Here is a 55252-nt window from a genome sequence, read left to right as displayed (position 1 = left end):
CCGTTGGCATATGCCGCGCATGGGGGCGTAGTTGCCCGCAGACCCATGACGTACATCACCCGGCCTGTCCGTTTCGCCCCGGTCGCAGCGTGGCGTGCATCACTCAGAGGCGGGCCCGCCCGCCGACGGCCCCGCCTCCGGTGGCAAATGTCACTTGTCGGGGCGTACGACCCCGAGGATGGACATGGAGCCGGCGCCCGCGACGGTCACGTTCCTGCCCGGTCGCGGCGCGTGGATTATCGCGCCGTTGCCGATGTACATGCCCACGTGGCTGGCGTCCGAGTGGTAGATGATCAGGTCGCCGGGCCGCATGTCCTTGATGTCGATCCGGGCCAGCAGTCGCCACTGCTCCTGTGAGGTGCGGGGGATTCCCCGCCCCGCCGCTGCCCAGGCCTGTGACGTGAGCCCCGAGCAGTCGTAGGAGTCCGGGCCCTCGGCGCCCCACACGTACGGCTTGCCGAGCTGCTGCGTGGCGAACTGGACGGCATGGCGGCCCTGTTCGCTCGCGGTGCCGCTGAGGCCCTTCAGTATGCCCGAACCCAGCCAGGCCGCCTGTGCCTGGTACTGCGCCTGCTGCTCCAACTGCCGCAGTCGCGCCAGCTCCTCCTTCTCGAGCCGGTCCTCGAGCTTCTTGGCCGCGGCGATCTTCTCCTTGATCTCCTTCTTGGCCTTCTCCTTCTTGGCGCGGTTGGCCTCGAGCCGCTCCCACTGGGCGCTGGCGTCCTGGGTGTAGTTCGCCAGATCTGCCTGGGTCCGGGTCAGTTCGGTGATGAGGTCCTTGGTGGCCTTGTGTCCCTGCTGTATGCGGCCGACGCCGTCGAGGAAGAGCTGGGGGTCGTCGACGAGCGCCAACTGCGCCTCCGGCGGCAGGCCGCCCCCGCGGTACTGCGCCCGGGCGGCGGCGCCCGCTCGGTTCTTCAGTTCTTCGATCCTGGCCTGGCCCTTGGCCATTTCCTGTGCCAGCTTCACGATTTCGGCCGACTGCTTCTGGGTCTGCTCCTCCGCGAGGTTGTACGCGTCGGTCGCGGAGGCCGCCTTGCGGTAGAGGGCGGCGATCTGCAGCCGGACCTCTTCGAGGGACCGGTTCGGCGCGGGCGGTGCGGGCGCGCCCGGCCTGGTGACGGACGCCGGGGTCGTCGGGGCCGGCTCGGGGGCCGCGAAGGCCTGCCCGGGTGACGTCAGCAGCGTCAGAGCGCAGACCAAGGTGATCGCGGCAGTGGCACAGCGGCGTCGGTTCACGACTCCCCCTTCGGACGAACGCCTGGAATCCGGGTGCCTGCGCAGCAACCGAATGTGATTAACCGTCAGTAACTTGTGGGTGACGTCGTGATGGTGTCATGACGCACGCGAAATCGACAGGGTCGATCGGCAGTTCAGCACGCAAATCACCCCCGTAGATCACCCCACCCCGCAACGCGCCCGCCGATCTCCTCCACTCCACTGACGAGCAAGGTGCCCTGGGCGTTCCCCTGTTCGGGCCGTTCACCCGATCGTGGTGCGGCGGGGCCGACGCGGGGACCGGCGGCACGCGAGGCGGGCGGTCACCCCCGACTCGGTGCGAGGGCCGCCCACTCCACGGTGACCTCGCCCTGCCGCCACCGCCTCCGGTCGTCCGTCAGCGGCCACGCGCCCGCCAGATCCGCCACGGCCTTGATCCAGCGCTGCCGCGCCCCCAGCGAGGCGTACGGCGCCGCCGCCGCCCACGCCCGGTCGAAGTCCCGGAGGAAGGCGTGCACCGGCTCGCCCGGCACATTGCGGTGGATGAGTGCCTTGGGCAGCCGCTCGGCGAGGTCGGAGGGGCGCTCCAGCGAGCCGAGCCGGGTTGCGAACGTCACCGTCCTCGGCCCCTCCGGACCGAGCGCCACCCACACATGCCGCCGCCCGATCTCGTCACACGTCCCCTCCACCAGCAGTCCGCCGGGAGCGAGCCGGTCGCACAGCCGGGCCCACACGGCGGCGACCTCGTCCTCGTCGTACTGGCGCAGCACATTGGCCGCCCGGATGAGCGCCGGCCGCTCCGCCGTCGGCACCTCGAAGCCGCCGTGACGGAAGGTGAGCCCCTCGCGCTCGTACGGCTCGGCGGCGGCGACCCGGGCCGGGGCGATCTCGATGCCGACGACTTCGCACCGCGGATCCGCTGTGCGCAGCCGCCGCAGCAGTTCCACCGCGGTCCACGGGGCCGCCCCGTACCCGAGGTCGACGGCGACGGGCGCCGGGTCGGAGCGGCGCAGCGCGGGGCCGTGCGCGTGGGCGATCCAGCGGTCCATGCGGCGCAGTCGGTTGGGGTTGGTCGTCCCGCGGGTCGCGGTGCCGACGGGGCGGTTCATGGCAGCGAGGGTATGCGGTCGGACCGGCGCCGGGCGGATCCGGCCCGCTGCTCGGGACGCGAGCAGGAAGGTGCGCAAGGGAGCGCGGCGGTCACGAAGGGTAATGATTCGGTAAAATGGCCGCGGCCGGAAATGGAATTCGCCCCTCCGCTGTTGTGAGGCTGTGCGGGACCGCTTGCCCCGCACATGGTCGTGCCCGCAGCGAGAGGACCGCCGCCGTGAGCCAGTACGTGTCCCGCCTCGGCAGCAGCCGGATGGCCCCGCGTATCCGCTTCCCCGGCGGCCACCGCAAGCCGCGCAGGGTCGCCATGCTCAGCGTCCACACCTCGCCCCTGCACCAGCCGGGGACCGGCGACGCGGGAGGCATGAACGTCTACATCGTCGAACTCGCCAGGCGTCTCGCCGCCATCAACGTCGAGGTCGAGATCTTCACCCGGGCGACCACCGGTGGGCTGCCGCCCGTTGTGGAACTCGCTCCCGGTGTGCTCGTGCGCCATGTCGACGCCGGACCGTACGAGGGCCTGGCCAAGGAGGACCTGCCGCCCCAGCTGTGCGCCTTCACCCACGGGGTGATGCAGGCATGGGCCGCCCGCCGACCCGGTCACTACGACCTCGTGCACTCGCACTACTGGCTCTCCGGCCACGTCGGCTGGCTCGCCGCCGAACGGTGGGGCGTCCCGCTCGTGCACGCCATGCACACCATGGCCAAGGTGAAGAACGCCGCACTGGCCGAGGGCGACACCCCGGAGCCGGCCACGCGCGTGATCGGCGAGACCCAGATCGTGAACGCCGCGGACCGGCTGATCGCCAACACCGCGGAGGAGGCCGACGAACTCGCCCGCTTCTACGACGCGGACCCGGCCAAGGTCGCCGTCGTCCACCCCGGCGTGAACCTGGACCTCTTCCGCCCCGCGGACGGCCGGGCCGCGGCCCGCGCCCGTCTCGGACTGCCGCAGGACGCGTTCATCCCCCTCTTCGCGGGCCGCATACAGCCACTGAAGGCCCCCGACATCCTGCTGCGTGCCGTCGCCACCCTGCTGGAACGCGACCCGTCCCTGCGTCGGCGCGTCTTCGTCCCCGTCGTCGGCGGCCCCAGCGGCAGCGGACTCGCCAAGCCGGAGGGGCTGCAGAAGCTGGCGGCCAGGCTCGGCATCGCGGACGTCGTCCACTTCCGTCCGCCGGTCGGCCAGGAGCGGCTCGCGGACTGGTTCCGTGCGGCCTCGGTGCTGGTGATGCCCTCGTACAGCGAGTCCTTCGGACTCGTCGCCATAGAGGCGCAGGCGGCGGGCACGCCGGTGATCGCGGCCGCGGTCGGCGGCCTCCCCGTCGCCGTCCGCGACGAGCGCACCGGCTTCCTGGTGCCCGGCCACGACCCCGCGCACTACGCGGACGTGCTGGGCAGCTTCGTACGGGACCCGTCCATGACGGACCGGATGGGCGCGGCAGCGGCCCGGCACGCGCAGTCGTTCGGCTGGGACACGGCGGCGTCGGCGACGGCGGACGTCTACCAGGCAGCCATGTACGAGCACCGCCGGCGCACTCGCGGCGCGCACCTCTGACGTACGCTCGCCCCATGGCGGAAGAGCAGCAGGCGACACGGGTCATCGAGCAGAGCTTCAAGGATGCGGACCTCGAGTGGGAGAGCCCTGACACCGGTTCCTACGTCGTCAAACTCCCGGGCACCCGTAAGCTGTCGACGACCTGCTCGTTCCTGGTCGGCAAGCACTCGCTCTCCGTCAACGCCTTCGTCATCCGCCACCCCGACGAGAACGACGCGGCCGTCCACCGCTGGCTGCTGGAGCGCAACCTCAGGCTGTACGGCGTGAGTTACGCGATCGACTCCCTCGGCGACATCTATCTCGTGGGCAAACTCCCGCTGTCCGTGGTCACGCCCGAGGAACTCGACCGGCTGCTCGGCACGATCCTCGAGGCGGCGGACGGCTCCTTCAACACGCTGCTGGAGCTCGGATTCGCGAGCGCGATCCGCCGGGAGTACGCGTGGCGGGTGTCGCGCGGCGAATCCACCCGCAACCTGGACGCGTTCAAGCACCTGACCCAGCGGCCCGCGAACTGACCCGGCCGACGCGGGAGGTCACCTCCTCGAAGCATCGCTGAGCCGGTGATCCGACCGGTGGTCCGGCCCGCACATCCGGCCGATCGCCTCCCAGTGGGGCGGCCGCATGGCCCGGCCTCCACCGACGCGGCGCAGACCATGCGCGACTTCATGGACGCGATCCGCCTGGACTTCGCGGAGACCAACCAGTGGGTCTTCTACGGGATTGCCGTCGCGCTCGCCCTCGCCTTCCTCTGCGCGCTGCGGCACCCGGGGACGCGGGCCGACGAGCCGGCGTCCGTCGGGCCCGCTGGGGGCGTATCCGCCCGCGGGCCGCTGCGGGCCGGTCGCCCCCGGCCGCTGACCGCAGACGCACCGGGTCAGCCGCCCACGGGCTCGGCCTTCTCGACGGTGACCTTTGGAGCCTCCTGCTGTCCGGCCTCCTCGGGCGTGCCGTTCTCCGCCAGCGCCCGTCGCAGCAGCAGCGTGTACCCCACCGCGGCCACGGCGCCGACCACCGCGCAGCCCATCCACAGGACGTCCGGCCCGGGCCCGTCCACGACCCACCCCGCCAGGATCGGGGCGACGAAACCCGCCACCGCCCAGGACATGCCCATCACACCCTGGTAGCGGCCGCGGGCGTGCTCCGGGGCGAGACGGGCGGTCGCGGCGGCGTTGGTGGGGACGTGCACCATTTCGCCGAGTGTCCACACCACCACGGTCGCCGCGAACACCAAAGGCGTGCCGGCCAGCGCCGTCGCCCCCGTACCCGCGGCGAAGAGCAACGAGGAGACGGTGAGCAGCGCCGCCGGGGAGCGCTTCTCGGTGATCCGGTTGACGAGCAGTTGCAGGGCGACGATCACCACGCCGTTGACGGCGATGACCATGCCGTACGAGTCGGCCGAGAGTCCCGCGTGGGCCATGGTCAGCGGCAGACCGACCCAGGGGGCGGTGAAGATGAGGCACACCAGCAGGTTGAGCAGGACCAGCGTCCGGAACGGCGCGTCCTTCAGCACGTCGAGCACGGTCACCTGCTGCTCGGGGGTGCCGGCGACGGTTTCGGCGGTCTTCGGGCGGGTCTCGCCGAGTCGCAGGAACACGATCAGCGCACACAGGGCCGTCGCGAAGGCGTCGACGACGAACAGCGTCCGGTAGCCGAGGAAGATCGCGGCGCCACCGCCGAGGGCGGCGACGGCGAAGCCCAGGTTGAGCGCCCAGTAGTTCAGCGCGTAGGCCCGGCGCAGGTCGGGCTCGGGGACCATGTCCGCGATCATGGCGCTGATCGCGGGCCGTACGGCCTGCATCGCCACGCCCATGAGCAGCACGACGACGGCGATGCCCCATGCGCTGCTCACCACGGCGAGCGCGGCGGCGCCCGCACCCCCGGCCAGGTGCATCGAGATCATCGTCGGCCGCCGCCCCCACCGGTCGGTGAGCATCCCGCCCAGCGGGGAGCCGGCCACACCGCCCAGTCCGTGCAACGCGATGACGAGACCGGCGTACCAGGCCGAGTAGCCGAGCTCCTGCGTCAGGTACAGCGACAGGAACGTGAGCACGAACGCGCCCGTACGGTTCACCAGCGTCGACGTCCACAGCCACCAGAAGCCCTGCGGCAGTCCCGATGTGGTGGCGCGTGCCGCGCGTATGAGCGGAGCGATGTGCATACGGGAGCCCCCCAGGCTGTAATGGTCCCTATCAGCACTCGCAAGTTACTTAGTGTGCCGCCCGGCCGCCAGTGAATTGACGGCGACCGTCAACCGAGTCCGCTCCTCGGGCACCTGCGCGGCGCTCAGGAGGAGTCGATTAGGCTCGGGCGCATGGCCGACGCACCGTACAAGCTGATCCTCCTCCGCCACGGCGAGAGCGAATGGAACGCGAAGAATCTGTTCACCGGCTGGGTGGACGTCAACCTCACGGAGAAGGGCGAGAAGGAGGCAGTCCGCGGCGGTGAGCTGCTCAAGGACGCCGGCCTGCTCCCCGACGTGCTCCACACCTCGCTCCAGAAGCGCGCCATCCGCACCGCGCAGCTCGCGCTGGAGGCCGCCGACCGTCACTGGATCCCGGTCCACCGCTCATGGCGGCTGAACGAGCGCCACTACGGCGCCCTGCAGGGCAAGGACAAGGCCCAGACGCTGGCCGAGTACGGCGAGGAGCAGTTCATGCTCTGGCGCCGCTCGTACGACACCCCGCCGCCGGCGCTCGAGGACGGCACGGAGTTCTCGCAGTCGGACGACGCCCGCTACCAGACCATCCCCAGCGAGCTGCGCCCGCGCACCGAGTGCCTCAAGGACGTCGTCGAGCGCATGCTGCCGTACTGGTACGACGGCATCGTCCCCGACCTGCTCGCCGGCCGCACGGTCCTGATCGCCGCGCACGGCAACAGCCTGCGCGCCCTGGTCAAGCACCTCGACGGCATCTCCGACGCGGACATCGCCGGCCTGAACATCCCGACCGGCATCCCGCTGGTCTACGAGCTCGACGCCGACTTCAACCCGGTCACCCCGGGCGGCACCTACCTCGACCCGGCCGCCGCCGCGGCGGCGATCGAGGCGGTCAAGAACCAGGGCAAGAAGAAGTAGCACCACCTGTAGGCCCCCTACCTGCGGGTTCTCCGCTGGTAGGGGGCTTGTTGTTCTCCTGCTCGATCCGGTGGCTGCACACAGCGTCCTCGTCGAGTTTCCGGTTCGGCCGTTGCGGTCGGGCGTCCAGGACAGAAATCGACTGGCCACGACGTCTCGCCGCCTACACGATGGCCGTCATGGACCGGTTGCAGGACAGTGCTTGGCGGTACGTTGCGGAAGTACTCCACCCCGAGGATCTTCCGATGCTCGCTGCGCACGCGCTCGTCGATGGCCATGACTCCCCCGCCCTGCGTGAGCTGGCCGGCCTGCCGCGCCGGAGCGATGCGGCTGAGATCCGCGCGCTGTACGTCCAGGCTCTGGACGAACTCGACCTGCCCCTTCCTGACGAGATGACTGCCGGCCGACGTCTCCTCGTCAGCCTCGCGCTCGGTCTCGTGCAAGGCGAGCTGAGTCCCATAGAACTGGCCGATGGGCTATCGATGACGGTCGCAGCTCACACCCAGGAGGAGAAGCAGTTCCTCTCCATCGCAGCGGAGTACAGCGAATGGCTCGGCCCGCACGACCTCCCGGGATGGGAACACGATCTACAGGCCGCAGCTCACTCGCTGTGCGTTGCCTCGGCTGACGACGGCAGTGTCGACTGCTGGAGCGCTGGCTCCGACCTCCATCAGGCTCTTCGTGGTCTGTAGGACCGCACCGCACCAGGTGCACCGGCACTCGGCGGCGAACCGCGCCGAGTGCCGGGCCCGGACGGGGTGACGCCTCCCGTGCGCGTGACGTGCAAGGTAGGAGCGGACGCTCGGCCGCCTCCCGCCCCGTCCGAGGCCGCCCGACAGTGGCCGATGACGACCGACGACGATCACCATGCGCACGGGCGCGCCGTGTCCGAAGGGAAAATCCAGCGAACCGACCCGCGCGGCGGGGGCCCCGTCCGGTGCTCGGACGGGGCCCTCGATGTGCACGTGGCCGGAGTCAGCCGCAGCAGCCGCCGCATTGGCAGGGGGCGCCGGACTGGCAGCCGCAACCGCAGCCGGGGCCGCAGCCGCAGGCGCCGAGGACGGGCAGGAAGACCGCGTCGCGCGGCACCTCCTGCTGGGGGTCGGTGACGGGGGATTCGGCCATGGGTCCCTCCTGAAGGCGTACGGGAATGCCGCCACGCCCATTGCAAGCCCGGCGGGCCGGGCGCATCAACAGCGCATACGCGCAGGCGCCCCCGCACGCCCCCTGGGTGCTGCTATGCGCCCTCGACCGTGGTCTGCTGCTGGAGCTCGTCCGCGTGCTCGCCCGTCACCAGGTAGACGACGCGCTTGGCCACGGACACCGCGTGGTCCGCGAACCGCTCGTAGTAGCGGCCGAGCAGGGTGACGTCGACCGCGGTCTCGATGCCGTGCTTCCAGCGGTCGTCCATCAGGTGCTGGAAGAGCGTGCGGTGCAGCAGGTCCATCTCGTCGTCGTCCTGCTCCAGCTGGAGCGCCAGGTCGACGTCCTTGGTGATGATGACCTCCGCCGCCTTCGCCATCAGGCGCTGCGCGAGCTGTCCCATCTGCAGGAGCGTGGCGTGCAGGTCGTTCGGCACGGCACGGTTCGGGAAACGCAGCCGGGCCAGCTTGGCCACGTGCTGGGCCAGGTCGCCCGAGCGCTCCAGGTCGGCGCTCATCCGCAGCGACGTGACGACGATCCGCAGATCCGTGGCGACCGGCTGCTGCCGGGCCAGCAGGGCGATCGCCCGTGCCTCCAGGTCGTGCTGTAGATCGTCGACCTTCTGGTCGGCGGCGATCACGCTCTCAGCGAGCTTGAGGTCGGCGTCGAGCATGGCCGTGGTGGCGCGCCCGATCGCCGACCCGACCAGCCGGGCCATTTCGACCAGGCCCTCGCCGATCGAGTCCAGTTCCTCGTGGTACGCGTCCCGCATTGGGTGTCCCTCTCTTGATGCGACCGGGGTCCGGGTGGGGCTCCGAACCTCCACGCTCCCACGTTCGGGTGGTCAGGAGTCCGTCGGCTCCCTCCCAAATGAATCAACACTTTCCCCTTGGTGAACTCTGAGCGACGACTGTTCGAGGCGCCACCCGTTTGGCTGGGAGAGTGCCCCGGGGCCCGCATAACCTGAATGCATGGACGTGAACGCGGCGGTTGCCGCAGCGGCAGCGATCGCCGGTCTCTGCACCGGTGTCATCGCCGTGCTGGCGTTCCGCTGGAGCGAGCGGGAACAGAGCCGCCCCACGCGGAGCTCGCTGCACACCGATGCCGTGCTCCCGCCCGGCGTCGACACCGTCCTGTCCGTGCTCCGCAGCTCCGCGGTGGTCCTCGACGAGTCCGACTCCGTCGTCAAGGCCAGCTCCGCCGCGTACGCCCTCGGCCTGGTCCGCGGCGGCAAGCTCGCCGTGGAACCGATGCTTCACATGGCTCGCGACACCCGCCGCGACGGCGAGATACGGCAGGTCGAACTGGACCTGCCGCGCCGCGGCACCGGACGCGGCGAAGCGCTGGCGGTCTCCGCCCGCGTCGCCCCCCTCGGCTCACGCCTCGTCCTGCTCCTCGTCGAGGACCTGACCGAGGCCCGCCGCATAGAGGCGGTACGGCGCGACTTCGTCGCCAACGTCAGCCATGAGCTCAAGACCCCGGTCGGGGCGCTCTCCCTGCTCTCGGAGGCGGTCATGGACGCCTCCGACGACCCCGAGGCGGTCACCCGCTTCGCCGGCCGTATGCAGATCGAGGCGACCCGGCTCACCAACCTCGTGCAGGAGCTCATCGACCTCTCCAGGGTCCAGAACGACGATCCGCTGGAGGACGCCGAACCCGTGCAGGTGGAGGAACTGGTCGCGGAGGCCATCGACCGCTCCCGCCAGACCGCCTCCGCCAAGCAGATCACCATGGCCGCGGGGGCCGCCCCCGATCTGAAGATCTGGGGCAATCGCGGCAAGCTCGCCGCCGCTCTCGGCAATCTCGTGGAGAACGCCGTCAACTACTCTCCGGCCAGGACCCGCGTCGGCATCTCCGCCCGCCGTGTCAACGCGCCCGGCGGCGACCTGATCGAGATCGCCGTCACCGACCAGGGCATCGGCATCTCCGAGAAGGACCGTGAGCGGATCTTCGAGCGGTTCTACCGCGTCGATCCCGCCCGCTCCCGCGCCACCGGAGGCACCGGCCTGGGACTGGCCATCGTCAAGCACGTGGCCGCCTCGCACGGCGGGGAGGTCACGGTATGGAGCTCCGAGGGACAGGGCTCCACCTTCACCCTGCGGCTGCCAGAAGCGGGCGCAGCGAAAGAACGCGCAACCAGCGGTCCGGATCGCGTCGACCAGGACGACGACCGGCCCTACGACACCGATCCGAACAGTGATATCCCTGCCCCGGAGGTCCTTCCGTGACCCGAGTGCTCGTCGTCGAGGATGAGGAATCCTTCAGCGACGCCCTGTCCTACATGCTCCGCAAGGAGGGCTTCGAGGTCGCGGTGGCGACCACGGGACCCGACGGACTCGACGAGTTCGAGCGCAACGGCGCCGACCTCGTGCTCCTCGACCTGATGCTGCCCGGCCTGCCCGGCACCGAGGTGTGCCGCCAGCTGCGGGGCCGTTCGAACGTGCCCGTGATCATGGTGACCGCCAAGGACAGTGAGATCGACAAGGTCGTCGGGCTGGAGATAGGAGCCGACGACTACGTCACCAAGCCCTTCTCCTCGCGGGAGCTGGTCGCCCGCATCCGCGCGGTGCTGCGCCGCCGCGGCGAGCCGGAGGAGGTCACGCCTGCCGCCCTGGAGGCCGGGCCGGTGCGCATGGACGTGGACCGCCACGTCGTGACCGTCTCCGGTGGCAAGGTCGACCTTCCGCTGAAGGAGTTCGACCTGCTGGAGATGCTGCTGCGCAACGCGGGCCGGGTGCTGACCCGGATGCAGCTGATCGACCGGGTGTGGGGCGCGGACTACGTGGGGGACACCAAGACCCTCGACGTCCATGTGAAGCGTCTGCGCGCCAAGATCGAGCCGGACCCCGGGGCGCCGCGCTACCTGGTGACGGTCCGCGGCCTGGGTTACAAGTTCGAGCCGTAAGCCGCAACCGGGTGGCCTCGGCCGACGAGCCGGCTGTACGCAGGCCCCCGGTGTGCGAAGGGGCGCCAGCCGAGACCGGCGGGCGCCCCTTCGCGTACGTCTTCGGTCAGTGACCGGTGCCGTGCGACTCGGACGCAGCGTCGGACGAGGCGGCCTCGCCCTCGCTGCCCGCGGCCTCGGTGTCGGACGGAGCGGTCTCCGTGGCGGTGGCGCTGCCCGACGGCGACCCGGTGGGGCTGCCGGACGGGGACTGCGCCGGGCTCTGCGCCGGCGGGCTCGGCAACTCGCTCGGGCCCCAGCCCTGGAAGTAGTTCGTCGCCGGAACGACCAGCGCCCGCACCGTCACATTGCCGGTCTCGCTGAAGCGGAGGACGACCTCACGGGAGACCCCGTTGTTCATCTCCTGGTTGCCGTTCTCGATGACGGCGGCCGCGTTGCCCTCGCCGCCGATCACGACGCTGCCCTGCGCGGGGACGGTGATGGGGCCGGAGCCCTTGGCGGGACTGAGCTCCACCTTGGCTTCGGCGCCGGGCAGCGTGATCGACTCGAGGGTCTGCGGCTTGGTGCCCTCGTTGAAGATCGCCAGGCTCACCACGGCCGGGCCCTTGGCGTCGGGCTTCGGCTGGGTGATCACGTTCACGTTCTGCAGCTTCAGGTTGTCGACCGCGGTCGCCGCGTTGTCCGGCCTGATCTGGAGGGTCTGCGCGTCGTTGCCCGCACCGCAGGCGGAGAGCGAGGCGATCGAGAAGACGATGGCAGCGCCGGCGAGGGCACCGCGTCGAAGGCTGCTGCTCACGGCGGCGGCTTCTCCTTCTGAGTACGGACGGGTGGTGGCTGTCACCGGCTGATTGCGCGCCGGCCCGCGCTCAGGTTACCGAGCCGTCGATCACCCCCCGCACGCGACCCGCCCTTTGGCCGTACCACGGGTGACGGATGACCCGGGGAGGACGCTCCGGGCGGCGCGTTCACATAACCGAGGTGATCAATTTCCGGGGCGTCCACACATTCCTTACGAATACCCGCCGGTGATCAATTCGGATTGTCCGGAGCATCCGTCCGTACGGGTGAGCGGCGGCCGAACGGAGTACGGAAAGTTCACCATCAACAATCGGGCAAATCGGGATGTTACACCCCTTGGAGGGGGGTGTGCGATGCGTAACGCGCACGTTTCCGTCCGCCCGCGCAGCCGCTCCGACCTGCGAATACCGCACTCCGGAAGTCGTCCGCAGCACGTTCCGGTTACTGTTGTCAAGCCCCGAGATGTGCCCTGACCTGCGAAAACGCCATTCAGAAGAAGCTGTATCCGTGTTACCCTGGATAGCCACGGAAGGGGTACCTGTCACATGACGTTCAAGGTTGGCGACACCGTGGTCTATCCCCATCACGGGGCCGCGCTGATCGAGGCCATCGAAACTCGCCAGATCAAAGGCGTGGACAAGACCTACTTGGTGCTCAAGGTCGCCCAGGGCGACCTGACGGTTCGCGTACCGGCGGACAATGCGGAGTTCGTCGGCGTTCGCGATGTGGTCGGCCAGGACGGACTGGACCGGGTCTTCGAGGTGCTCCGCGCACCATACGCCGAAGAGCCGACGAACTGGTCCCGTCGCTACAAGGCAAATCTCGAGAAGCTCGCCTCCGGCGATGTCATCAAGGTCGCCGAAGTGGTGCGTGACCTGTGGCGTCGTGAGCGCGAGCGCGGGCTTTCCGCAGGTGAGAAGCGGATGCTCGCAAAGGCGCGCCAGATCCTGGTGAGCGAGCTCGCCCTCGCGGAGAACACCAACGAGGACAAGGCCGAGGCCCTGCTCGACGAGGTCCTCGCGTCCTGACGCACGACAATGCCGCAGTGCCCGTCGGCACGCTGTGAAATCACCCCTGTGAAATCCAGCCTGCCGCCGGGCGCTGCGGCATGTGCAGACACGGCTTACGCACAACGGCTGCGCTCCGAACCGGGGCGCGGCCGTCGTCGCCGGATGTTGTGGCGTGCCGGGCCCGGGCGGCTGGCGCAGACCTGGTCACGGAAGGGTCCGGTCAAGGCGTCGCGCCCGGCACTCCCCAACCTACGGCCGGGGTACGCCCAGGCCATACCCATGTCGGCTGAGGAAACAAACCTGCCGGAGAGCAACCGATGTCAGACGAATCGCGCCACCACCGCACCGCGGCCGTCATCCCGGCCGCCGGCCGAGGCGTACGGCTCGGCCCGGGTGCCCCCAAGGCGCTCCGCGCGCTGAACGGAACGCCCATGCTCGTCCACGCCGTCCGAGCCATGGCCGCCTCCCGCGCCGTCTCGCTCGTCGTGGTGGTCGCACCGCCGGAGGGCGCCCCCGAGGTGAAGCGGCTCCTCGACGCGCACGCCCTGCCCGAGCGGACGGACTACCTCGTCGTGCCGGGCGGTGACACCCGCCAGGAGTCCGTACGGCTCGGCCTGGACGCGCTGCCCGACGACATCGGCACGGTGCTCGTCCACGACGCCGCCCGCCCGCTCGTGCCGGAGGAGACCGTCGACGCGGTCATCGAAGCGGTGCACGCCGGTGCCAGGGCCGTCGTGCCGGCACTGCCGCTCGCGGACACCGTCAAGCAGGTCGAGCCGGCCCTCAAGGGCGAGCCGGAGCCCGTCGTCTCCACGCCCGACCGGGCCACCCTGCGGGCCGTTCAGACCCCCCAGGGCTTCGACCGCGAGACCCTCGTCCGTGCCCATGACACCGTCACCGACAATGTCACGGACGACGCGAGCATGGTCGAGCAGCTGGGCCTGCCGGTCGTCGTCGTACCCGGCCACGAGGAAGCCTTCAAGGTGACCCGGCCGCTGGATCTCGTACTGGCCGAGGCGGTACTCGCCCGGAGAAGGGCCAACGATGGCTTCTGAGCAGCCGCGCCTGCCGATGGTCGGCATCGGCACCGACGTCCACGCCTTCGAGAAGGGGCGTGAGCTGTGGTGCGCCGGGCTGCTGTGGGAGGGCTCCGACAGCGACGGGTACGGCCTCGCCGGCCACTCCGACGGTGACGTCGCCGCGCACGCCGCCTGCGACGCCCTCTTCTCCGCCGCCGGCATCGGCGATCTCGGCGCCCACTTCGGCACCTCCCGGCCCGAGTGGTCCGGCGCCTCCGGGGTCGCCCTGCTCGCGGAGGCGGCACGGATCGTCCGCGCCGCCGGGTTCGAGATCGGCAACGTCTCCGTTCAGGTGATCGGCGTACGCCCGAAGATCGGCAAGCGGCGCGAGGAGGCGCAGAAGGAGCTGTCCGCCGCGGTCGGCGCGCCGGTTGCCGTCTCGGGGACGACCACTGACGGTCTGGGCCTGACCGGACGGGCCGAAGGGCTCGCCGCCATCGCGACGGCGCTCGTCGTCAGGAACGGGTGAGTGCCGCTTGCGCCCCGCCCCCGGCGGGCCCGGTTGTCATCCGCGTCACCTCCAGGTCCTTCCCTGGCGGGAAAGGGTCGCGAGGCACTACCACGCGCCCACTACCCTTGTTCCGTGACCATTCGCCTGTACGACACCAGCGCCCGGCAGATCCGTGACTTCGCCCCTCTCGTGCCGGGTTGCGTCTCGATCTACCTGTGCGGCGCGACCGTGCAGGCTGCCCCGCACATCGGGCACATCCGGTCGGGACTGAACTTCGACATCATGCGCCGCTGGTTCGAGTACCGCGGCTACGACGTCACGTTCGTCCGCAACGTGACCGACATCGACGACAAGATCATCGCCAAGTCGGCGGACCAGGACCGCCCGTGGTGGTCGATCGGCTACGAGAACGAGCGGGCCTTCAACGACGGCTACGAGGTTCTCGGCTGCCTCCCGGCCACCTACGAACCGCGTGCCACCGGCCATGTCACCGAGATGGTCGAGATGATGCGCGGCCTCATCGAGCGCGGACACGCCTACGAGGCCGATGGCAGTGTCTACTTCGACGTGCGGTCCTTCCCCGACTATCTGGCGCTGTCCAACCAGGACATCGACGATCTGCGCCAGCCCACGGAGGAGGGCATCACCGGCAAGCGCGACCCGCGCGACTTCGCCATGTGGAAGGCGACCAAGCCCGGCGAGCCCGCCTGGGAGACGCCGTGGGGCCGCGGCCGGCCCGGCTGGCACCTCGAGTGCTCGGCCATGGCGCACAAGTACCTGGGCGCTGCCTTCGACATCCACGGCGGCGGCCTCGACCTGATCTTCCCGCACCACGAGAACGAGATCGCCCAGGCCAAGGCCTACGGCGACGACTTCGCCCAGTACTGGGTGCACAACGCCTGGGTCACCTTGAGCGGCGAGAAGATGTCCAAGTCGCTCGGCAACTCGGTGCTCGTCTCCGAGATGGTCAAGCACTGGCGCCCCATCGTCCTGCGCTACTACCTCGGCACCCCGCACTACCGCTCGATGATCGAGTACAGCGAGGAGGCCCTGCGCGAGGCCGAGTCGGCGTTCGCGCGGATCGAGGGCTTCATCCAGCGGGTCGTCGAGAAGGCCGGCCAGGTCGCCCCGGCCGCGCAGGTGCCGCCCGCGTTCGCCGAGGCGATGGACGACGACCTCGGGGTGCCGCAGGCCCTCGCGATCGTCCACACCACGGTCCGCCAGGGCAACAGCGCGCTGGCCGCCGACGACAAGGAAGCCGCCGTCGCACGCCTCGCCGAGGTCCGTGCCATGCTGGGTGTCCTCGGCCTCGACCCGCTCGACCCGCACTGGGCCGGCGAGTCCGACCGCGGCGAGGACCTCCACGGAGTCGTCGACACCCTCGTACGGCTCGTGCTCCAGCAGCGCGAAGCGGCCAGGTCCCGCAAGGACTGGACGACGGCGGACGCCATCCGTGACCAGCTGAACCAGTCCGGGCTCGTCATCGAGGACGGTCCCGACGGGCCCCGCTGGACACTCGGTCCCCGCTAGGTCGTGTCCGCAGCACCAGACGCACATGTGCCGCCCGGGCCCCGGGCGGCACACTTTCACTTGACGGCACGATCCAGAGGAACAGGTAGTCATGGCCGGGAACAGCCAGCGCAGGAACCGCCGCACGTCCAACAAGAAGGGCGCGCAGGTCGGCAGCGGTGGCAAGCGGCGTCGCTCGCTCGAGGGCAAGGGCCCCACGCCGCCCGCCTCCGCCCGCAAGGGACACGTCAAGAACCGCGTTGCCAACGCCAAGGCCAAGCAGTCCCAGCGCCGTCCCGTCGCCCGCCGCGGCGGCAAGGGAACGTCGGAGATGGTCGTCGGCCGCAACCCGGTCTTCGAGGCGCTGCGCGACGGTGTGCCCGCCTCCACGCTCTACGTGCAGCAGTTCATCGACAACGACGAGCGGGTGCGCGAGGCGCTCCAGCTCGCCACCGGACGCGGCAACATCAACATCATGGAGGCGCCGCGCCCCGAGCTCGACCGGATGACGAACGGGCTCAACCACCAGGGCCTGGTGCTCCAGGTCCCGCCGTACGAGTACGCGCACCCGGAGGACCTCGCGGCGGCCGCCTTCGACGAGGGCGAGGACCCGCTGATCGTCGCCCTCGACGGCGTCACCGACCCCCGCAACCTCGGCGCGGTCGTCCGCTCCGTCTCCGCCTTCGGCGGGCACGGCGTCGTCGTCCCCGAGCGGCGGGCCGCCGGCATGACCGCGGGCGCCTGGAAGACCTCGGCGGGCACCGCCGCCCGCACGCCCGTCGCACGTGCCACCAACCTGACGCGGGCCCTCGAGGCGTACCAGAAGGCCGGCCTGACGGTCGTCGGTCTCGCCGCCGACGGTGAGACGGAGGTCGGCGACCTCGAGGCGCTGAGCGGGCCGCTGGTGATCGTCGTCGGCAGCGAGGGCAAGGGCCTTTCCCGTCTCGTCGGCGAGACCTGCGACATCCTGGTCCGCATCCCCATGCCGGGCGGTGCCGAGTCCCTCAACGCCGGTGTCGCGGCCGGTGTGGTCCTGTACGAGGCGGCCAAGCGGCGCGCGTGATGCGCCTTATTCGGCCGTTTTCCGACGGACCTTGGGTGCAAAAAGGCCGATAAAGAGCGCTTGACGGGTCTCGGACAGATCGGGCCCGTCACGGCCGTGCCCTAAGCACACATCACTCGGTTAGATGAGTGTGGACACCAGAACGCCCCGGTCCGGGTTCGATGATCAGCCTGCGCTGAGCATGGTGAAGGTGGCCTGCGATCCCGCGCAGGTCATCGTCAACCACGCCAGTTTCCGGGTGCAGCTCGCCCAGAGCCCGCGCCCCGCACGTGCCCTGGCGAACACCGCACGCCTCGCCTCCCACGGAGCCGCCCCGGCCCGGCGCCGCGCGCCCGTCGTGTGGAGCGGCAGGTCCGCGCCGGGGGACTCCGGCGCGACCGGACTCCTCCAGGCCGTACGCAACTCCACCCTGGAGCACGACACCTACAGCGCGGGCGCCACCCAGGTCATGCCGCGCATCTCGCTCGACGAGACCGTGCAGGCCCCCACGGTCCCCGCCCCGGGCGGCCCCGGCCGCGACAGGCCGCTGCTGCCACCCATGCGGCAGGCGGGCAGCGCCTACGACTCGTACGACACGACCGTGCCGTACGACGGGCCCGCCGACGGCCCGCAGCCGTACGGCACCGAGGCGTACGACACCGTTACGTACGACGCCGGTGCGTACGACGTCGAGCCCTACCGCGAATTCGACCGGGAACAGGCCCGGCGGCATGCCCCGCGCCACGGCACGGACTCCGTACGGCATGCCTACTACCCCGGCCGCCGGATGAACCTCGGCGTGGTGCTCCTGCCGCTGCGTGTGCTCCTCGGCTTCATCTCCATCTACGCCGGCATGGGCAAGCTCTGCGACCCCGTCTACTTCGACGGCGGCGACCGAGGCTCCATGGTCAGGTGGCTGGGCGGCCTGAACCCCTGGGCGCTCGGCGAGCCCCTGCGCGACTTCGCGGTCGGCCACCCCGTCGGCGCCGGACTCACCGTCGCCTTCCTCCAGGTCATCGTCGGCGTCCTGACCGTGCTCGGGCTGTGGCAGCGCGTCGCGGCCGCCATCGGCGCGCTGCTGTCCGCCGTGCTGGTCATGACCGTCAGCTGGAGCACCGTCCCCGTCTACGAGACGCCGGACATCATCTATCTCGCCGCCTGGTCCCCGCTGGTCATCGCCGGCGCTCCCGTCTACTCGATCGACGGCCGCCTCGCCGGCGAGGCCTGGCGCACGCTGGGGCCCCGCTCGCAACTGTGGCAGCTGCGCCGCCGCGTACTGCGCCGCGGCGGCCTCGTCGCCGCCGTCGTCGTCGGACTCACGATGCTCGTCGGCTCGATGCTCGGTGGAGCCGTCCGCTCCGACGACATGGTCACCGTCCCCGGTCCGAACCAGCACCCGACCAACCACCTGCCGGGCGCCGCGCTGCCCGCGAAGCCGGGCGGCGAGCGCAGCTCCTTCGGCGCTCACGAGGACAAGCCCTCACCGTCCGCCAGCCGCACCCCGGAGAAGCCCGAGGCGTCCACCACACCGCCGGAGGAGACCGTACGGGAGACCGGCCGGGTCGACGGCACGCCCAGCGCGACGCAGGGCATCGGCCGGCAGTCGCCGAGCGGCTCGCAGCCCGCGCCCCCGCCGCCCTCCGACACCACAGGGCCGACCTCCACGGGCGGCAGCAGTTCCGACGGCACGACCGGTGGCGGTTCGACCGGCGGCTCCGGCGGCAACAGCGGCGGTGGCTCCGACGGCCGTGGCGTGATCGGCGGTCTGCTCGGCTGACCCGGCCACCCGACTTCCGACGGCGCGACGAGGGGCGGCCACCGGATCCCCGGATTCGGTGGCCGCCCCTTTGCCCGCGTTCCTCAGCGCATCTGCGTGGTCAGCTCCTTGGCCGCCTCCGTGAGGTCCTTCGCGGTGTCGATCGCCCGCCAGTAGGCCCCGTTCGGCAACGGGAAACCCGCCAGCCGGCGCTCACGCGCCAGCCGCGGGAAGGTCATCCGCTCGTGGTCGCCCACATCGGGCAGCAGGCCCGTGAACTGGGCGGAGAAGACGTACACGCCCGCGTTGATGAGATACGGCGACGGCGGCGACTCGATGAAGTCCGTGATGTGCCCGAAGGCGTCCGTTTCGACGGCTCCCCAGGGAATGCGCGGACGCGCCAGTGCGAGGGTCGCCGTGGCGTCGCGCTCGGCGTGGAAGGCGGCCATCTCACGCAGCGAGAAGCGGGTCCAGATGTCGCCGTTCGTGGCGTACCAGGGCTGGTCGGGGTGCGGCAGGCTCGCCGCGGCGTACTTCAGGCCGCCGCCACGGCCGAGCGGCTCCGTCTCCACGACGGTCGTGACGCGCAGCGGCAGCACCGCGCTGTCCAGCCATTCCTGGAGGACCTCCGCGAGGTGGCCGCAGGACACCACCGCATCCGTCACACCCTCCTCGGCCAGCCAGGAAAGCTGATGGCCGATGATCGGGGTCCCGGTTCCCGGGATCTCGACCATCGGCTTGGGGCGGTCGTCGGTGTACGGACGCAGCCGCGAGCCCTGGCCGCCCGCCAGGACCACGGCCTGCGTCGGAAACGTAGACGTTTGCATGGCGTGAACGATATGCGGCCCGCCGATCCGTTGCCGCAACGGGTACGACGGGCCCTGCAAGGCACAAAAGAGGGCGCCTAGGAGCCCTGGACCTGCTGCGAGACGCCCGCGGCGAACGAGGTGTCGCAGACGGGCCGGGAGAACCGCTGGGCGCGGGTCGGCCCGTAGCGGTCCACGGCGGCACGGCCGAGTGCGCGCGCGATCGACATGCAGTGCTCTGCGAGCGACGGACGCGCCTCGACCTCGCGCTGGAGGTGGGTGAGCGCCACACCGGGGTCCTTCGTCTGCAGTTCGGTCAGCAGCCGGTCGCGAAGAACGTCCTGGGGGGCGCGGGACTTGGCGCGTACGGACACGTGCTCCGAGGAGGCGGTGAGCATCTGCGACTGAGTGGCCTGCCCTGCCCACGGGACGGCGGTGACCGCGAGGGTTCCCGAGAGAACCAGGACGACAGGCAGAACAAGGGCGAGTGTGCGGCCGATTCGGCGGGCTGTGTGGGTCACACGAGGGATCGTAGCGGTCAGTGATGGTATAGCGACCTTCAGTCACTCACGCGAGGGATGGTTCGAGGCTTCTTTTCGAATTGCATGTTGACGAGAGGCCGCGAATTGACCCAAATGCCCTGTGTGTAGGGGTATTTGTCCACTTAACCGAAGAGCCGGGCTCCGCACCGAAGTGCGGAGCCCGGCGCTCGGACCGCTGGGGGCCTCAGTCGCTGAGGCGCTCGCCCGTCGACGTCGAGAAGACGTGGATCTCGCCCGACCGCGGCACGACGTGCAGCTCGCTGCCCTTGGCCGGGACGTCGCGGCCGCCGACACGGACGACGAGGTCCTTGTGCTGCCCGCCGACCTGGGCGGAGCCGTACACGTAACCGTCGGCGCCGAGTTCCTCGACGACGTTCACCGACACGGCGAGGCCGGCCGGGGCGTCCTTGGAGAGCGTCTTGGTGTCGCCGGCGCCGTGCTCGACGACGTCGAAGTGCTCGGGGCGGACACCGACCGTGACGGTCGTGTCGCCCTTGTCGGCGGCGGCGGACAGCGCCTCACGGGAGACCGGGACGACGCTGTTGCCGAACTTCACACCACCGTCGGTGATCGGTACCTCGACCAGGTTCATGGCCGGGGAGCCGATGAAGCCGGCGACGAAGAGATTGGCCGGACGGTCGTACATGTTGCGCGGCGAGTCGACCTGCTGCAGCAGGCCGTCCTTCAGCACGGCGACCCGGTCGCCCATGGTCATGGCCTCGACCTGGTCGTGCGTGACGTACACGGTCGTGATGCCGAGCCGGCGCTGCAGGCTCGCGATCTGCGTACGCGTCGACACACGGAGCTTGGCGTCGAGGTTCGACAGCGGCTCGTCCATGAGGAAGACCTGCGGCTCACGCACGATGGCACGGCCCATGGCGACTCGCTGCCGCTGGCCGCCGGAGAGCGCCTTCGGCTTGCGGTCCAGGTACTCGCTCAGGTCGAGGATCTTCGCGGCCTCCTCGACCTTCTTGCGGATCTCGCTCTTGTTGACGCCGGCGATCTTGAGCGCGAAGCCCATGTTGTCGGCGACGGTCATGTGCGGGTAGAGCGCGTAGTTCTGGAACACCATGGCGATGTCCCGGTCCTTGGGCGGCAGGTGCGTGACATCGCGGTTGCCGATCCGGATGGATCCGCCGTTGACGTCCTCGAGACCCGCGAGCATGCGCAGGGAGGTCGACTTGCCGCAGCCGGACGGTCCGACGAGTACGAGGAACTCGCCGTCCTCGGTCTCGATCTCGAGCTGGTCGACGGCGGGCTTGTCGGCACCCGGGTAGATCCGGGTGGCCTTGTCGAACGTGACAGTAGCCATGCTGAAGCGTCTCCTTCACCGGCAGGAACGTGCCGGACGATCCGAGTAAGGGAGTGGTCCAGTCCAACGGTGTGGACTTGCCGTGACGCTACCCGGCCATGTGGCGTCTGTCAGTAGTTCACGGGCCACGAAATTTGTCGACCATGGAGGCCCGGCGGTTGGTTACACTGCTCTGGCTGCCTCCTTAGCTCAGCTGGCCAGAGCACCGCTCTTGTAAAGCGGGGGTCGTCGGTTCGAACCCGACAGGGGGCTCCAGCGCGAAAGGTCCCCAGCTGATCAGGCTGGGGGCCTTTGACATCCACGTCTGACATCGACGGCGGCGGTCCCTCGCGGCCGGGCCGCCCCTTGAGCAGCCGGTCCATGTGGCTGATCGCCTTCCGCTGTGTGTCCTGCACCATGTGCGTGTAGACGTCCGTGGTGAGGCCGATCTGACTGGGGCCGAGGATCTCCATCACGACGCGGGGCCGCGACCCCGGCGGCCGTGTGTAAGGTTGCGCAGCCGGTGGCGGGCGTCGTGCAGCCGGACGAGCCGGAGACCGGCCGCTTCACCGACGCGGACGAAGGACCGGTGCACGTTCGGCGGCTCGATCGGCCGACCGGTCCTGGCAGCGAAGACGTAGCCCGCGGTGGTCCAGTCGATCCCGGCCGCCGCGTACGCCGTCATCTGCCTCATCCGGTGCCAGCGCAGTGGCAGCCTATGACACCCACGTGATCGTGCGGGTGCAGGCCCAGACAACTCCGGCGATGTCTTGGGAGAGAGCCGCTTCGTCAAGTACCTCGGAGGCCCCCAGCGGTGGCGGGTGCGCGTATCAGTCGATGAGCCGGATCGGTATGCCCGTGGCGTCGATGTGGTTCTGCGGCCTGGTGGCTGGTCGGTCGTCACTCGGTAATGCCTGTGCCCTTCCCGTGCCCGCTCAGTCGGGAAAGAGCAGGGAGCAACGGCCACTGACAGGCAACGCACATGAGAACGGCCCCGACCAAACCCACGGTGACTCGCGCCACGACGGTTTTCAAGATCGCTGGCGGCTTGACTCGGTCGTTGAGACTCCACCGACCTAGATTTTCGGTACGCGCATGGGCGAGATCCCGCCAAAGCGGCAGAGTCGCCTTTTCATACATTGCCCGTATTGACCGTCTTGCCGCTTAAGGCTTCGGGCATATTCCTCTGTCATATGACAAAGCTAGAGGTGTCCCATGACGGATGTTGCCGTCACAGGAGTATGCACCGCCTGGGTCCTCAACGACAGCTGGAATCAGGCGGGTTGGCAAAGATGCAGGTCAGGCTACTGCTACGTTCCTGCCCGGACAGAAGCCCCGCCCCCTGTCTCGGCCGACCGGGACGGGGCTTACCTGACGAGGTCTCGGCAGTGGCAACTGACGTAGGGGCCTGCATCAAGTGGAGGATCAGCGTGACGCATCCCGACAGCCCTCCCGGTGGAGAGCGTAATGACAACAACCACGGGCGGGCCACCCTGTGGCTGGGAGGCGTAACCGCTGCCGCAGCTCTGATCGGCGCCCTGGCGGCACTGATAACCGCGGTCCGGGCCTGAGTACAGCAGCGCCGTACCGCAAACCCAGCAACCGCCCCGTCCGGTAGCGTCCCTCCGGGGTCTCGTAGCGGCCGGTATGACCGTGCTGACCGATCCGGCCCAGAGCTACGGATCAGAAGGTTGCAGGTTCGAATCGTGCCGAGTGCACAGCAGTCGAGAGGCCCTCAGGAGAGATCCTGAGGGCCTCTGTCGTATGTCGTGACGGCAGTGGTTGACGGCAACCTTTTCCGAGGGCGGCCGTCGGACCGATCAGACGGCTACGAGGACACCGGCCGTGCCGTCGTCATCGTCCGCCCCGTTGCCGTCACCCCTCAGCGCATCCCCGACGCGGTCGAAGGCGGACCGCTGGGAGTCCAGCCGCACGAAGGTGTAGATGTCCATGGTCACGCGGATCAAGGCGGCCCCCCGCTCAGCCCGCAAAACCGCGAAGGCGGACAGCCGGCCCAGGAAGTAACCCGGCCAGCAGCACCAGGCCGACCCCAGCGAACAGAGCCCGTTCCCAGCCCCGGCCCACCCTCTGTCTATCGCACTGATTCCGCGCAGGCGAAAGCCCCGGGTGCCGTGCGAGCGGCGTCAGCCGATGGCGGCGGGGACGCTCAGCTCAGGGCCTTCCCCACCTCGTAGATGGTTGGCCGCTCCTCAGGCACGGGGCTGAGCATTGCCTCGATCAAGCCGCCCAGCTCCCCAGGCACTGTCACGGTCCGACGTCTTCCGTCCGCGATGGCCTGCCGCTGCACCGGGCGCGGCGCGTCGTCGGGATACTCGACCGCCCGCCAACCGGTGGCAGAGATCAGTAGCGACGCACCGAGGGCGTAGATGTCAGCGGCCTGCGTCGGCTCCGCCTCTCCGGTGGCGAGCACACTGCGTGCGATCTCCGGCGCCTCGTAGTGGACGAGACAGCCCCGGAACGGGAAGTCGAATCCCTCAGGGATGTGCCGTCCACGCGCCAGCGCGAGGTCGATGAGATGCGTTCGCTCTGGCCCGACGATGAAGTGAGCCGGTTGCACATCTCCGTGAACCCAGCCCGCCGCATGCAGTTCGGCCAGGGCTTCAACGCACCCCAGGGCCACACTCGTGTGCGGTTCGACGGACGAGCCCTCCGCACGGCACGGCTCCCACAGTCGGTAGAGGTCCGGGCCCTCATGCCACGGCTGGATGTTCCACGTCCCGCGCTCCCACTCCCCGTACGCGATGTCATCCGCACCGAGGCGATGGAGAACCGCGCCCTCGCGCGCGGGCGCGAGTGCCGTCCACGGCTGGCCCGGCCACTCAGGCGTGGCATCGATCGGATACCCGAGCTTCACCGCGTACCGGCCGCGATCGCCTTCCACGTCCCAGACCGAGGATCCGCGGCGGTTCAGCACGAGACGCTGAGACGTGGGCATGAGCGCGTCGAGCACCACGATCGGCAGTTCTGGAGTCAGGCCGGACATGGTCGTTCTCTCCTTTCACGGGCGCGGCGGCCGACCCCGAGCAGAGGCCGGCCGCGCGCTGTTGCCGAGGGCTATGCCTGACCGTACGGTCGGCCGCAGTCCGAGTCGCACTGCGCCAGGTTCTCGCCGTTCACGGTCCACAGGTCGTCGAAGACGCTGAATCCAGCGGCCTTCATCGCGTGTGCCGACGCGGCGACCAGCTTCGGGTCACGTGCTCCCCCGCCGGGCTTCGGGTTGTGGTGCAGGAAGCGGCCCGCGTACTTGTCGCAGAGCCCTGCGTACTCCTTTGTGTGCAGGATGAGCGCGTGGAGCCCGAGATCCACGTCGTCGGACGGGACCATGGGCACGGTGGCGGTGGCTGCGGTGACCAGGAAGGCCACGGCCTGGTCCGCGATCCGCTCGGCGCGCTCGGGTGTCTGTCCGTCGTGGACGACCACGAAGTGGGCGAGGCTTTCGAACAGTTCCTCGCCGGCCAGCGCGCGGCCGGTCTTCTGATCGTTCGCCGTTGCGGTCATGCGTACATCTCCTTGTGTGAGGCGGTGCGTGGCTTATCTCCCTCCCCCTGGCCGTCGAGCTGGTCTCATAGACGACCGGGGAGCGGGATTGGGTGGCCGGCTCCGGACGGGGACAGGGAGCCGTGGAAATGGCGCCCGTCCGGGGCGGCCGGTCTACTTGCTGGTGCCGAGGGCCATGCCGAGCACCAGGCCGCACGAGCCGCTGATGCAGATGATGAACAGGACCCCGGCGTACCTGCCGATGACGCGCATCACAGCCCGGCCCGACGGTTGCCATTCCTGACAGCCAGTCGAGCGCTCAGTTCTTTCCGCGCCCTGAATGCCGCGACCTTGTCGGGCATGGCGTCCCACTCGAGGCCGCCACGGACCGGCTGCATCTGAACATGTCCGCCGATCGTGCCCATGACGATGCCGATACGTCCGGTGGCCGTGTCCTTGGCCAGTTCGCCGATGCCTGGTTTGGTCTGCTGGTTGCTCGCCATGCACAGGAGGATCGCGAGCCGGGGGCCGGTGCCAAAAGGTCCGGCTGATTACCCAACTTGGGTAACATCACGAGAAGTAGAGAACGAGCGACGATGAGTAGCCCTCATGTGTGGGAGCTTGCCCGATGCCCGAGGCGTCCCGCCCGCAGGAGTTGCCTGCCGGCCTGCTTACGAATCCCGAGATGATCAAGGCGTGTCGGCTCAGGAACTTCACGAGGGTCTTCTCGCTGGTGAAGGCGCATGCGGGCATCTACCCGTCGATGATCGCCAGGCGATGCGACCTGACTCCCAGCCGTGTCGGCGAAGTCATGGCCGGGCGACGCCAGTTACAGCACATGGACGTGATCGAGCGCATCGCGGACGGCTTGCGCATCCCTGGCCACATGCTCGGCCTTGCCCGACGGTCCTGGGAGACGCCTGCGGTTCTGGCGGCGGAAGAACGGAAGCCGCCCAGGATCGTAGCCCCCGAGCCCATGGCGCCCGCCGCCGTACCCAGCGCCGAAGTGGACAGCATCCTTGCCCTGACCGCACGAACGAACCCCAACCCGTCGACACTGCAAGCGCTCCGTTGCTCGATCGAGGACTATTGGCGACGGGACGACCAGCACGGCGGTGAAGCCCTCAGGCCCGCCGTAGTCGGCCAGCTCCGGTACGTCGTCGGTCTGCTGAAGGAGAGCCGACCGGCCCCCATCCGACAGGGCCTCTACGGAGTTGCGGCCGAGCTGGCGCGTCTTACCGGATGGACACACTTCGACGCACGCCAGTACAGCCAGGCCCGCGCGTACTTCAAGGAAGCTCTGCACTTCGCAAAGGAAGTCGACGACCGCGAGTTCATGGCCAACGTGCTGGCCTGCATGAGCTTGCAAGCCACCTATGAGGACAAGCCGGGGGACGCGTTGGCGTTCGTTGCTGCGGCGCAGGACGAGGCGCGCGCTGCCGCCGGCACTACGCCGCGCGTTCTGTCGATGCTGTCGCTGCGGGAAGCGTTCGCCCATGCCTCACTGGGTAGTCGGACCGCCACCCACGAGGCCATCGGTGAGGCGCACCGACAGTTCGAGCAGATCCAGCCCAATGACCCCGATCCGGCGTGGGTCACTTACTTCGACGAACCCAAGCTCATCGTCGACACCGGCATTGCTCATGGCCGCCTCGGCGAAGTCGCGACCGCTGAACCTCTGATTGCCGACGCATTGCACAGGGAGAACAGCGCGAACCACCGCGGGCGGGCGTTCCATGCCTTCTGGCTCGCCCGCACCCAGCTGAAGCTCGGCAAACTCGACCAGGCATGCCAGACCGCAACGGAGGCACTGGAACCCGCATCATCGGTGGCGTCCGAGCGGGTGGCCGGACACCTACGCGAGTTCTACGACGAACTGGCACCCCACCGGCGAGAGCCCGTAGCCGTAGTCTTCGAGTCCCGTCTCCGGGAAATCCTCCCCGCACGAGTCAGCGGATCGCCTCATCCATGAGCACGTACAGCAGGCCCACGAGAGATCCACTGCTGACGATCTCACGGCGGTCGATCATGCCTCGGATGTTCGCGATCGGGATCCACTCGATGCGGTCTGACTCGTTCTTCTCCGTCGGCGGACCCACGTACGTGGCACCGTCAGCTCGAAACACGTGGTGCTGCGAATCTGTGATGCCGTTGGCCGGCTCGGCGTAGATCAGCTGCTTCATGGGCCCTGGACGCCAGCCCGTCTCCTCCAGCACTTCACGAGTGGCAGCCTCAGCAGCAGTCTCCCCAACCTCCACCAGTCCCATGGGCAGCTCCCAGGCCCATGCATCCGTGATGAATCGGTGCCGCCACATCATCAAGATCTCTTGTCGGTCGTTGATCACAGCCGCCACAGCCAAGTGACGCAGCTTGACGACGTGGTACTCCCACCGACGTCCGTCTGGTTGCTCCACATCGGTCAGCCACACGTTCACCCATGGGTTCTCGTAGATCGGACGTTCCCCGTGGATCTTCCACTGCATGACTGCCGCCCCTCTCGGTGAACCCCAAGCATCCCAGAACGCGGCGCCCTGAGGGATGGTTCCACGGATTCACGTCACACTGACGATTACCTGCCCGTCGAGACGATGGCAACCCCCCCGCTCCTGCGCACCGGTTGGTGAGACTCGGGAGTTGACTACCCATAAGCTCAGCCGGCCCCGCCTGGCACGGAGTACGTAGCCTTATTCACACGTCGCCGGTGGGAAGCGCGAGCCAGTGCAGCCAGCAGGCGGTGATCGGCGCGGGGGTGTCGGATCGCATCAGTGGCGGCCGGAGATCTTGTCGGCCAGGGTGGCGAGGCGGTCCGTCGTGGGGGTGTGGGTGGTGGACTCGTGGTGGTCGGCCTTGCGGTAGGCGGCGTAGAGGGTCTGGACGCCGAGCCAGCGCAGGGGTTCCGGTTCCCATTTGCGGACCTTGTGGTTGACCCAGGGCAGGGCGGTGAGGTCGGTCGGGCCGGATTGTCCGGAGTCCCGCTGGATCAGGTCGCGCAGGGTGCGGGCGGCGAGGTTGGAGGTGGCGACGCCGGAGCCGACGTAGCCGCCGGCCCAGCCGAGGCCGGTGGAGCGGTCGAGGGTGGTGGTGGCGCACCAGTCACGGGGCACGCCGAGGACGCCGGACCAGGCGTGGGCGATGCGGGCGCCGGCCAGCTGGGGGAAGAAGCGGATCAGGATGTCGCGCAGGGCGTCCACGGTGGCGGGCCGGGTGCGGCCGTCGTTGTCCGTCTTCGAGCCGTAGCGGTACGGGACGCCGCGGCCGCCGATGGCGATGCGGTCGTCGGCGGTGCGCTGGGCGTACATGTAGGCGTGGGCCATGTCGCCGAGGGTTTCGCGGCCGGACCAGCCGATCTCGCTCCAGATGTGCTCCGGGAGCGGCTCCGTGACGATCATGGAGGAGTTCATCGGGAGCCAGGTGCGGTGCTGGCCCTTGAGGGACGCGGTGAAGCCTTCTGTGCAGCGCAGGATGTAGGGGGCGCGGACGGTGCCGTAGGGGGTCACGGCGTGCTTGGGCCGGATCTCGGTGACGGGCGTCGATTCATGGACGGTGACGCCGAGCGCTTCGACGGCGGCGGCGAGGCCCTTGACCAGTTTCATGGGGTGCAGCCGGGCGCCGTGCGGGGTCCAGGTGGATGCGACGGCGCCGCTGACGCGGATGCGTTCGGCGGTTTCGCGGGCGCCGAGCAGGACGCGGTCCTTCTCGCCGAAGGCGATCTCGACGGAGTGGAAGTCCCTGAGGCGCTGGAGCTGGGCGGGGGTGTGGGCGACCTCGAGGACGCCGCCCTTGTGGATGTCGGCGTCGATCTTCTCGTCGCCGGCGACGCGGATGACCTCGTCGACGGTGTCGTTCATGGCGTGTTGGAGGCGTACGGCGGCGTCGTGGCCGTGCAGACGGGCGTAGCGGCCGCGTCCGGCGATGCCGTTGTAGAGCCAGCCGCCGTTGCGTCCCGAGGCGCCGTAGCCGCAGAACTTCGCTTCGAGGACGGTGATGTTGAGGAAGGGAACGGCCTTCTTGAGGTAGTACGCGGTCCACAGGCCGGTGTATCCGCCGCCGACGATGCAGATGTCGGCGGTGGTGTCGCCGGGGAGGGGTTCGCGGGGCGCGGGGGCCCCGTCCTGTGCGTACCAGAACGAAATGCCGCCGTTGACGGTGCTCATGTGGGGTGCCGTTCCCTGCCGGTGGTCGCCTGCGTCTGGCGGGAATGTACTGCTCGGGCCCGGGTTTGGCGACATACGATCGCGAGGTGATCGAGACCTGAGGAACTGGTCGCGTCGCTGTTGTCGTACGGCGAGCAGTCCTCGCGGGCCTTCCTGGAGAAGATTCCCGGGCGGACGGCGGAGTTCCTGGACCGGTGGGGTCTGCGGATCGAGGGTCCTTCGATGTACGGGCAGGTGTCGCTGGTGCTGCCGGTGGCGCGCGCGGACGGGACGCCGGCGGCTGCTGCGGGCCTGCGTGGCGGCGGTGCGCGAGGTGGCGGGCGAGCCAGGGACCGGCTGCTGCACTGGGACCTGCACTTCGACAACGTCCTCGCTGCCGAACGGGAGCCGTGGCTGGTGATCGACCCCAAGCTGCTCGTGGGGGACCCGGGGTTCGAGCTGTGCCCGCGCTGTGGAACCGCTTCGACGAGGACGAGGTGCTGTGGCGGTTCGATCTCATGACCGAGGTGCTGGGTGTGGACCGGGAGCGGGCGCGGGCCTGGACGCTGGGGCGGGTGCTGCAGAACGGGCTGTGGAAGGCGGAGGACGGGGAGGAGGAGCTGGGCGGGGTACAGGTGCTCATCGCTCGGACACTGCTGGCGCGGTAGGAGCCGAAAGGGCAGGCTGTCGCCATGATTCGTACTGCCACGCCCGCCGATGTGCCCGTGATCCACGAGATGGTCCGGGAGCTCGCGGACTACGAGAAGGCCCTGCACGAGGCGAAGGCCACCGAGGAGCAGTTGCACGAGGCGCTGTTCGCAGAGCGGCCCGCCGCGTTCGCGCACATCGCGGAGGCGGAGGACGGCCAGGTCGCCGGTTTCGCGCTCTGGTTCCTGAACTTCTCGACGTGGCGGGGTGTGCACGGGATCTATCTGGAAGATCTGTATGTGCGGCCGCAGTTGCGGGGCGGTGGGCACGGCAGGGCGCTGCTGACGGAGCTGGCCCGGATCTGTGTGGCTCGGGGATATGAGCGGCTGGAGTGGTCGGTGCTGAACTGGAACACCCCGTCGATCGACTTCTACCGGTCGCTGGGCGCGCGGCCGCAGGACGAGTGGTCGGTGTACCGGCTGACCGACGGGGCGCTGAAGGACCTCGGTTCCTGATCCCGGGGTCTTCAGGGGATCAGTACGACCTTGCCGATGGTGCCGCGGGTCTCCAGGGCGCGGTGTGCGCCGGCGGCGTCGGCGAGTGCGTGGCGCTGGACGGCGGGGCGGAGCCTGCCGGTGGCGGCTTCGGTGAGGGCGCGGGTCTCGAGCGCGCGCAGGCCGCCGGCTTTCTCGAGCATGGCGGGGCCGAGCACGCTCTCCGAGGTGATGCCGCGCTCCGTGAGCTCTTCGTCGGTGAGGGTGAGGGGGCTGTCGGAGAGGATGCCCTGGCTGGACCAGCCGAAGACGATGTGCCGGCCGCCTTTGCCGAGGAGGTCGACGCAGGCCCGGCCGGCGGCGCCGCCGACCGAGTCGTAGACCACGGTGGCCCGCCGGTCGCCGAGGCGGTCGCGTACGGTGTCCGCCCAGCCGGGCTGCTTGTAGTCGACGGCGAGGTCGGCGCCGTTGTCGCGGACGTGGGCCGTCTTGGCGGGGCCGCCCGCGAGGCCGATGACGGTGGCGCCGGCGTTCCTGGCGTACTGGACGATCAGGGTGCCGATGCCGCCCGCGGCGGCGGGGACGATCACGAGGTCGCCGGGGCCGAGGTCGGTGTACTGAAGGATGCCCAGGGCGGTGCGGCCGGTGCCGATCATGGCGACGGCCCCGCTCGGATCGAGGTTGCCGGGGATCTCGTGGAGTCTGCCGACGTCGGTCACGGCGAGTTCGGCGTAGCCGCCGGGCGCCATGCCGAGGTGGGCGACGACGCGTTTGCCGAGCCAGGCCGGATCGGTGTCTTCGCCGAGGGACTCGACGGTGCCGGCGACCTCGCGGCCGGGAACGGTGGGCAGCTCGGCGGGGGCGCCGAAGGGGCCAGCCGCGCCTTCACGCAGTGCGGTGTCCAGGAGGTGGACGCCGGCGGCGGCGACGGCTATCCGCACCTGGCCGGGGCCCGGTACGGGGTCGTCGACGTTCTCGTAGGTGAGGTTCTCGGCCGGGCCGAAGGCGTGCAGGCGGACGGCGTGCATGGGTGGGCTCCCTCGTGATCGGGTCGTGGGGCCCACTCTTCAACCTCAAGCACGCTTGAGGTCAAGGTGGTTGCCCAAGGCCCGGCGCCGGCTGCCCCGCAGTGCCAGTGAGGCCGCTTCGAGCGCGCTGTTGAACGACACCTCCGAGAGCAGGCCGGGGGCCGCGACCTGGTCCCCGGCAAGGTATATGCCGTCGCCGCGGTCGATGGCGGGGCGGTCGCGCCAGGTGGTGCCGGGCAGGTCGACGGCGCCGGTGCGGCCGTTCGCGAGCCCGTCCCGCCGCCAGACGGTCCGGTCCCGCCAGCCGGGGAATCCCAGGTCGAGCAGGGCTTCCGCGCGGGCGGTGCCGTCGGACTTGGACCGGTCGGGGCCGATCGGGAGTTGTCCTTGGAGGAGTTGCTGCCCGGCGGGGGCGGGCGTCAGGTCCTTGGCGGTGAACCTCCCCCGGACTCCGTCCGGGCGTGCCGCAGTCAGCCAGCCGGGGGCGTCGAGATCCCGGACGGCGCACGGGTCGCCACGCCGGGTGCTCAGTGCCAGGTCGATCAGGGTGGTGCGGCCGCTGGTCCAGTACAGGGTGTCGTCGCCGAGGAGGCGGCGGGCGGCGTCGAGGGTGGTTGCGACGATGACGGGTCCGTGGCCTTCGGGCAGGGCGTCGACGCGGGACGTGGTCTCGATGCGTACGCCGAGGTCCCAGGCGCGGGCGGCCATGCGCTCGGCGACCTGGCCCCAGCCGCCGCGGGGGTGGTGGGCCTCGGACGGGAGGTGGGTGGCTCGGCGGAGGCGTTCCTGGACGAACGCGGCGGACAGCGAGCCGGGGTCGTGGTGGAAGAGGGTCCCTGCCACGTAGTGGGCGGCGGCCCGTGCGGCCTTCTCGCCGACGGCGGTGGTGGCCCAGGTGAGGAAGTCGGTGTCCACGGGAGCGGCTTCCGCGGGGCGGCGCGCGAGCCGCAGCACGCCGAGCGGCGGGGTCCGGTGGAGCGCGCCGTCACGGCGGAAACGCAGGCGTGCGCCTTCGAGGAGCGGCAGGGGCGCGAGGGGGCCGAGGAGCCCGCGCTGCTTGAGCCAGGTCCAGTGGGGGCCGCGGTTGTAGAGGGCGTGGGGGCCGTCGTTGGTCCTGTAGGGGCCCTCGCTGGTGCGGGCGCGTCCACCGAGGGTGTGGTGGGCCTCGTACAGGGACACACGGGCACCGCACTCGGCGGCGGTGATGGCCGCGGCGAGGCCGGCGAAGCCGCCGCCGATGACGGTGATCTTCAGCATGGTGTCTCTCTCCCCTGGTCGCTCGACTCGCTCCTACGGCTGGGACGGGTCGGGGGCGGCGGAGCGTGACATCGGGCGGGCGGGAGGGCGTTGTCAGTGGTGCATGTCACTGTGGGCTCATGGCGAAGGCACGGAGGCCCGCAGTGGTGGCGGCGAGGGTGACACAGGTGCGGCTGCCGCGGCTGGAGACGTTCGCGGGCGGCGCTCTGCAGCCGGACGGGGACTACGACGGGGTGGCGTTCGAGCGGCTGGACCTCGGCGGCCAGGAGGGGGCGGGGGCGCGGTTCATCGACTGCGCGCTGCGGGAGTGCGAGCTGGACGGGACGCGGCTGGGCGGCGCGCGTTTCGTGGACTGCGTGCTGGAGGGCGTCCGTGGAGTGGGGGCGGATCTCGCGGGGGCTTCGCTGCGCGATGCGGAGGTGCGGGAGGCGCGGCTGGGCGGGGTGCAGTTGCACGGGGCGGTGCTGACGGGGGTGCTGGTGCAGGGCGGGAAGATCGACTGTCTGAATCTTCGGGAGGCGAGACTGACGGATGTGGTGTTCGACGGCTGTGTGCTGTCGGAGGCGGATTTCGGGGGTGCGCGGCTGGACCGGGTGGAGTTCAGGGACTGTGCGCTGCGGCAGGCGGACTTCACGGCGGTGCGGATGAAGGACGTGGACCTGCGGGGTGCGACGGAGCTGGACATCGCCCGCGGGGTGGAGCGCTTGGCGGGTGCGGTGATCAGCTCTGCACAACTGTTCGATCTGGCACCGGTGTTCGCGGCGCAGATCGGGCTCCGTGTGGAATGACGAGGGCGCCGGGGCCGGGGAAGGGCTTCACGGGGTGCGGGGAAAACGGGCCTGGAGGTCCCAGATCACCGGGTTGTCGCCGAGGCCTTCGTGCATGTCGGTGAGGTCGGCGATCAGGTCGTGCAGGAAGTCACGGGCCTCGCAGCGGAGTTCGGCGTGATTGAAGGTGAGGGGAGGCTCATCGGCGGGCATCCAGTCCGCTTCGACGTCGACCCAGCCGAAGCGGCGCTCGAAGAGCATCCGGTCGCTGGACTCGGTGAAGTCGAGCTCGGCGTGCTGGGGCCTGGACCGACGGTTGCCGAGGGGGTCGCGGTCGAGCTGCTCGACGATGTCGCACAGGGCCCAGGCGAAGTCGAGCACCGGCACCCATCCCCAGGCTGTGGACACCTCCCGGTCCTGCTCGGTGTCGGCGAGGTAGACGTCGCCGCAGAAGAGGTCGTGGCGCAGCGCCTGGACGTCCACGCGCCGGTAGTCGGTCTGTGGCGGGTCGGGGAAGCGGCGCGAGAGGGAGTAGCCGATGTCGAGCACGTGCCCGATGGTGTCATGCCCGGCGGCGCCTGCTGTACGACCGGGTGACGGCGGTCAGTCCGGAGCAGCCGGCCGGGGATGTCGGCTCAGGGCAGCAGCCGCTGTTCCTTCGCCACCGCGACCGCCCCGGCGCGGGTGTCGACCCCGAGCTTGGCGTAGATGCGTCCCAGGTGCGTCTTCACGGTCGCCTCGCTGATGAACAGGGCGCGGGCGATTTCGCGGTTGCCCAGTCCGCGGGCCAGCTGACCGAGGATGTCGCGGTCGGTCAGCGACGGGCCCGCCGTGCCGCGCATACGGTCCATGACGCGGCCGGCGACGGGTGCGGAGAGCGCGGTGCGGCCCTGCGCCGCCGCGCGGATCGCCGCGAACAGTTCCTCGGGCCGTTCGGCCTTGAGGAGGTAGCCGGCCGCGGCCGCCTCGATGGCGCGGGTGATGCCGGCGTCGGTGTCGTACGTGGTCAGGACCAGCACATGGACGTCGGGCGAGGCGATACGGCGGGTGGCCTCGACGCCGTCGATGCCCGCGCCCAGCTGGAGGTCCATCAGGACGACGTCCGCGAGAAGTTCGCCCAGGCGGGCGTCGCCGCGCTCGGCCGCTGAGCCGGCGCCGTGTCCGAGTGCTCGGGTGACCGGGGAAGGCCTGCCTAGGATCGTCGCGTGGACCTGCAAGCCCGCCCCCGTAGCTGCTCTGCCGCTCTCGCGCTGCTGCTGGTCGCCACCGCCGCGACCGCCACGGCCTGTGCGGGCGCCGGTGCGGGCGTGCAGGGGACACCGGGTGCCGCAGGGCTGCGCGACCCGTACTTCCCGCGGCTCGGCAACGGCGGATACGACGTACGGCACTACCGGCTGGACCTCGACTACGACCCCCGCACGGGCCGCCTCGAAGGCACTGCGGAGATCACCGCACGCGCCACGCAGGACCTGAGCGCCTTCCATCTGGACCTGCGCGGGATGACGGTGGAGAGCACCACGGTCGACGGTGCGGAGGCCGCCGCCAACAGGGCCGGCACGGAATTGACGGTGCGTCCGCGCCGGGACATCGACAAGGGCGCTCGGTTCCGTGCCGTCATCCGCTACTCGGGGGTCCCGCAGACGGTCACCGACGCCGACGGTTCGAAGGAGGGCTGGCTGCGCGCACCGGACGGCGGCGCGCTCGCGGTCGGCGAACCCCTCGGTTCGACGGTGTGGTTCCCGGGCAACCACCACCCGGCGGACAAGGCCGCCTACGACATCACCGTCACCGTGCCCGACGGTCATGCGGCCGTGTCCAACGGGGAGCCGGCCGGTGAACGTGCCCGCGGCGGCCGGACCGCCTTCGCCTGGCGCTCCGCCGAGCCGATGGCGAGCTATCTGGTCACCCTGGGCGTAGGGGAGTTCCGTACGGCGACCACCCGCACGGCGGCCGGGCTGCCGGTCGTGACGGCCGTCGATCCGGCGGTGGCGAAGGAGAGTTCGCGGCTGCTCGGCGAGATCCCGCGGATCGTCGAGTGGGGAACGGAGAGGTTCGGTCCGTACCCGTTCTCCTCCGCGGGCGCGATCGTGGTGCCCGCCGGGGAGATCGGCTACGCGCTGGAGACCCAGACCAGGCCGGTCTTCCCGCTCGACCGGTTCGATGAGACGACCCTCGTGCACGAGGTGGCCCACCAGTGGTTCGGCAACTCGGTCACGCCCGCGTCCTGGCGGGACATCTGGCTCAGTGAGGGCTTCGCGACCTACGCGGAGTGGATGTGGCGGGAGGAGTCCGGCGGCGTCCCGGTGCACGAGAGCTTCGGGGAGGCCTTCGCCGACGAGGAGAACTGGGAGTTCGCGCCCGCCGCGCCTCCGAAGGCCGAGCACCTCTTCGGGGCCCCGGTCTACGGGCGGGGCGCGATGGTGCTGCACAAGGTCCGTCTGGCGGTCGGTGACGAGGTGTTCTCGGCGATCGTGCGCGGCTGGGCGGCGAAGTACCGTCACGCCAACGCCTCCACGGGGGACTTCACCGCCTATGTGGAGGAGAAGTCGGGCCAGGACCTGGCCGCCCTGTGGGCCGTGTGGCTGTACGGGGCCAGGAAGCCGCCGCGGCCGTGAGCGGCGGGCGGCCTTGCGCGACAGGAGGCCGTGAGCGGTGGCGGCCCGTGACGCGGCGGGGCCCCGGCCGGAGCCGGGACCCCGCTCGATGAGGCTGTGTCAGAGGTTGACGCCGAAGTCGCGGGCGATGCCCTCGAGGCCGGAGGCGTAACCCTGGCCGACGGCCCGGAACTTCCACTCCGCGCCGTTGCGGTAGAGCTCGCCGAAGACCATGGCGGTCTCGACGGCCGCGTCCTCGCTGAGGTCGTAGCGGGCGATCTCGGCGCCGCCGGCCTGGTTGATGATGCGGATGTAGGCGTTCCGCACCTGGCCGAAGTTCTGGCTGCGGGTGACGGCGTCGTAGATCGAGACCGGGAAGACGATCTTGTCGACATCGGCCGGGAGGCCCGCCAGGTTGACGTTGATCTGCTCGTCGTCCCCGCCGCCCTCGCCGGTGCGGTTGTCGCCCGTGTGGACGATGGTCTGGTCCGGCGTCGACTTGTTGTTGAAGAACACGAAGTGGGCGTCGGAGGTGACCTTGCCCGCGGGGTTCACACCGATCGCGGAGGCGTCGAGGTCGAAGTCCGTGCCGGTGGTGGTGCGGACGTCCCAGCCGAGGCCGACCGTGACGGCGGTCAGGCCCGGTGCCTCCTTGGTGAGCGAGACGTTGCCGCCCTTGGACAGGCTTACTGCCATTGGGAAGTCCCCTTCGTTTCGGTTCTGCGGGCTACGGGTCCTCCCGAAGCTACCGTCACAGGTCATAACGCGGGCAGAGGACCGTCAGGTTCCACGCGCGCCGAAAAGAGGGTGACGGACTCCCTCGCGCACGGGACCATGGATGTCATGTCCGGGCCCTACATCATCCGCGGTTCCGTCTCCCTGCCGGAGGCGGAGCTCATGTGGCGTTTCTCCCGGTCCTCCGGTCCCGGCGGCCAGCACGTCAACACCAGCGATTCGCAGGTGGAGCTCCGTTTCGACCTCGCGAGGACGGAGGCGCTGCCGCAGGTCTGGAAGGACCGCGCGCTGGAGCGGCTCGCGGGCCGACTGGTGGGTGGCGTGATCGCCGTACGCGCTTCGGAGCACCGCTCCCAGTGGCGCAACCGCGAGACGGCCGCGGTGCGGCTGGCGTCGCTGCTGGCCGAGGCGACCGCCCCGCCGCCGAAGCCGCGCCGGGCGACGAAGATCCCACGGGGCATCAACGAGCGTCGGCTGCGGGAGAAGAAGCAGCGCGCGGAGACGAAGCGCGGCCGCGCGGGCCGCGACTGGTAGCGACCCGCTCCCGCGCCCGCCGGCGTCCCCTGCCCGTGCGCGCCCGCGATACCGCCCGTGCCCTGCCCTGCCTTGCCCGGCGCGCCCGCCGGTGCACCCCGCACGCGGCGCCCGCGCCCCCGTCCCGTCGGCGCCGCGACCCGCACCTCACCCCAAGTGCCGGTACCGCCCACGGAAGTACGTCAGCGGCCCCGCCACCTGATCGGCGAGGCCCACCTTCAGCACATGGCCGATCACCAGCGTGTGGTCGCCGGCCTCCATTCGTTGCTGCGTGCGGCACTCCAGCGTCGCGAGCGCGCCCGCGACCAGCGGTGAGCCGCACACCTCGCCCCGCTCGTGGGGCAGGTCCTCGAAGAGCAGGCGGTCGCTGACCCGACCCTTCATCGCGAAGCGCCCGGCGATCTGCCGCTGGCTCTCGGTGAGCAGGGAAACCCCCCACACGGGCTGTTCGGCGAGCAGGTCGTCCATGCGTGAGCCGACTCGGAGGCTGACGAGGACCAGTGGCGGATCGAGCGAGACGGACATGAACGCCGTCGCCGTCATCCCCACGTCCTCGCCGCGCGGCCCGTGGTCGGCGTCGTGCGCGGTGACCAGAACCACGCCTGCGGCCAGCCGGGACATGGCGGCACGGAATTCCTCGTTGCTCACCCCCTCAGGATGGGGGATGACGGAAGCGGTCGGGGCGGGGGTCGTCTGCAACACCCAAGGAACGCTAATGTCGGCCGTTCCGCCTCCGCATCGGCCCCCGGGACCAGCCGGGTCCTAGGACCACAGCCCCACGAGCGTGGGTAACCATGGGTACGGACCAATGGTTTTGCGTTCAATAAATGACTCCAAGGAAGTGAAGGTTGGGGCGACCGGCCGCATCTGACCCTTCATCATCTGATGTGACTTGAGTCACAGAGGACGGTATTTGTTGACCCTGTGTACCGGGCGGGCTGCTCGCTGTGATTCAGTGGCCGGGATACCGCTACAAGTACGCCAATCAGACGCCCTGGAGTTTGCTGTCGAGGTCTCGGGGAGAGCGAGCGATGGAGACCGAGTCGGAGCCCTATGTCCGTCTTGCGACCCTGCGGCAGCTGCACCGGGTCGTCGCGGACCTCAACACGGCCCGCAGCCTGGCCGACACCCTGCAGACCGTTGCCGACGGAATCGTCGCCGGACTGGGCTACGAGCTGGCCTGTGTCAATCTCGTCCGCCCCGACGGTGACCTCGTCGTCGCCGCTTTCGCCGGCAGCGCGGCCGCAGAGGCTCTGATCACCGGCCGGGTCGGCTCCCGGGCCTCCTGGGACCGCCGGCTGTCCATGGGCGAGACCTGGGGCGACCTGCGCTTCATCCCGCACACCGAGGGCTGGGTGCTCATCGAGGACGACGTGCCCCAGTGGCACACCGACGGCCCAGAGCCGCGCTTCGAGGACGAGTGGCATCCGCAGGACCGTCTCTACGCCCCGATGTACGCGTCCGGCGGCGGGCGCGAACTGCTCGGCGTGATCTCCGTGGACCGCCCGCGCAACGGCCGCCGCCCCGGCCCGTGGGGCCAGGAGGCGCTGCAGATGTACGCCTCGCAGGCGGCGATCGCCATCAGCAATGCACGACTTCGCGCCAACATGCAGCGCGCCCTGGTCCGCCTCGAACGCGAGCAGCAGGCACTTCGGGCCAGCGAGGAGTCCTTCCGCCAGGCCTTCGAGTACGCGCCCAGCGGCATGGCCATCGCCGAGATGGGCGGTGACCAGCACGGCCGGCTGCTGCGGACCAACGACGCCCTGTGCCGGTTGCTGGGCCGCCCCGCCTCCGCGATGCGCCGCTACTCCTTCGCCGACCTCGTCCACCCCGAGGACGTGGGCACGCTGCTGCGGACCTCCGCCGAGGGCGGACGCGCCGAGATCAGGCTGGGCCGCAGGGACGGCTCCTATGTATGGGTGTCCCTGCGGAACTCGGTCGTCGCCGACACCGCAGACGGGCCGCGTTTCCTGCTCACCCACGTCGAGGACATCGAGGACCGCAAGCGCCACGAGCTCCAGCTCGCGCACCGCGCCTCGCACGACGCCCTCACCGGCTTGCCCAACAGTGCCGAGCTGCGCGCCCGGCTCAGCTCCCGGCTGTGCGAGCGGCCGCACGCGGCGTACGCGAGCGACATCGAGGCGCTCGATGCCGCGTACGACAGCGATCGCACCTTCCACGGCGACGGGTTCGACTTCGACACGGTCGGCACCCGGCCGTACGACCACCATGTGCACACCGTCGCGCCGGACGGCGAGATCGACGACGGCACCAAGGGGCTCGCGGTCCTCTTCTGCGACCTGGACGGCTTCAAGTCGATCAACGACCGGTTCGGGCACCAGACCGGGGACGCCGTCCTCGTCGAGGTCGCGCGCCGCCTCACCACCGGCGTGCGGGACGGCGACACGGTCGCCAGGCTCGGTGGCGACGAGTTCGTGGTCCTCGCCGACGGCCTCGGCGCGGCGGACGCCGCCGACCTGGCCGTACGCCTGCGGAACGCGATCATCCTGCCGATCCGGGTCGGCGGCCGCGGTGTCCGGGTAGGAGCCAGCTTCGGCATCGGCTGGGCGAGCTGCGGGATGTCCGTCGAGGAGGTACTGCAGTCGGCGGACCAACGGATGTACATCGAGAAGCGGTCCCGCTCGAAGGTCCACCGCCGGGCCGGCTGACGGTGACGGGAGAACGTCCCCGGCAAACGGTGACGTATCACACCGGGGCTGTGCCCGGCCCGGTGACCGGGTTGTCGGGCAGGATGAGGCCCGTGACACCCAATGGGGTGTACGGAACCGGGTAGGCTCGCCTCGCGTCAGCGTTGTGCTGGCGAGAGGTGAGGAGTGACTGGGATGACGGCCGCGAACAACGGCGCGAGCACGCCCGAGGACGACGACCCGTTCGGCTATCTGTACGCCGACGGGCAGCAGACGGGCGCCACACCCCCCCGCCAGGGCGGCTACGGCTACCCGGGTCCGGCCGCACAGCCCGGGGTCCCCCGCACCTCGTACAACCAGGTCCGGACAGTCGGCGAGCGCCAGTACGGCCAGCAGGTCCCGCACCAGCAGGCGTACGGCCAGCAGTCCGGCTACGGCCAGCAGTCGACGGCCGCGTACGCGGCGCCCGAGACGTACCAGGGCGGCACCGCCCAGACGCGCCAGGTCCCGGTCCCGCCCCAGGGCGGGAACGGGCACGGCGGTCACGGCGGCGGCCGCAGCGGCGGCCCCAACACCAAGGGTCTGCTGATCGGCGCGATCGCGGTCGTCGCGGTCGTCGTGATCGGTATCGCCGCAGCGCTGATGACCAGCGGCGATGAGAAGAACGAGACAGGCGGGAACGCGGGCGGGAGCACACCGTCCGCGGCGGAGTCGGTCGAGCCGAGCGGGGAGCCGTCCGAGAAGCCGGACGAGCCCGTCGAGCTCCCCAAGCAGGACGCGGCGACGCTGACCCTGGGACCGCCCGCGGACCTCGCCAAGGACGTGCCCGGCGCGAAGGGCGCCGACGGCGCGTATGTGAGGTTCAACGGTGTCGGCGGCTCCGCCGCCTGGTCGGTCGACGTGCCGGAAGCCGGCGCGTACACGATGTACATCACGTACGGCGTGCCCGGCAAGGACGCGAAGACCACGCTGACGATCAACGGCGGCCAGCCCCGCGAGATCAACATGGCGAACTTCGCGAAGGCCGAGGAGGGGGACTGGGAGAAGGGCTGGACCAACACCTACGCCTACGTGAACCTCGAGAAGGGCAAGAACGACCTCAAGATCTCCTGCGAGCAGGGGAACCAGTGCGAGGCGTATCTCGACCAGGTGTGGCTGGAGGCCGGCCAGGCCAAGGGCTGAGCCGCGCTCAGCGCCTCCTCGAACCTCACCGTCCCGGCCTGCGCCCCGCGCGAGCCGGGACGCGGCTTTTTACGGGGCGGCTCGGGGTGTCACTTCCCGGGCGTGCCCGTCGTGTGCTCGACGACCGTGACGCGCGGCAGGAGCTCCTCGTACGCCAGGGCGTCGAACTCACCCGCCGCCGGGGCCAGGACGGTCGCCGCGGAGAGGGCCACCGCCCGTGACAGACGCTCGGGCCAGGAGAGCCCCGTGACCGTTCCGGACAGCAGACCCGCGACCGCCGAGTCGCCCGCCCCCGTCGGGTTGCCCTTCACCGGCTCCGGCGGCTCCGCCTGCCAGGTGCCGTCCGGGGTGGCCGCGAGCAGACCCTCGGGGCCGAGGGAGGCCACGACCGCGTGCGCGCCGCGGCGGCGGGCGTCGCGGGTGGCGCGCAGCGGTTCACGGGAGCCGGTGAGCCGGGCGAGTTCGTCCGCGTTCGGCTTGATGAGGTCGGGGCGGGCGGCGATTCCGCGGCGCAGCGGTTCGCCGCCGGTGTCCAGGAGCACCGGCACGTCGGCGGCGCGCGCCCGGCGCACCAGCTCGGCGTACGCCCCGACGTGGATCCCGGGCGGCAGGCTGCCGCACAGTGCGACGGCCTCCGCGTCGCGCAGGAGGGAGTCGTACGAGGAGAGGAAGGCGGTCCATTCGCCGGGGGTGACCGTCGGGCCCGGCTCGTTGAGCTGGGTGGTGTCGCCGGTCGCGTCGTCCGCGACGGCGACGGTGCGGCGGGTGTTGCCGGCGACCTCGACGAGCGCGTCGTGCGGCGCCAGTGGAGCGAGCATCTCGCGCAGCACGGCCCCGGTGGGACCGCCCGCGAAACCGGTGACGACGCTCTCGTGGCCGAGTGCCGTGAGCACCCGGGCGACGTTGATGCCCTTGCCGCCGGGGCGTTCGACGACCTCGCCGACGCGATGGGTGGCGTGCGGGGTGAGGGCGGCGACCTTGTAGGTGATGTCGAGGGCGGCGTTGAGCGTGACCGTGAGGATCACCCCTGCACACCCCCGAAGAACGCCTCTGCCGTGCTCGTACGGGTCCTGATCATGCCAAACGGACGACGGTTGGCCCAATACCCGGTGTCCGTCCGCCTGCCGCGAGGTGCCGCGTCATCAGCCCGTTCGGGGACGAACGACCCATTCGCCGCGCCGCATCACGCCCTTGAGCGTGAAGTCGGAGTCGAGGACCACGAGGTCGGCCTCCTTGCCGGACTCCAGGGAACCGACCTTGTCGTGGACGCCGAGCAGCTTCGCCGGGTTGGCGGAGATGGCGGCGACGACCTCCTCGACCGGGATGCGGTCGACCGTGACGGCGCGCTTGAAGGCCGTGTCCAGGGTGAGCGTCGAGCCCGCGATCGAGCCGCCCTCGACCAGCCGGGCGACGCCGTCCTCGACCTCGACCTCGAGCGGGCCGAGCTGGTAGCGACCGTCGCCGAACCCGGCCGCGTCCATGGCGTCCGTGATGAAGGCGACCCGGCCGGCGCCCGCGCTGCGGAAGGCGAGCTCCAGCGCGGCGGGGTGCAGATGCGTCCCGTCGTTGATCAGCTCGACGGTGACCCGCTCGTCCTCGAGCAGCGCCGCGATCGGACCGGGGGCCCGGTGGCCGAGCGCGGGCATGGCGTTGAACAGGTGGGTGGCCACCGTGGCACCGGCGTCGATCGCCTCGCGGGTCTGCTCGTACGTCGCGTCCGTGTGGCCGATCGCGGCGATCACGCCGTGCTCGGCGAGCAGCCGTACGGAGTCGATGCCGCCGGGCAGTTCGGTGGCGAGGGTGACCATCCTTGCGGTGCCGCGGGCGGCGCCGATCAGCTTGCGGACCTCGGCCGGGTCCGGGTCGCGCAGCAGCTCCTCGCTGTGGGCGCCCTTGCGGCACGGGGAGATGAACGGACCCTCGAAGTGGATGCCTGCGAGGTCGCCCTGCTCGACCAGCTCGGAGAGGAAACCGGCCCGGTGGGCGAGGAAGTCCATGTCTCCGGTGACGGTGGAGGCGACGAGGGTGGTCGTGCCGTGCCGCCGGTGGGTCATCACGCCCCGCAGGACGTCCTCCGCGGTGCCGGAGGTGAAGGACGCCCCGCCGCCGCCGTGGTTGTGGATGTCGACGAAGCCGGGGACGACCCAGTGGCCGGACAGGTCGTGCACGGCCGCGCCGGCCGGGGCCTCCTTGACGATCTTCGTGCCCTCGACCACGAGACGTCCGCCTTCGACGGTCCCGGTCGGCAGCACCACGCGGGCACCGGCCAGAACGGTGCTCGACGGGTGGTGCGGGCTCCTGGCGTGGACCGTGCTCGTGGCGCGAGCGGCGCTGGCGGCCATCAGGCGGTTACCTCCGTGGCGAGTAGATCCCAGGCGAGCAGCCCTGCGCCCAGGCATCCGGCGGTGTCCCCGAGGGCCGCCGGGACGATCGTGGGCAGCTTCTGGAAAGTGACGCGTTCCTCCACGGCCGCCCGAAGGGGTGTGAACAAGGTTTCCCCGGCCTCGGCCAGGCCGCCACCGATGATCAGTGTGCCGGGGTCCAGGAGGGTGAGCGCCGTGACGAGGCCGTCGGCGAGCGCGTCGACGGCCTCCTGCCACACCGTCGTCGCTGTTTTGTCGCCGGCCTCGACGGCCTTGGCGCAGTCGGCGGCATCGGCGGCATGGTCGCCGCTCGCGGCCGCCCAGGCGCGGGTTACGGCGGCGGCGGAGGCGAGCGTCTCCAGGCAGCCGCGCTGCCCGCAGCCGCAGGCGGGGCCGCCGGGGCGCACGACGATGTGGCCGATCTCGCCGGCGCAGCCGTGCGCGCCGGCCTCGATGGTGCCGGCGATGCCGATCGCGCCGGCGATGCCGGTGCCGAGCGGCACGAACAGGAACCGGTCGGCGCCCCGGCCCGCCCCGATGCGGCCCTCGGCGAGGCCGCCGGTGCGGACGTCGTGCCCGAGGGCCACGGGAGCCCCGTCGAGCCTTCGGCTCAGCAGCTCCCGCATCGGGACGTCGCGCCAGCCGAGGTTGGCGGCGTAGACGGCGATGCCGTGCTCGGCGTCGACGATGCCGGGCACGGCGACGCCGGCGGCCTCCGCGGCCGTGCCGAGGTGCTTCTGCCCGTGGGCGCGGAGATCCTCGGCGAAACCGAGGATGGACTCAACGACGGCGTCGGCCCCGCGCTCCCGCGCGGTGGCCCGCCGCGCCTCGTGCAGGAGCGTCCCGTCCACCCCGACCAGGGCGGCCTTCATACCGGTGCCGCCCACATCGAGGGCGATGACGTGTCTCACGGGACCAGTTTGGCGGGTGAACCCAGAATAGGTCTAGTCCACTGTGCGAGATTGTTGCCATGCCATACAAACCGCAGAGCGGCGCTGACCCGCCGAGCCGCTGACCCGCCGAGCCGCGGCCCCGGCGCTCCGCTTCCCGGCGGCACGCTCTTCGACCCCGGTGGCGCTGCGTCCCGTCGCTCGGATCCGCCCGGGGGCGTTCGCACCTCCCGAACCGCCAGGCCGTAGCGGGAGTCGCCCGCCGGGTCGACACCTGGCCCGCCCGCCGGGCTTCGTCCCGGGCGCGCGGCCGCAAGGGGAGTGGGCACACCGCGCGAGCGGGGTACGGGGTCCTGGGCGGAGCCCGATTCACGGGAGGGCGCGGGGGGACGAGTCACGCCCTGCGGTGCCGGCAGGGGCGCGGTCCCCGGGCTGGGCGCGGGACGAGCCCGGGCAGCTCGGTGCCCAGCAGGGGCCCGGTGCTCGCGCCGCGGCCCCGCCGGGGCCGGCGTCAGGGCAGGATCACGCTGCGCGTGAGGTGCCGTGGGTGGTCCGGGTCCAGGGCATGGGCCTCGGCCAGCGCCACTGCCAGCCGCTGCGCGCGGACCAGTTCCGCCAGCGGGTCGGCGTCCCGGCGCGCCACCAGCGTGCCGCCGACGCGCGAGACGTCGCCCGCCAGGCCTTCGGGAAGCGGGCCGAGGACCCAGGTGACACGCCCCGGGGCGGTGACGGCGATCGGCCCGTGGCGGTACTCCATCGCCGGATACGCCTCCGTCCACGCGCCGGCCGCCTCCCGCATCTTCAGGCTCGCCTCGAGGGCCAGCCCGTACGTCCAGCCGCGCCCGAGGAACGTCCACTGATCGGCGGTGACCACCGCCTCCGGCAGGGGCTCGGTGAGCGCGAGTTCCGCGTCCACCGCCGCCTCGGCGACCGGTTTGACACCGGGCAGCTCCCCGAGCCCCGCCCGCAGGAACGCCAGTGCGGTCGTGGCGAAGCGGGTCTGGACGACCGATTCCTCGTCCGCCCAGTCCAGGACCGCCACCGCGTCCGCCGCGTCCATGACCGGTGCGGCCGGGTCGGCGGTCAGCGCGAGGGTGGGTACCCGGCCCCCCAGCCGGGTGAGCAGGTCGAGGACCTCGGTCGTCGTGCCGGACCGGGTGATCGCCACCACCCGGTCGTACGCCCGGCCCGCCGGGAACTCGGACGCCGCGAACGCGTCGGTCTCGCCGAGCCCCGCCCCCTCGCGCAGTGCCGCGTACGCAAGCGCCATGAACCACGACGTCCCGCAGCCGGTGACGGCGACCCGCTCGCCGGGCTCCGGCAGCCCCTCGAACGTCGCGGCGGCCTCGGCCGCCCGGCGCCAGCAGGCGGGCTGGGTGGCTATCTCTGCTGCGGTACGCGACATGCGGCGAGGCTCCTCGAGGGCGGGTCGGCCGTGACGTGACCCGACGTGCATAGCAGCCGCCGCGTCACGGCGGCAATGCTGCCCCGGACAACGGCGGCAGACGTACGGGCGTTGCGAAAGCGAGACCTCAGTGGTGTAGACCTTATATGCCGAGTGGGGAAGCATCGCTCCCCACTCCACAGGACGTCGCGGGGGACCGACTGGGACAAACGGACGACACGGACCGGGTAGCAGAGGGTGGGGGGAAGAGCTGTGCAGCGGCGCTTCTTGGGTGTGACCGCGGCAGTCGCCGCACTGGGAACGGCACTGTCGCTCGCGGGCTGTGGTACCTCCACCGGCTCCGGTGACGGCGTCACCCTCAAACTGGTGGCCGCCGACTACGACGTCGCCGGCGGCGTGAGCAGCAAGAAGTACTGGGCCGATCTCACGACCGCGTTCGAGGCCGAGAACCCCGGCATCGACGTCGAGGTCCGGATCGAGTCGTGGAACGACGTGGACCGCAAGGTCGCCGAGATGGTCAAGGCCGGCAAGGCCCCCGACATCGCCCAGATCGGCGGTTACGCCGACTACGCCGCGGACGGCAAGCTGTACTCCGCCGACCAGATGCTCTCCATACCCGTCCAGTCCAACTTCCTCCCCCCGCTCACCGACGCGGGCGAGATGAAGCGCACCCTGTACGGGCTGCCGTTCGTCGCCTCCACCCGGCTGCTGTTCTACAACAAGGAGCTTTTCGAGGACGCGGGGATCACCGGCGCCCCCGAGACCTGGGACGAGCTGGCAAAGGACGCGGAGCGGCTCAAGCTGAACACCGACGTCACATACCCCTTCGCGCTGCCGCTCGGCCCCGAGGAGGCGCAGGCGGAGACGATGATGTGGCTGCTCAGCGGCGGCGGCGGTTACACCGACGAGCTCGGCAGATACGCGATCGACTCCCCGCAGAACATCAAGACCTTCGAGTGGCTGAAGGAAAACCTGGTCGACGCGGAGCTCACCGGCCCGGTCGCCCCCGGCAAGCTCAACCGCAAGGACGCCTTCGCCGCCTTCACCCGCGGTGAGGTCGGCATGCTCAACGGCCATCCGTCGCTGCTGCAGGCCGCCGAGAAGGCGGGCATCGACGTCGGTACGGTGGCGATGCCCGGCAAGGACGGCGAGGCCGACGCGGCGATGGGTGTCGCCGACTGGATCATGGGCTTCAAGCAGAACGGCCATCGCAAGGAGATCGGCACGTTCCTGGACTTCCTCTTCGCCGACGAGAACGTCATGGAGTTCGCCGGCCAGAACGATCTGCTGCCGGTGACGGTCTCCGCCCAGGAGACGATGCGGAACGACCCGGAGCACGCGGACCTCAAGGACTTCCTGGAGGTACTGCCGGGCTCCGTGCTGCCGCCGGTGGGCAAGACGTCGTGGGCGTCGGCGAGCGAGGACATCAAGAAGAACATCGGCGAGGCCGTGGGACCGGGCGGCAGCGCCGCCCGCACACTGAGCCGGATCTCCCAGGACGCCAGGGCGGCCGAAGCCGCGGAGTAGGCCCGCCGGGGTGTTGTCCACAGGGCGGTCCGGACGTCGGAGCACGCCGATATGTTGGTCGTATGACCGACGACCAGGGGCCCGACGACCAGGGGCCCGACGACCAGGGGCCTGACGACCAGGGGCCTGACGACCGGGGTTCCGACCGCCAGGAGCTGTCCGGGCGCGAACGGGCCGTTCTGGCCATGGAGCGGCGTTCCTGGCGCGGGCCCGGTGCCAAGGAGCGGGCCATCAGGGAGCAGCTCGACATCTCCCCGGTCCGCTACTACCAGCTGCTCAACGCCCTCCTCGACGACCCGCGCGCCCTCGCCCACGATCCCGTCACCGTCAACCGGCTTCGCCGTGTGAGGGACGCGAGGAGAAGTCGCCGCTAGGGTCGGGGCATGGGCAGCTCCCCGTATGCAGACGCAGCAGACTCCATGCCGACGCCGTCCACCCCCGCAGGCCGTGACGGCCTCGCGGCACTCCTCGAACGGCCCGGCAGAGCCGTGATCGCCCTCGACTTCGACGGCACACTCGCCGAGATCGTTCCCGACCCCGAGCAGGCGCGTGCCCACGAGCGCGCCGTGCCCGCGCTCGCCGCCCTCGCGCCGAAGGTCGCCTCCGTCGCGGTGATCACCGGCCGCCCCGCCGGCGTCGCCGTCCGCTACGGCGGCTTCGCCGGTGTCGCGGGCCTCGACCACCTCGTGGTCCTCGGTCACTACGGCGCGGAACGCTGGGACGCGGTCACCGGCTCCGTACGGGCACCGGCCCCCGACCCGGGGGTCGCGGCCGCGCGCGCCGAACTCCCCGGATTCCTCGACGGCATCGGCGCCTGGCACGGCACCTGGATCGAGGAGAAGGGCCGTGCCGTCGCGGTGCACACCCGCCGCGCCGAGGACCCTCAGGCCGCCTTCGACGCCCTGCGCGAGCCTCTTGCCGCGCTCGCCTCCCGGCACGGCCTGATCCTGGAGCCGGGGCGCATGGTCCTCGAGCTCCGCCCGCCGGGCATGGACAAGGGTGTCGCGCTGTCCGAGTACGTACGGGAGGTCGGCGCCGAGGCCGTGCTGTACGCGGGGGACGACCTGGGCGACCTCGCCGCGTACGCCGCCGTCGACAAGCTCCGCTCCGACGGTGTGCCCGGGCTGCTGCTGTGCAGCGGCAGCGAGGTCACCGAACTCGCCGAGCGCGCCGACCTGTTGCTTCCCGGGCCCGCGCAGGTGGCGGACTTCCTGGCCGCCCTCGCGCGGCGCCTCTAGGCACCGTCGCGCAGAGCGTCCAGCTGGTCGAGGAACCACTGCCGCGGCGGCAGCGCGGTCGCTGCCGCCGCCAGGCGCTTGGAACGCTCGGCGCGCTCGTCGGCCGACATCGTCAGCGCCTCGTGCAGCGCGGCGGCGGTGCCGCTGACGTCGAACGGGTTGACCGTGACGGCGTCCTCGCCGAGCTCCTCGTGGGCGCCCGCCTCCCTCGACAGCACCAGGGCGCAGCCGAGATCGGTGACGACGGGGACCTCCTTGGCGACCAGGTTCATGCCGTCGCGGATCGGGTTGACCAGAGCCACGTCGGCCATCCGGTACGCGGCCAGGGAACGGGCGAAGTCGTCCTTGACGTGCACGACGACCGGCGACCAGGTGTCCGTGCCGTACTGCGCGTTGATCTCGTCGGAGAGCCGGTGGACCTCCGCCGTGTAGTCGCGGTAGACCGCGAGATCCTGGCGCGAGGGGTAGGCGAGCGCGATGTGCACGACCCGTTCACGCCACTCGGGGCGCTCTTCCAGCAGCTCCCGGTAGGCCAGCAGGCCGCGCACGATGTTCTTGGACAGCTCGGTGCGGTCGACACGGACGATCGTCCGCCGGCCCTCGCCCGCCTGGGCGCGCAGGGTGGCCATGCGCTCCTCGACGTCGGGCCGAGCGGCGCGCTCGCGCAGGAAGTCGGCGTCGGCACCGAGCCCGTGCACCCCGAGCCGGGTCCGGTGGCGGCCCCGGCCCTCGATCCGGAACTCGAAGGCCGGCTCGTTGTCCTTCGGCCACAGGGACGTCCCGTCGTACGGGGCCAGCACGGTGGTGGCGCAGCTCTGGAACGCCCGCAGCCAGCGCTTGGTCAGAAAACCGAGGCGGTCCGCGCCGAGCATGCCGAGCAGCAGCTCCTCCGCGACGTCGCCCGGCAGCATCGCGAAGTACTCGGGGGGCGCCCACGGGGTGTGCGAGAAGTGCCCGATCCGCAGGTCCGGGCGGAGCTCGCGGAGCATCCCCGGTACCAGCGCCAGGTGGTAGTCCTGCACCAGCACCGCCGCGTCGTCGGCGGCCTCGTCGGCGAGCGCCTCCGCGAACGCCCGGTTGTAGAGCCGGTACGCGCCCCACTGCCTGCGGAACTCCTGCCCGAAGACGGGCTCCAGCGGCGTCTGGTAGAGCATGTGGTGGACGAACCACAGCACCGAGTTGGCGATGCCGTTGTACGCGTCGGCGTGGACGGCCGCGCCGATGTCGAGCATCCGTACGCCGGGCTCGCCGACGCCGCGCCGCAGGGCCTCACGGTCACCGTCGTCCAGTGCCGCGCACACCCAGAGCGACCGGGCGTTCGAGCCGATGGCCGACAGGCCGGAGACGAGTCCCCCACCACCGCGGCGGGCTTCGAGCTCTCCGTCCTCGTTCAGCGCGTACGAGACTGGGCCGCGGTTGGACGCGACGAGGATCTGGGCTGCGTCGGAGACCATGTGCCGAAACCTAGCCCGTACCGCGGGCCCTCAAACGTTGCTTCCGGTCCTCGGCGGGAAGCCGCCCCCTCCCCGAAACGGGGCGCCCCCGGCCCCTCCCGGTTTCGGGGCTGTTGCCCCCGGGCCCACGGTGACGGCCTCGCGCCGCGGGCCCCGGGGCCTGCGCCCCGACGCCGGCGGGGGAGCCGTCCCCTCCTCGTCCCTTCCTGAAACCGGGGCCCCCCGCCCCCACCCGGAAACCGGGCGCACGCCCGGGCCCGGCCCGGAGCGACTGGCCGGCGCCTGCGCCCCGGCCCCGCGCCTCCGGCTCCGGCCGGTCCGGGCGCGTGGTGCGTCCCGCAGCCGCCGGGCCGTAGGGGTTCAGGGCACCGAGTGGAGCGGGGTGGTGGTGGGTCCCGGGCGGAGCCCCGGTTCGGGCAGGGCCGGGAGGGGAACAGGCCGGAGAGCGTCAGGGGCCGCGGTGGCGGCCGCGGGTGGCGGCCAGGGCGACGAGTCCCGCTGCCGTCAGGCTGAGAGCGATACCGCCCAGGAGCCACAGTTGTTCCGCCGTGCTGCCGGTGGGGGCCATTTCCACCTGCTGTTCAGACACCACGAGAAATCTGATGAGTCCCATAAGTGGGAAATTTAGACAAAATGACCGACAGATTCGGCTTATGCCGCGCGACGCGCCGCATACTCACCGATCTCGAGCATCGGCGGCCGCTCCTCCGTGTCCACCCGGTAGGTCCGCGGGGCGAATCCGTTCTCGACCCGGTCGAACTGGGTGATCGACGGGCGTACCAAGTGCGGCCGGGACAGCCGCAGTTGAGCCGTGCGATAGATCGTCGCGGCCATTCTGCCGAGCGCCTGCCCGTCCTGGTGGCGGTGCTTGCGGGTGCCGACGTCGACCTGGGCGAGCGCGTCGAGGCCCACCAGGTTCAGCGAGTCGACCAGCAGGCCCAGCTCCACGCCGTAGCCGACGGGGAACGGCAGTCGTTCCAGGAGCGAGCGGCGCGCCGCGTACTCGCCGCCGAGGGGCTGGACGAAGCCGGCGAGCTGCGGCCAGTGCAGATTCAGCAGCGGCCGTGCCACCAGCTCGGTCACCCGGCCTCCCTGGGCCGGGGTCCCGTCGGGGCCGGGCTCGGCCCCGCCTCCGAGGGGGCGGTCGTACATCGCTTTGACGAACTGGACCTCCGGCTCCGTCAGCAGTGGACCGACGATGCCGGCGACGAAGTCGGGCGAGAAGTCGCGCAGGTCCGCGTCGCAGAAGCAGACGATGTCGCCGCCCGTCACCATCAGTGACCGCCACAGCACCTCGCCCTTGCCGGCCACGGCCGGCAGCTCGGGCAGGATCGCGTCGCGGTGCACCACCGTCGCCCCCGCGGCCGCGGCGACCTCGGACGTGCGGTCGCTCGAGGCCGAGTCGATCACGAGCAGTTCGTCGACGAGTGGAACGTTCTCCATCAGCTCGCGGCGGATGATCGTCACGATGTCGCCGACCGTGGCTTCCTCGTTCAGCGCGGGAAGCACGACGCTGACCGTCGTACCCTGGCTGACCTTGGCGGATATCAGTCGGTCGAGGGAGCGGTCGGACGCGGACCAGGAGCGCCGGCTCAGCCAGCGGGCCACCTCATCGAGCACTTCGCGTCTCCCTAGGCAGTCGACAAACAGTCGGGCGTGTGATCCATCTCGCGGTTCGGACGACTATCTCAACCGTCCGGGGCTTCGGTTACAGTCTTGAACAACGCGAACGACCCTCGCATCTCGGGGGGTCCAAGCACACAAACGCCCGGACCGCACGTCCGGAGCCATACCGCTCATCCAGAGGGGCAGAGGGAACGGCCCGTTGAAGCCCCGGCAACCCTCCCGCCGACCGCGAGGTCACGGTGGGGAAGGTGCCAATTCCGGCTCGTGGCGAAGTGCGTCACGAGGAAGATGAGGAGAAAGGGCCTCGCCACCATGGCTGCGCAGACCGTCGCAAGCACGAGCACCTCCGCCACCACCACCCCCGTGGACCTCGGACCCGCCGCCGCTCTTTCCTGCCGCGAATGCGGGCAGCGTTTCGAGCTCGGCCCCATCTTCGCCTGTGCCGAGTGTTTCGGGCCGCTCGAAGTCGCCTACGACCTGCCGAGCGGCAGCCCCGAAGAGCTGCGGAAGCGGATCGAGGCCGGTCCGGCCAACATCTGGCGCTACGCCCCGCTGCTGCCCGTCCCCGCCGACGTGGCCGACAAGCCGAACCTGAACCCGGGCTGGACCAAGCTCGTCAAGGCCGACAACCTCGCCCGTGAACTGGGTGTGACCGGCAGCCTGTTCATCAAGGACGACTCCGGCAACCCGACGCACTCCTTCAAGGACCGTGTCGTCGCCCAGGCCCTCGAGGCCGCCCGCGCCTTCGGCTACACCACGCTGTCCTGCTCCTCCACCGGCAACCTCGCGGGCGCGGTCGGCGCCGCCGCCGCGCGGGCCGGCCTGCGCTCCTGCGTGTTCATCCCGCACGACCTGGAGCAGGGCAAGGTCGTCATGGCCGCGGTGTACGGCGGGGAGCTCGTCGGCATCGAGGGCAACTACGACGACGTGAACCGCTTCTGCTCCGAGCTCATCGGGGACCCGCTGGGCGAGGGCTGGGGCTTCGTCAACGTCAACCTCCGCCCCTACTACGCGGAGGGCTCCAAGACCCTGGCGTACGAGATCTGCGAGCAGCTCGGCTGGCAGCTGCCCGACCAGCTCGTCGTCCCGATCGCCTCGGGCTCGCAGCTCACGAAGATCGACAAGGGTCTGCAGGAGCTGATCAAGCTCGGGCTCGTCGAGGACAAGCCGTACAAGATCTTCGGCGCCCAGGCGGAGGGCTGCTCCCCGGTGTCGACCGCCTTCAAGGCCGGGCACGACGTGGTGCGGCCCCAGAAGCCGAACACCATCGCCAAGTCGCTGGCCATCGGCAACCCGGCCGACGGCCCGTACGTGCTGGACATCGCACGCCGCACCGGCGGCGCGGTGGAGGACGTGAACGACGAGCAGGTCGTCGACGCGATCAAGCTGCTGGCCCGCACCGAGGGCATCTTCGCCGAGACGGCGGGTGGCGTGACGGTGGGTGTGACGAAGAAGCTGATCGAGGCGGGTGTGCTCGACCCGGCGCTCACCACCGTCGTCCTCAACACCGGCGACGGTCTCAAGACCCTCGACGCGGTCGCGGATACCTCTCAGGCGACCGCCGTCATCCGCCCGAGCCTGGATGCGTTCCGCGCCGCCGGCCTGGCCGGCTGAGACCGCTGAGACCTCAAGACAAGGAAGGCTGCACCATGAGCGTCAACGTCCGCATCCCCACCATCCTCCGTACGTACACGGGCGGTCGGGCCGAGGTGACGGCGGAGGGTGCGACCCTCGCCGAGGTCATCGCGGACCTGGAGAAGAACCACACCGGCATCGCGGCCCGTGTCCTGGACGACCAGGGCAAGCTGCGCCGGTTCGTCAACGTGTACGTGAACGACGACGACGTCCGGTTCGAGCAGGGCCTGGAGACGGCCACGCCGGAGGGTGCGGGCGTGTCGATCATCCCCGCGGTCGCCGGCGGCTGATCCCACCCCCAAGGACTTACCCACAGTTACTCGAATTGCCCCCTCCGCAAGAGAAGCGGAGGGGGCAATTCTGCATGGTTGAGCGCGGTAGAGTCTGGGAAGCCCCCTCCGCCGGCCGCTCTGGAATGCCTTCGAGTTCCGTAAGAATGCGGCCAAACTGCGTGATCGAATTGCCACTTAGGCGCCATTTGCCGGGCCCGAATTGCCCCGGAATTCCGTGGAATCGTATGGATCGGTCGTTCGGTCCTGCCCAGATTTCTCGTCCGATTGACCTGTTGCAGAGGGCAGTTGGGCAGATACATTCAGCCGCGGTCGACGCGTTCCGGCGCACACCCCTCCTGTCGGGGTGAGGTCTGACCCGGGTCCGCGAAGTGCGGTCCTGTGCAAGGGCCAGTAATAGGGGAGTTAGGCATGGCTCAGGGCACCGTCAAGTGGTTCAACGCGGAGAAGGGGTACGGCTTCATCGCGGTCGACGGTGGTGCGGATGTTTTCGTCCACTACAGCGCCATCCAGATGGACGGATACCGCACCCTTGAAGAGGGTCAGCGGGTCGAATTCGAGATCTCGCAGGGCCAGAAGGGTCCGCAGGCGGACATGGTCAAGCTCGCCGTCTGATCCAACTGATCCAGGCGCGATCGGCCACCGACGCACTCACACACGAGGGGCTCGCATCCCGTTCACCGGGACGCGGGCCCCTCGCGCGTGTCCGGGCGGCACGGGGACCCGCCTGAGGTGCCCCCGCCCTCCTGTCGTCCGACCCCAGCCCCTCGAGGACGCTTCCTCGAAGCCGCTTGCACTCTCAGGGGTCGAGTGCTAATCATTGGCGTTAGCACTCTCCCAGTGAGAGTGACAGAACTTGGATCGGGTCGGTGAGGCCCGCGGGCCGGGTGGGGCAAGGAACCACATGGCGCGCAGGCCGTCCGTCGCGGGCGCCGGATGCGATCCGAAGCAATCCACCCCAGTCCGGGAGGACCACTTCACATGGCCAAGATCATCGCGTTCGACGAGGAGGCACGGCGCGGTCTCGAGCGCGGGATGAACCAGCTCGCCGACGCCGTCAAGGTCACCCTTGGCCCCAAGGGTCGCAACGTCGTCCTCGAGAAGAAGTGGGGCGCCCCCACGATCACCAACGATGGTGTTTCCATCGCCAAGGAGATCGAGCTCGAGGACCCGTACGAGAAGATCGGCGCCGAGCTGGTCAAGGAAGTCGCCAAGAAGACGGACGACGTCGCCGGTGACGGTACGACCACCGCGACCGTTCTCGCCCAGGCGCTCGTCCGCGAGGGCCTGCGCAACGTGGCGGCCGGCGCCAACCCGATGGCCCTGAAGCGCGGCATCGAGCGTGCCGTCGAGGCCGTCTCCGGCGCCCTGCTCGAGCAGGCCAAGGATGTGGAGACCAAGGAGCAGATCGCCTCCACCGCCTCCATCTCCGCCGCCGACACCCAGATCGGCGAGCTCATCGCCGAGGCCATGGACAAGGTCGGTAAGGAAGGCGTCATCACCGTCGAGGAGTCCCAGACCTTCGGTCTGGAGCTGGAGCTCACCGAGGGTATGCGCTTCGACAAGGGCTACATCTCGGCGTACTTCGCCACCGACATGGAGCGTATGGAGGCGTCCCTGGACGACCCGTACATCCTGATCGTCAACTCCAAGGTCGGCAACGTGAAGGACCTCCTTCCGCTGCTGGAGAAGGTCATGCAGTCGGGCAAGCCGCTGCTGATCATCGCCGAGGACGTCGAGGGCGAGGCCCTGTCCACGCTCGTCGTCAACAAGATCCGCGGCACCTTCAAGTCCGTTGCCGTCAAGGCCCCGGGCTTCGGCGACCGCCGCAAGGCCATGCTGAACGACATCGCCATCCTCACGGGCGGCACGGTCATCTCCGAGGAGGTCGGCCTCAAGCTCGAGAACGCCGGCCTGGACCTGCTGGGCCGCGCCCGCAAGGTCGTCATCACCAAGGACGAGACCACGATCGTCGACGGTGCCGGTGAAAGCGACCAGGTTGCCGGTCGCGTCAA

54 protein-coding genes, 1 tRNA gene, 2 pseudogenes and 1 riboswitch (1 of these 58 running past the window's edge) are annotated in these 55252 nt (G+C 70.5%); of the genes and pseudogenes, 28 read left to right on the top strand and 29 right to left on the bottom strand.

From position 1 onward, the window contains the following. Positions 1 to 150: 150 nt before the first annotated feature. Positions 151 to 1239, bottom strand: a complete 1089-nt coding sequence (locus tag IE198_RS21770; RefSeq protein ID WP_189889142.1) for a C40 family peptidase — start codon at positions 1237 to 1239, stop codon at positions 151 to 153. A gap of 302 nt (positions 1240 to 1541) precedes the next feature. Further along, the gene (locus tag IE198_RS21765; RefSeq protein WP_189889140.1) at positions 1542 to 2327 is read right to left on the bottom strand and encodes a class I SAM-dependent methyltransferase; all 786 of its coding nucleotides are present in this window, start codon (positions 2325 to 2327) and stop codon (positions 1542 to 1544) included. 218 nt (positions 2328 to 2545) lie between these two features. Here IE198_RS21765 and mshA point away from each other — a divergent pair, with 218 nt between their 5' ends. Beyond that, entirely contained in the window at positions 2546 to 3886 is a 1341-nt protein-coding gene (mshA, locus tag IE198_RS21760; RefSeq protein ID WP_189889138.1) for a D-inositol-3-phosphate glycosyltransferase, read from the top strand. 14 nt (positions 3887 to 3900) lie between these two features. Next, positions 3901 to 4401: a type III secretion system chaperone family protein gene (locus tag IE198_RS21755; RefSeq protein WP_189889136.1), complete on the top strand. Its 501-nt coding sequence runs from the start codon at positions 3901 to 3903 to the stop codon at positions 4399 to 4401. Positions 4402 to 4760: 359 nt separating this feature from the next. Here the strand turns inward: IE198_RS21755 and IE198_RS21750 are convergent, their stop codons facing one another. After that, positions 4761 to 6044, bottom strand: a complete 1284-nt coding sequence (locus tag IE198_RS21750; protein ID WP_189889134.1) for an MDR family MFS transporter — start codon at positions 6042 to 6044, stop codon at positions 4761 to 4763. A 153-nt stretch (positions 6045 to 6197) separates the two neighbouring features. On the opposite strand from IE198_RS21750, the gene IE198_RS21745 reads away from it, so the two are divergent. Together IE198_RS21745 and IE198_RS21740 are read left to right on the top strand one after the other, a co-directional pair. Then, positions 6198 to 6959: a phosphoglyceromutase gene (locus IE198_RS21745; RefSeq protein ID WP_189889132.1), complete on the top strand. Its 762-nt coding sequence runs from the start codon at positions 6198 to 6200 to the stop codon at positions 6957 to 6959. Between the two features lie 179 nt (positions 6960 to 7138). Then, entirely contained in the window at positions 7139 to 7651 is a 513-nt protein-coding gene (locus tag IE198_RS21740; RefSeq protein WP_189889130.1) for a hypothetical protein, read from the top strand. Positions 7652 to 7934: 283 nt separating this feature from the next. On the opposite strand, the gene IE198_RS21735 is transcribed toward IE198_RS21740, so the two are convergent. Both IE198_RS21735 and phoU read right to left on the bottom strand, forming a co-directional pair. Beyond that, positions 7935 to 8084: a hypothetical protein gene (locus tag IE198_RS21735; protein WP_189889128.1), complete on the bottom strand. Its 150-nt coding sequence runs from the start codon at positions 8082 to 8084 to the stop codon at positions 7935 to 7937. Between the two features lie 112 nt (positions 8085 to 8196). Beyond that, entirely contained in the window at positions 8197 to 8874 is a 678-nt protein-coding gene (gene phoU, locus IE198_RS21730; RefSeq protein WP_189889126.1) for a phosphate signaling complex protein PhoU, read from the bottom strand. Positions 8875 to 9073: 199 nt separating this feature from the next. Between phoU and phoR the strand changes: the two genes are divergently transcribed. Next, the gene (gene phoR / locus IE198_RS21725; RefSeq protein WP_189889124.1) at positions 9074 to 10330 is read left to right on the top strand and encodes a two-component system sensor histidine kinase PhoR; all 1257 of its coding nucleotides are present in this window, start codon (positions 9074 to 9076) and stop codon (positions 10328 to 10330) included. A gap of 5 nt (positions 10331 to 10335) precedes the next feature. Beyond that, a complete protein-coding gene (phoP, locus tag IE198_RS21720) occupies positions 10336 to 11007 on the top strand; it encodes a two-component system response regulator PhoP (protein WP_467104829.1) in 672 nt (223 codons plus the stop codon). A 106-nt stretch (positions 11008 to 11113) separates the two neighbouring features. Here phoP and IE198_RS21715 read toward each other — a convergent pair whose 3' ends face one another. Next, positions 11114 to 11803, bottom strand: coding sequence for a copper chaperone PCu(A)C domain-containing protein (locus tag IE198_RS21715; protein ID WP_189889122.1), 690 nt, complete (start codon positions 11801 to 11803; stop codon positions 11114 to 11116). A 547-nt stretch (positions 11804 to 12350) separates the two neighbouring features. On the opposite strand from IE198_RS21715, the gene IE198_RS21710 reads away from it, so the two are divergent. The 6 genes from IE198_RS21710 to IE198_RS21685 all read left to right on the top strand — a co-directional run bounded on the left by IE198_RS21710 (position 12351) and on the right by IE198_RS21685 (position 18673). Further along, positions 12351 to 12833 (top strand): CarD family transcriptional regulator, encoded by a 483-nt coding sequence (locus IE198_RS21710; RefSeq protein ID WP_003953493.1) that lies wholly within the window; start codon positions 12351 to 12353, stop codon positions 12831 to 12833. Positions 12834 to 13132: 299 nt separating this feature from the next. After that, complete coding sequence (gene ispD / locus IE198_RS21705) at positions 13133 to 13870, top strand: 2-C-methyl-D-erythritol 4-phosphate cytidylyltransferase (protein ID WP_189889120.1); 738 nt, start codon at positions 13133 to 13135, stop codon at positions 13868 to 13870. Next, on the top strand, positions 13860 to 14363 hold the full coding sequence (gene ispF / locus IE198_RS21700) for a 2-C-methyl-D-erythritol 2,4-cyclodiphosphate synthase (protein WP_189889118.1): 504 nt from the start codon (positions 13860 to 13862) through the stop codon (positions 14361 to 14363). Before ispD ends, ispF begins: the two co-directional genes overlap by 11 nt. A 114-nt stretch (positions 14364 to 14477) precedes the next feature. Beyond that, positions 14478 to 15875, top strand: a complete 1398-nt coding sequence (gene cysS / locus IE198_RS21695; protein WP_189889116.1) for a cysteine--tRNA ligase — start codon at positions 14478 to 14480, stop codon at positions 15873 to 15875. A 91-nt stretch (positions 15876 to 15966) separates the two neighbouring features. After that, positions 15967 to 16917, top strand: coding sequence for a 23S rRNA (guanosine(2251)-2'-O)-methyltransferase RlmB (gene rlmB, locus IE198_RS21690; RefSeq protein WP_189889114.1), 951 nt, complete (start codon positions 15967 to 15969; stop codon positions 16915 to 16917). A 181-nt stretch (positions 16918 to 17098) separates the two neighbouring features. Further along, complete coding sequence (locus IE198_RS21685; protein WP_229834198.1) at positions 17099 to 18673, top strand: DoxX family protein; 1575 nt, start codon at positions 17099 to 17101, stop codon at positions 18671 to 18673. 83 nt (positions 18674 to 18756) lie between these two features. Here IE198_RS21685 and IE198_RS21680 read toward each other — a convergent pair whose 3' ends face one another. From IE198_RS21680 to IE198_RS21670, 3 genes are all read right to left on the bottom strand, one after another. Beyond that, positions 18757 to 19479 carry a nucleotidyltransferase family protein gene (locus tag IE198_RS21680; protein WP_189889110.1) on the bottom strand — a complete coding sequence of 241 codons (723 nt, stop codon included), beginning with the start codon at positions 19477 to 19479 and terminating at the stop codon, positions 18757 to 18759. 77 nt (positions 19480 to 19556) lie between these two features. Continuing rightward, on the bottom strand, positions 19557 to 19979 hold the full coding sequence (locus IE198_RS21675) for a hypothetical protein (protein WP_189889108.1): 423 nt from the start codon (positions 19977 to 19979) through the stop codon (positions 19557 to 19559). Between the two features lie 205 nt (positions 19980 to 20184). Then, on the bottom strand, positions 20185 to 21312 hold the full coding sequence (locus tag IE198_RS21670) for an ABC transporter ATP-binding protein (RefSeq protein ID WP_189889105.1): 1128 nt from the start codon (positions 21310 to 21312) through the stop codon (positions 20185 to 20187). 178 nt (positions 21313 to 21490) lie between these two features. Here IE198_RS21670 and IE198_RS21665 point away from each other — a divergent pair. Beyond that, positions 21491 to 21567: transfer RNA gene (locus IE198_RS21665), tRNA-Thr, on the top strand. Between the two features lie 74 nt (positions 21568 to 21641). On the opposite strand, the pseudogene IE198_RS21660 reads toward IE198_RS21665, so the two are convergent. From IE198_RS21660 to IE198_RS21645, 5 genes and pseudogenes are all read right to left on the bottom strand, one after another. Then, positions 21642 to 22003: pseudogene (locus IE198_RS21660) on the bottom strand (tyrosine-type recombinase/integrase); the annotation flags it as partial. A 1108-nt stretch (positions 22004 to 23111) separates the two neighbouring features. After that, positions 23112 to 23258, bottom strand: a complete 147-nt coding sequence (locus IE198_RS35440) for a hypothetical protein (RefSeq protein ID WP_229834195.1) — start codon at positions 23256 to 23258, stop codon at positions 23112 to 23114. A 200-nt stretch (positions 23259 to 23458) separates the two neighbouring features. Beyond that, positions 23459 to 24295, bottom strand: a complete 837-nt coding sequence (locus tag IE198_RS21655) for a protein kinase family protein (protein WP_189889103.1) — start codon at positions 24293 to 24295, stop codon at positions 23459 to 23461. 71 nt (positions 24296 to 24366) lie between these two features. Beyond that, positions 24367 to 24810, bottom strand: coding sequence for a glycine-rich domain-containing protein (locus tag IE198_RS21650; RefSeq protein WP_189889101.1), 444 nt, complete (start codon positions 24808 to 24810; stop codon positions 24367 to 24369). Between the two features lie 251 nt (positions 24811 to 25061). Beyond that, entirely contained in the window at positions 25062 to 25292 is a 231-nt protein-coding gene (locus IE198_RS21645; protein ID WP_189889099.1) for a hypothetical protein, read from the bottom strand. A gap of 125 nt (positions 25293 to 25417) precedes the next feature. On the opposite strand from IE198_RS21645, the gene IE198_RS21640 reads away from it, so the two are divergent. Continuing rightward, the gene (locus IE198_RS21640) at positions 25418 to 26761 is read left to right on the top strand and encodes an NsdA family TPR-like regulatory protein (RefSeq protein ID WP_189889097.1); all 1344 of its coding nucleotides are present in this window, start codon (positions 25418 to 25420) and stop codon (positions 26759 to 26761) included. Here IE198_RS21640 and IE198_RS21635 read toward each other — a convergent pair. Together IE198_RS21635 and IE198_RS21630 are read right to left on the bottom strand one after the other, a co-directional pair. Continuing rightward, entirely contained in the window at positions 26739 to 27272 is a 534-nt protein-coding gene (locus IE198_RS21635) for an NUDIX hydrolase (protein ID WP_189889095.1), read from the bottom strand. The two genes, IE198_RS21640 and IE198_RS21635, sit on opposite strands and share 23 nt — an antisense overlap. Before the next feature lie 279 nt (positions 27273 to 27551). Beyond that, positions 27552 to 28943, bottom strand: coding sequence for an NAD(P)/FAD-dependent oxidoreductase (locus IE198_RS21630; RefSeq protein WP_189889093.1), 1392 nt, complete (start codon positions 28941 to 28943; stop codon positions 27552 to 27554). 105 nt (positions 28944 to 29048) lie between these two features. Between IE198_RS21630 and IE198_RS21625 the strand changes: the two are divergent. Continuing rightward, positions 29049 to 29590: pseudogene (locus IE198_RS21625) on the top strand (aminoglycoside phosphotransferase family protein). Positions 29591 to 29614: 24 nt separating this feature from the next. Then, the gene (locus IE198_RS21620; protein ID WP_189889091.1) at positions 29615 to 30085 is read left to right on the top strand and encodes a GNAT family N-acetyltransferase; all 471 of its coding nucleotides are present in this window, start codon (positions 29615 to 29617) and stop codon (positions 30083 to 30085) included. A gap of 11 nt (positions 30086 to 30096) precedes the next feature. Here the strand turns inward: IE198_RS21620 and IE198_RS21615 are convergent, their stop codons facing one another. Both IE198_RS21615 and IE198_RS21610 read right to left on the bottom strand, forming a co-directional pair. After that, positions 30097 to 31092 (bottom strand): zinc-binding dehydrogenase, encoded by a 996-nt coding sequence (locus IE198_RS21615; RefSeq protein WP_189889089.1) that lies wholly within the window; start codon positions 31090 to 31092, stop codon positions 30097 to 30099. Between the two features lie 45 nt (positions 31093 to 31137). Continuing rightward, the gene (locus tag IE198_RS21610) at positions 31138 to 32349 is read right to left on the bottom strand and encodes an FAD-dependent oxidoreductase (protein WP_189889087.1); all 1212 of its coding nucleotides are present in this window, start codon (positions 32347 to 32349) and stop codon (positions 31138 to 31140) included. A gap of 119 nt (positions 32350 to 32468) precedes the next feature. Between IE198_RS21610 and IE198_RS21605 the strand changes: the two genes are divergently transcribed. After that, the gene (locus IE198_RS21605; RefSeq protein ID WP_189889085.1) at positions 32469 to 33137 is read left to right on the top strand and encodes a pentapeptide repeat-containing protein; all 669 of its coding nucleotides are present in this window, start codon (positions 32469 to 32471) and stop codon (positions 33135 to 33137) included. 27 nt (positions 33138 to 33164) lie between these two features. Here the strand turns inward: IE198_RS21605 and IE198_RS21600 are convergent, their stop codons facing one another. Together IE198_RS21600 and IE198_RS21595 are read right to left on the bottom strand one after the other, a co-directional pair. Then, complete coding sequence (locus tag IE198_RS21600) at positions 33165 to 33665, bottom strand: hypothetical protein (RefSeq protein WP_189889083.1); 501 nt, start codon at positions 33663 to 33665, stop codon at positions 33165 to 33167. An 86-nt stretch (positions 33666 to 33751) separates the two neighbouring features. Continuing rightward, entirely contained in the window at positions 33752 to 34333 is a 582-nt protein-coding gene (locus IE198_RS21595; RefSeq protein WP_229834194.1) for a LuxR C-terminal-related transcriptional regulator, read from the bottom strand. Here IE198_RS21595 and IE198_RS21590 point away from each other — a divergent pair. After that, entirely contained in the window at positions 34322 to 35731 is a 1410-nt protein-coding gene (locus IE198_RS21590; RefSeq protein ID WP_189889081.1) for a M1 family metallopeptidase, read from the top strand. The two genes, IE198_RS21595 and IE198_RS21590, sit on opposite strands and share 12 nt — an antisense overlap. A gap of 99 nt (positions 35732 to 35830) precedes the next feature. Here the strand turns inward: IE198_RS21590 and IE198_RS21585 are convergent, their stop codons facing one another. Beyond that, on the bottom strand, positions 35831 to 36406 hold the full coding sequence (locus IE198_RS21585; protein ID WP_189889079.1) for a TerD family protein: 576 nt from the start codon (positions 36404 to 36406) through the stop codon (positions 35831 to 35833). A gap of 138 nt (positions 36407 to 36544) precedes the next feature. Between IE198_RS21585 and arfB the strand changes: the two genes are divergently transcribed. After that, positions 36545 to 36979, top strand: coding sequence for an alternative ribosome rescue aminoacyl-tRNA hydrolase ArfB (gene arfB / locus IE198_RS21580; protein WP_189889289.1), 435 nt, complete (start codon positions 36545 to 36547; stop codon positions 36977 to 36979). A gap of 147 nt (positions 36980 to 37126) precedes the next feature. On the opposite strand, the gene IE198_RS21575 is transcribed toward arfB, so the two are convergent. Beyond that, positions 37127 to 37627: a flavin reductase family protein gene (locus IE198_RS21575; RefSeq protein ID WP_189889077.1), complete on the bottom strand. Its 501-nt coding sequence runs from the start codon at positions 37625 to 37627 to the stop codon at positions 37127 to 37129. Between the two features lie 383 nt (positions 37628 to 38010). On the opposite strand from IE198_RS21575, the gene cdgB reads away from it, so the two are divergent. Together cdgB and IE198_RS21565 are read left to right on the top strand one after the other, a co-directional pair. Beyond that, positions 38011 to 39648 carry a diguanylate cyclase CdgB gene (gene cdgB, locus IE198_RS21570; RefSeq protein WP_189889075.1) on the top strand — a complete coding sequence of 546 codons (1638 nt, stop codon included), beginning with the start codon at positions 38011 to 38013 and terminating at the stop codon, positions 39646 to 39648. Between the two features lie 174 nt (positions 39649 to 39822). Then, entirely contained in the window at positions 39823 to 40809 is a 987-nt protein-coding gene (locus IE198_RS21565) for a carbohydrate-binding protein (protein WP_189889073.1), read from the top strand. 89 nt (positions 40810 to 40898) lie between these two features. Here the strand turns inward: IE198_RS21565 and IE198_RS21560 are convergent, their stop codons facing one another. From IE198_RS21560 to IE198_RS21545, 4 genes are all read right to left on the bottom strand, one after another. Further along, positions 40899 to 41834 carry a 1-phosphofructokinase family hexose kinase gene (locus IE198_RS21560; RefSeq protein ID WP_189889071.1) on the bottom strand — a complete coding sequence of 312 codons (936 nt, stop codon included), beginning with the start codon at positions 41832 to 41834 and terminating at the stop codon, positions 40899 to 40901. Positions 41835 to 41951: 117 nt separating this feature from the next. Further along, the gene (gene nagA / locus IE198_RS21555) at positions 41952 to 43151 is read right to left on the bottom strand and encodes an N-acetylglucosamine-6-phosphate deacetylase (protein WP_229834193.1); all 1200 of its coding nucleotides are present in this window, start codon (positions 43149 to 43151) and stop codon (positions 41952 to 41954) included. Further along, on the bottom strand, positions 43151 to 44083 hold the full coding sequence (locus IE198_RS21550) for an ROK family protein (RefSeq protein ID WP_189889069.1): 933 nt from the start codon (positions 44081 to 44083) through the stop codon (positions 43151 to 43153). The genes nagA and IE198_RS21550 overlap by 1 nt, the downstream gene beginning before the upstream one ends. A gap of 490 nt (positions 44084 to 44573) precedes the next feature. After that, positions 44574 to 45467, bottom strand: a complete 894-nt coding sequence (locus IE198_RS21545) for an SIS domain-containing protein (RefSeq protein ID WP_189889067.1) — start codon at positions 45465 to 45467, stop codon at positions 44574 to 44576. A 252-nt stretch (positions 45468 to 45719) separates the two neighbouring features. Between IE198_RS21545 and IE198_RS21540 the strand changes: the two genes are divergently transcribed. The 3 genes from IE198_RS21540 (at position 45720) to otsB (ending at position 48232) form a co-directional block, all read left to right on the top strand. Further along, positions 45720 to 46994, top strand: coding sequence for an extracellular solute-binding protein (locus IE198_RS21540; RefSeq protein ID WP_189889065.1), 1275 nt, complete (start codon positions 45720 to 45722; stop codon positions 46992 to 46994). 62 nt (positions 46995 to 47056) lie between these two features. Beyond that, positions 47057 to 47368, top strand: coding sequence for a DUF3263 domain-containing protein (locus IE198_RS21535; protein ID WP_189889063.1), 312 nt, complete (start codon positions 47057 to 47059; stop codon positions 47366 to 47368). Positions 47369 to 47377: 9 nt separating this feature from the next. Next, entirely contained in the window at positions 47378 to 48232 is an 855-nt protein-coding gene (gene otsB, locus IE198_RS21530) for a trehalose-phosphatase (protein WP_189889061.1), read from the top strand. On the opposite strand, the gene IE198_RS21525 is transcribed toward otsB, so the two are convergent. From IE198_RS21525 to IE198_RS21515, 3 genes are all read right to left on the bottom strand, one after another. Next, positions 48229 to 49686 carry an alpha,alpha-trehalose-phosphate synthase (UDP-forming) gene (locus IE198_RS21525; RefSeq protein ID WP_189889059.1) on the bottom strand — a complete coding sequence of 486 codons (1458 nt, stop codon included), beginning with the start codon at positions 49684 to 49686 and terminating at the stop codon, positions 48229 to 48231. The two genes, otsB and IE198_RS21525, sit on opposite strands and share 4 nt — an antisense overlap. A 448-nt stretch (positions 49687 to 50134) precedes the next feature. Next, positions 50135 to 50275 (bottom strand): hypothetical protein, encoded by a 141-nt coding sequence (locus IE198_RS21520; RefSeq protein ID WP_189889057.1) that lies wholly within the window; start codon positions 50273 to 50275, stop codon positions 50135 to 50137. A gap of 62 nt (positions 50276 to 50337) precedes the next feature. Beyond that, positions 50338 to 51306 carry a glucosyl-3-phosphoglycerate synthase gene (locus IE198_RS21515; RefSeq protein ID WP_189889055.1) on the bottom strand — a complete coding sequence of 323 codons (969 nt, stop codon included), beginning with the start codon at positions 51304 to 51306 and terminating at the stop codon, positions 50338 to 50340. Positions 51307 to 51479: 173 nt separating this feature from the next. Next, a riboswitch (SAM riboswitch) is annotated at positions 51480 to 51607 on the top strand. A gap of 17 nt (positions 51608 to 51624) precedes the next feature. Between IE198_RS21515 and thrC the strand changes: the two genes are divergently transcribed. The 4 genes from thrC to groL all read left to right on the top strand — a co-directional run. Further along, positions 51625 to 52926, top strand: a complete 1302-nt coding sequence (thrC, locus tag IE198_RS21510; RefSeq protein ID WP_189889054.1) for a threonine synthase — start codon at positions 51625 to 51627, stop codon at positions 52924 to 52926. A gap of 35 nt (positions 52927 to 52961) precedes the next feature. Beyond that, entirely contained in the window at positions 52962 to 53237 is a 276-nt protein-coding gene (locus IE198_RS21505) for a MoaD/ThiS family protein (RefSeq protein ID WP_189889052.1), read from the top strand. A gap of 411 nt (positions 53238 to 53648) precedes the next feature. Then, positions 53649 to 53852 (top strand): cold-shock protein, encoded by a 204-nt coding sequence (locus tag IE198_RS21500; RefSeq protein ID WP_005315736.1) that lies wholly within the window; start codon positions 53649 to 53651, stop codon positions 53850 to 53852. A 366-nt stretch (positions 53853 to 54218) separates the two neighbouring features. Next, on the top strand, positions 54219 to 55252 hold the 5' portion of the coding sequence (gene groL, locus IE198_RS21495; protein WP_189889050.1) for a chaperonin GroEL. It continues 589 nt past the right edge of the window; only the first 1034 of its 1623 coding nucleotides appear in the window; the start codon lies at positions 54219 to 54221; its stop codon lies beyond the right edge, outside the window.

The organism is Streptomyces xantholiticus (genome assembly GCF_014651015.1).
Lineage (GTDB): Bacteria > Actinomycetota > Actinomycetes > Streptomycetales > Streptomycetaceae > Streptomyces > Streptomyces xantholiticus.
Note: the sequence above shows the minus strand (reverse complement) of the source record. Positions and strands in the feature narration are given on the sequence as shown.

Coding starts and splice junctions, on each gene's coding strand:
- IE198_RS21620 (WP_189889091.1), top strand. CDS start 29,615: ATGATTCGTACTGCCACGCCCGCCGATGTGCCCGTGATCCACGAGATG.
- rlmB (WP_189889114.1), top strand. CDS start 15,967: ATGGCCGGGAACAGCCAGCGCAGGAACCGCCGCACGTCCAACAAGAAG.
- IE198_RS21505 (WP_189889052.1), top strand. CDS start 52,962: ATGAGCGTCAACGTCCGCATCCCCACCATCCTCCGTACGTACACGGGC.
- IE198_RS21565 (WP_189889073.1), top strand. CDS start 39,823: ATGACGGCCGCGAACAACGGCGCGAGCACGCCCGAGGACGACGACCCG.
- IE198_RS21680 (WP_189889110.1), bottom strand. CDS start 19,479: ATGCAAACGTCTACGTTTCCGACGCAGGCCGTGGTCCTGGCGGGCGGC.
- thrC (WP_189889054.1), top strand. CDS start 51,625: ATGGCTGCGCAGACCGTCGCAAGCACGAGCACCTCCGCCACCACCACC.
- IE198_RS21645 (WP_189889099.1), bottom strand. CDS start 25,292: ATGGCGAGCAACCAGCAGACCAAACCAGGCATCGGCGAACTGGCCAAG.
- IE198_RS21585 (WP_189889079.1), bottom strand. CDS start 36,406: ATGGCAGTAAGCCTGTCCAAGGGCGGCAACGTCTCGCTCACCAAGGAG.
- IE198_RS21765 (WP_189889140.1), bottom strand. CDS start 2,327: ATGAACCGCCCCGTCGGCACCGCGACCCGCGGGACGACCAACCCCAAC.
- cdgB (WP_189889075.1), top strand. CDS start 38,011: ATGGAGACCGAGTCGGAGCCCTATGTCCGTCTTGCGACCCTGCGGCAG.
- phoR (WP_189889124.1), top strand. CDS start 9,074: ATGGACGTGAACGCGGCGGTTGCCGCAGCGGCAGCGATCGCCGGTCTC.
- IE198_RS21535 (WP_189889063.1), top strand. CDS start 47,057: ATGACCGACGACCAGGGGCCCGACGACCAGGGGCCCGACGACCAGGGG.
- IE198_RS21610 (WP_189889087.1), bottom strand. CDS start 32,349: ATGCTGAAGATCACCGTCATCGGCGGCGGCTTCGCCGGCCTCGCCGCG.
- IE198_RS21545 (WP_189889067.1), bottom strand. CDS start 45,467: ATGTCGCGTACCGCAGCAGAGATAGCCACCCAGCCCGCCTGCTGGCGC.
- IE198_RS21650 (WP_189889101.1), bottom strand. CDS start 24,810: ATGACCGCAACGGCGAACGATCAGAAGACCGGCCGCGCGCTGGCCGGC.
- phoU (WP_189889126.1), bottom strand. CDS start 8,874: ATGCGGGACGCGTACCACGAGGAACTGGACTCGATCGGCGAGGGCCTG.
- ispF (WP_189889118.1), top strand. CDS start 13,860: ATGGCTTCTGAGCAGCCGCGCCTGCCGATGGTCGGCATCGGCACCGAC.
- IE198_RS21685 (WP_229834198.1), top strand. CDS start 17,099: ATGGTGAAGGTGGCCTGCGATCCCGCGCAGGTCATCGTCAACCACGCC.
- IE198_RS21735 (WP_189889128.1), bottom strand. CDS start 8,084: ATGGCCGAATCCCCCGTCACCGACCCCCAGCAGGAGGTGCCGCGCGAC.
- IE198_RS21655 (WP_189889103.1), bottom strand. CDS start 24,295: ATGTCCGGCCTGACTCCAGAACTGCCGATCGTGGTGCTCGACGCGCTC.
- nagA (WP_229834193.1), bottom strand. CDS start 43,151: ATGGCCGCCAGCGCCGCTCGCGCCACGAGCACGGTCCACGCCAGGAGC.
- IE198_RS21755 (WP_189889136.1), top strand. CDS start 3,901: ATGGCGGAAGAGCAGCAGGCGACACGGGTCATCGAGCAGAGCTTCAAG.
- IE198_RS21710 (WP_003953493.1), top strand. CDS start 12,351: ATGACGTTCAAGGTTGGCGACACCGTGGTCTATCCCCATCACGGGGCC.
- IE198_RS21630 (WP_189889093.1), bottom strand. CDS start 28,943: ATGAGCACCGTCAACGGCGGCATTTCGTTCTGGTACGCACAGGACGGG.
- otsB (WP_189889061.1), top strand. CDS start 47,378: ATGGGCAGCTCCCCGTATGCAGACGCAGCAGACTCCATGCCGACGCCG.
- IE198_RS21525 (WP_189889059.1), bottom strand. CDS start 49,686: ATGGTCTCCGACGCAGCCCAGATCCTCGTCGCGTCCAACCGCGGCCCA.
- IE198_RS21740 (WP_189889130.1), top strand. CDS start 7,139: ATGGACCGGTTGCAGGACAGTGCTTGGCGGTACGTTGCGGAAGTACTC.
- IE198_RS21640 (WP_189889097.1), top strand. CDS start 25,418: ATGCCCGAGGCGTCCCGCCCGCAGGAGTTGCCTGCCGGCCTGCTTACG.
- IE198_RS21635 (WP_189889095.1), bottom strand. CDS start 27,272: ATGCAGTGGAAGATCCACGGGGAACGTCCGATCTACGAGAACCCATGG.
- IE198_RS21745 (WP_189889132.1), top strand. CDS start 6,198: ATGGCCGACGCACCGTACAAGCTGATCCTCCTCCGCCACGGCGAGAGC.
- IE198_RS21750 (WP_189889134.1), bottom strand. CDS start 6,044: ATGCACATCGCTCCGCTCATACGCGCGGCACGCGCCACCACATCGGGA.
- arfB (WP_189889289.1), top strand. CDS start 36,545: ATGGATGTCATGTCCGGGCCCTACATCATCCGCGGTTCCGTCTCCCTG.
- IE198_RS21500 (WP_005315736.1), top strand. CDS start 53,649: ATGGCTCAGGGCACCGTCAAGTGGTTCAACGCGGAGAAGGGGTACGGC.
- ispD (WP_189889120.1), top strand. CDS start 13,133: ATGTCAGACGAATCGCGCCACCACCGCACCGCGGCCGTCATCCCGGCC.
- IE198_RS21615 (WP_189889089.1), bottom strand. CDS start 31,092: ATGCACGCCGTCCGCCTGCACGCCTTCGGCCCGGCCGAGAACCTCACC.
- IE198_RS21605 (WP_189889085.1), top strand. CDS start 32,469: ATGGCGAAGGCACGGAGGCCCGCAGTGGTGGCGGCGAGGGTGACACAG.
- IE198_RS21670 (WP_189889105.1), bottom strand. CDS start 21,312: ATGGCTACTGTCACGTTCGACAAGGCCACCCGGATCTACCCGGGTGCC.